The organism is Mesorhizobium sp. M0145, from assembly GCF_040322355.1.
GTDB lineage: Bacteria > Pseudomonadota > Alphaproteobacteria > Rhizobiales > Rhizobiaceae > Mesorhizobium.
In genome coordinates, this window is sequence record NZ_JAMYTK010000037.1 from 1 (window position 1) to 41922 (window position 41922).

General features: G+C 63.0%; 38 protein-coding genes and 2 pseudogenes. 19 read left to right on the forward strand and 21 right to left on the reverse strand.

Features of this window, described 5'->3' with window-relative positions; genetic code table 11:
- A partial coding sequence (locus NKJ28_RS30405) for an OmpA family protein (protein WP_352638237.1) occupies nucleotides 1–1742 on the forward strand: 1742 nt, incomplete at its 5' end.
- Nucleotides 1743–1981: 239 nt separating this feature from the next.
- Nucleotides 1982–2497 (forward strand): TIGR00645 family protein, encoded by a 516-nt coding sequence (locus NKJ28_RS30410; RefSeq protein ID WP_023678280.1) that lies wholly within the window; start codon nucleotides 1982–1984, stop codon nucleotides 2495–2497.
- 54 nt (nucleotides 2498–2551) lie between these two features.
- Here NKJ28_RS30410 and NKJ28_RS30415 read toward each other — a convergent pair whose 3' ends face one another.
- The 3 genes from NKJ28_RS30415 to NKJ28_RS30425 form a co-directional block, all read right to left on the reverse strand.
- Nucleotides 2552–3418, reverse strand: a complete 867-nt coding sequence (locus NKJ28_RS30415) for an SDR family oxidoreductase (RefSeq protein ID WP_352638260.1) — start codon at nucleotides 3416–3418, stop codon at nucleotides 2552–2554.
- Between the two features lie 114 nt (nucleotides 3419–3532).
- The gene (locus NKJ28_RS30420) at nucleotides 3533–4168 is read right to left on the reverse strand and encodes a helix-turn-helix transcriptional regulator (protein WP_352570981.1); all 636 of its coding nucleotides are present in this window, start codon (nucleotides 4166–4168) and stop codon (nucleotides 3533–3535) included.
- Between the two features lie 7 nt (nucleotides 4169–4175).
- Nucleotides 4176–5045: a S1C family serine protease gene (locus tag NKJ28_RS30425; protein ID WP_023678283.1), complete on the reverse strand. Its 870-nt coding sequence runs from the start codon at nucleotides 5043–5045 to the stop codon at nucleotides 4176–4178.
- A gap of 169 nt (nucleotides 5046–5214) precedes the next feature.
- On the opposite strand from NKJ28_RS30425, the gene NKJ28_RS30430 reads away from it, so the two are divergent.
- Nucleotides 5215–6165 carry a S1C family serine protease gene (locus NKJ28_RS30430; protein WP_023678284.1) on the forward strand — a complete coding sequence of 317 codons (951 nt, stop codon included), beginning with the start codon at nucleotides 5215–5217 and terminating at the stop codon, nucleotides 6163–6165.
- Here the strand turns inward: NKJ28_RS30430 and NKJ28_RS30435 are convergent.
- Nucleotides 6162–6589, reverse strand: a pseudogene (locus NKJ28_RS30435) (VOC family protein). The gene NKJ28_RS30430 and the pseudogene NKJ28_RS30435 sit on opposite strands and share 4 nt — an antisense overlap.
- Nucleotides 6590–6655: 66 nt before the next feature.
- Between NKJ28_RS30435 and NKJ28_RS30440 the strand changes: the two are divergent.
- Nucleotides 6656–7282, forward strand: coding sequence for a TetR/AcrR family transcriptional regulator (locus tag NKJ28_RS30440; RefSeq protein ID WP_352638240.1), 627 nt, complete (start codon nucleotides 6656–6658; stop codon nucleotides 7280–7282).
- Here NKJ28_RS30440 and NKJ28_RS30445 read toward each other — a convergent pair.
- Nucleotides 7215–8171: a LysR family transcriptional regulator gene (locus NKJ28_RS30445; protein ID WP_352638241.1), complete on the reverse strand. Its 957-nt coding sequence runs from the start codon at nucleotides 8169–8171 to the stop codon at nucleotides 7215–7217. The genes NKJ28_RS30440 and NKJ28_RS30445 overlap by 68 nt on opposite strands.
- Nucleotides 8172–8281: 110 nt before the next feature.
- On the opposite strand from NKJ28_RS30445, the gene NKJ28_RS30450 reads away from it, so the two are divergent.
- The 3 genes and pseudogenes from NKJ28_RS30450 (at nucleotide 8282) to NKJ28_RS30460 (ending at nucleotide 13011) form a co-directional block, all read left to right on the forward strand.
- Nucleotides 8282–8926: an FMN-dependent NADH-azoreductase gene (locus NKJ28_RS30450; RefSeq protein ID WP_352638243.1), complete on the forward strand. Its 645-nt coding sequence runs from the start codon at nucleotides 8282–8284 to the stop codon at nucleotides 8924–8926.
- Nucleotides 8927–9002: 76 nt separating this feature from the next.
- Nucleotides 9003–10439 (forward strand): 3' terminal RNA ribose 2'-O-methyltransferase Hen1, encoded by a 1437-nt coding sequence (locus tag NKJ28_RS30455; RefSeq protein ID WP_352638244.1) that lies wholly within the window; start codon nucleotides 9003–9005, stop codon nucleotides 10437–10439.
- Nucleotides 10436–13011, forward strand: a pseudogene (locus NKJ28_RS30460) (polynucleotide kinase-phosphatase). Before NKJ28_RS30455 ends, NKJ28_RS30460 begins: the two are co-directional and overlap by 4 nt.
- 8 nt (nucleotides 13012–13019) lie before the next feature.
- Here the strand turns inward: NKJ28_RS30460 and NKJ28_RS30465 are convergent.
- Nucleotides 13020–13310, reverse strand: a complete 291-nt coding sequence (locus NKJ28_RS30465; RefSeq protein WP_023678291.1) for an HlyU family transcriptional regulator — start codon at nucleotides 13308–13310, stop codon at nucleotides 13020–13022.
- A 113-nt stretch (nucleotides 13311–13423) separates the two neighbouring features.
- On the reverse strand, nucleotides 13424–14107 hold the full coding sequence (locus tag NKJ28_RS30470) for a PadR family transcriptional regulator (protein WP_352638245.1): 684 nt from the start codon (nucleotides 14105–14107) through the stop codon (nucleotides 13424–13426).
- 276 nt (nucleotides 14108–14383) lie between these two features.
- Between NKJ28_RS30470 and NKJ28_RS30475 the strand changes: the two genes are divergently transcribed.
- Nucleotides 14384–14635 carry a DUF2798 domain-containing protein gene (locus NKJ28_RS30475; RefSeq protein ID WP_502902239.1) on the forward strand — a complete coding sequence of 84 codons (252 nt, stop codon included), beginning with the start codon at nucleotides 14384–14386 and terminating at the stop codon, nucleotides 14633–14635.
- A 63-nt stretch (nucleotides 14636–14698) separates the two neighbouring features.
- On the opposite strand, the gene NKJ28_RS30480 is transcribed toward NKJ28_RS30475, so the two are convergent.
- The 5 genes from NKJ28_RS30480 to NKJ28_RS30500 all read right to left on the reverse strand — a co-directional run bounded on the left by NKJ28_RS30480 (nucleotide 14699) and on the right by NKJ28_RS30500 (nucleotide 20691).
- On the reverse strand, nucleotides 14699–15079 hold the full coding sequence (locus NKJ28_RS30480) for a thiol-disulfide oxidoreductase DCC family protein (protein WP_352638248.1): 381 nt from the start codon (nucleotides 15077–15079) through the stop codon (nucleotides 14699–14701).
- Between the two features lie 210 nt (nucleotides 15080–15289).
- Complete coding sequence (locus tag NKJ28_RS30485; protein WP_023678296.1) at nucleotides 15290–15583, reverse strand: GYD domain-containing protein; 294 nt, start codon at nucleotides 15581–15583, stop codon at nucleotides 15290–15292.
- A gap of 205 nt (nucleotides 15584–15788) precedes the next feature.
- The gene (gene rpoD, locus NKJ28_RS30490; RefSeq protein WP_023678297.1) at nucleotides 15789–17810 is read right to left on the reverse strand and encodes an RNA polymerase sigma factor RpoD; all 2022 of its coding nucleotides are present in this window, start codon (nucleotides 17808–17810) and stop codon (nucleotides 15789–15791) included.
- Between the two features lie 374 nt (nucleotides 17811–18184).
- Nucleotides 18185–20146 (reverse strand): DNA primase, encoded by a 1962-nt coding sequence (gene dnaG, locus NKJ28_RS30495; protein WP_352638249.1) that lies wholly within the window; start codon nucleotides 20144–20146, stop codon nucleotides 18185–18187.
- Nucleotides 20147–20301: 155 nt separating this feature from the next.
- Nucleotides 20302–20691: an RcnB family protein gene (locus NKJ28_RS30500; RefSeq protein WP_352638250.1), complete on the reverse strand. Its 390-nt coding sequence runs from the start codon at nucleotides 20689–20691 to the stop codon at nucleotides 20302–20304.
- 378 nt (nucleotides 20692–21069) lie between these two features.
- Here NKJ28_RS30500 and NKJ28_RS30505 point away from each other — a divergent pair, with 378 nt between their 5' ends.
- The 3 genes from NKJ28_RS30505 (at nucleotide 21070) to NKJ28_RS30515 (ending at nucleotide 24385) form a co-directional block, all read left to right on the forward strand.
- A complete protein-coding gene (locus NKJ28_RS30505; protein ID WP_352638252.1) occupies nucleotides 21070–22734 on the forward strand; it encodes a Na/Pi cotransporter family protein in 1665 nt (554 codons plus the stop codon).
- Between the two features lie 131 nt (nucleotides 22735–22865).
- Entirely contained in the window at nucleotides 22866–23075 is a 210-nt protein-coding gene (locus tag NKJ28_RS30510; RefSeq protein WP_023678301.1) for a DUF2061 domain-containing protein, read from the forward strand.
- A 128-nt stretch (nucleotides 23076–23203) separates the two neighbouring features.
- Entirely contained in the window at nucleotides 23204–24385 is a 1182-nt protein-coding gene (locus NKJ28_RS30515) for an MFS transporter (RefSeq protein ID WP_352450716.1), read from the forward strand.
- Between the two features lie 2 nt (nucleotides 24386–24387).
- Here NKJ28_RS30515 and NKJ28_RS30520 read toward each other — a convergent pair whose 3' ends face one another.
- Both NKJ28_RS30520 and NKJ28_RS30525 read right to left on the reverse strand, forming a co-directional pair.
- Nucleotides 24388–24945 (reverse strand): GNAT family N-acetyltransferase, encoded by a 558-nt coding sequence (locus NKJ28_RS30520; RefSeq protein ID WP_352567926.1) that lies wholly within the window; start codon nucleotides 24943–24945, stop codon nucleotides 24388–24390.
- 56 nt (nucleotides 24946–25001) lie between these two features.
- A complete protein-coding gene (locus NKJ28_RS30525; RefSeq protein WP_352567927.1) occupies nucleotides 25002–25451 on the reverse strand; it encodes a GatB/YqeY domain-containing protein in 450 nt (149 codons plus the stop codon).
- A 319-nt stretch (nucleotides 25452–25770) separates the two neighbouring features.
- Between NKJ28_RS30525 and carA the strand changes: the two genes are divergently transcribed.
- The gene (carA, locus tag NKJ28_RS30530) at nucleotides 25771–26988 is read left to right on the forward strand and encodes a glutamine-hydrolyzing carbamoyl-phosphate synthase small subunit (RefSeq protein WP_084641355.1); all 1218 of its coding nucleotides are present in this window, start codon (nucleotides 25771–25773) and stop codon (nucleotides 26986–26988) included.
- A 55-nt stretch (nucleotides 26989–27043) separates the two neighbouring features.
- Here carA and NKJ28_RS30535 read toward each other — a convergent pair whose 3' ends face one another.
- The 3 genes from NKJ28_RS30535 to mntR all read right to left on the reverse strand — a co-directional run bounded on the left by NKJ28_RS30535 (nucleotide 27044) and on the right by mntR (nucleotide 30059).
- A complete protein-coding gene (locus tag NKJ28_RS30535; protein WP_352577727.1) occupies nucleotides 27044–28312 on the reverse strand; it encodes a TCR/Tet family MFS transporter in 1269 nt (422 codons plus the stop codon).
- Nucleotides 28313–28462: 150 nt separating this feature from the next.
- A complete protein-coding gene (gene ypfJ / locus NKJ28_RS30540; RefSeq protein WP_023678307.1) occupies nucleotides 28463–29380 on the reverse strand; it encodes a KPN_02809 family neutral zinc metallopeptidase in 918 nt (305 codons plus the stop codon).
- Nucleotides 29381–29603: 223 nt separating this feature from the next.
- Complete coding sequence (gene mntR / locus NKJ28_RS30545; RefSeq protein ID WP_023678308.1) at nucleotides 29604–30059, reverse strand: manganese-binding transcriptional regulator MntR; 456 nt, start codon at nucleotides 30057–30059, stop codon at nucleotides 29604–29606.
- Between the two features lie 234 nt (nucleotides 30060–30293).
- Between mntR and NKJ28_RS30550 the strand changes: the two genes are divergently transcribed.
- Both NKJ28_RS30550 and NKJ28_RS30555 read left to right on the forward strand, forming a co-directional pair.
- On the forward strand, nucleotides 30294–31661 hold the full coding sequence (locus tag NKJ28_RS30550) for an Nramp family divalent metal transporter (RefSeq protein WP_023678309.1): 1368 nt from the start codon (nucleotides 30294–30296) through the stop codon (nucleotides 31659–31661).
- A gap of 151 nt (nucleotides 31662–31812) precedes the next feature.
- A complete protein-coding gene (locus tag NKJ28_RS30555) occupies nucleotides 31813–32466 on the forward strand; it encodes a dihydrofolate reductase family protein (protein ID WP_023678310.1) in 654 nt (217 codons plus the stop codon).
- A gap of 56 nt (nucleotides 32467–32522) precedes the next feature.
- Here the strand turns inward: NKJ28_RS30555 and NKJ28_RS30560 are convergent, their stop codons facing one another.
- Complete coding sequence (locus NKJ28_RS30560; protein ID WP_352638255.1) at nucleotides 32523–33392, reverse strand: LysR family transcriptional regulator; 870 nt, start codon at nucleotides 33390–33392, stop codon at nucleotides 32523–32525.
- 92 nt (nucleotides 33393–33484) lie between these two features.
- Here NKJ28_RS30560 and NKJ28_RS30565 point away from each other — a divergent pair, with 92 nt between their 5' ends.
- Nucleotides 33485–34084, forward strand: a complete 600-nt coding sequence (locus NKJ28_RS30565) for a LysE family translocator (protein WP_023678312.1) — start codon at nucleotides 33485–33487, stop codon at nucleotides 34082–34084.
- Nucleotides 34085–34095: 11 nt separating this feature from the next.
- Here NKJ28_RS30565 and NKJ28_RS30570 read toward each other — a convergent pair whose 3' ends face one another.
- Nucleotides 34096–34887, reverse strand: coding sequence for an SDR family NAD(P)-dependent oxidoreductase (locus NKJ28_RS30570; RefSeq protein ID WP_023678313.1), 792 nt, complete (start codon nucleotides 34885–34887; stop codon nucleotides 34096–34098).
- A 197-nt stretch (nucleotides 34888–35084) separates the two neighbouring features.
- On the opposite strand from NKJ28_RS30570, the gene NKJ28_RS30575 reads away from it, so the two are divergent.
- The gene (locus NKJ28_RS30575; protein WP_023678314.1) at nucleotides 35085–35543 is read left to right on the forward strand and encodes a MarR family winged helix-turn-helix transcriptional regulator; all 459 of its coding nucleotides are present in this window, start codon (nucleotides 35085–35087) and stop codon (nucleotides 35541–35543) included.
- A 37-nt stretch (nucleotides 35544–35580) separates the two neighbouring features.
- Here the strand turns inward: NKJ28_RS30575 and NKJ28_RS30580 are convergent, their stop codons facing one another.
- The gene (locus NKJ28_RS30580) at nucleotides 35581–36759 is read right to left on the reverse strand and encodes an MFS transporter (protein WP_352638257.1); all 1179 of its coding nucleotides are present in this window, start codon (nucleotides 36757–36759) and stop codon (nucleotides 35581–35583) included.
- Between the two features lie 193 nt (nucleotides 36760–36952).
- Between NKJ28_RS30580 and NKJ28_RS30585 the strand changes: the two genes are divergently transcribed.
- Together NKJ28_RS30585 and NKJ28_RS30590 are read left to right on the forward strand one after the other, a co-directional pair.
- Nucleotides 36953–37306, forward strand: coding sequence for an ArsR/SmtB family transcription factor (locus NKJ28_RS30585; protein ID WP_352457526.1), 354 nt, complete (start codon nucleotides 36953–36955; stop codon nucleotides 37304–37306).
- Between the two features lie 94 nt (nucleotides 37307–37400).
- Nucleotides 37401–38147 carry a metallophosphoesterase family protein gene (locus NKJ28_RS30590; protein ID WP_352638258.1) on the forward strand — a complete coding sequence of 249 codons (747 nt, stop codon included), beginning with the start codon at nucleotides 37401–37403 and terminating at the stop codon, nucleotides 38145–38147.
- A 66-nt stretch (nucleotides 38148–38213) separates the two neighbouring features.
- On the opposite strand, the gene NKJ28_RS30595 is transcribed toward NKJ28_RS30590, so the two are convergent.
- Nucleotides 38214–40640 carry a DNA/RNA non-specific endonuclease gene (locus tag NKJ28_RS30595; protein WP_352638259.1) on the reverse strand — a complete coding sequence of 809 codons (2427 nt, stop codon included), beginning with the start codon at nucleotides 40638–40640 and terminating at the stop codon, nucleotides 38214–38216.
- A 263-nt stretch (nucleotides 40641–40903) separates the two neighbouring features.
- Between NKJ28_RS30595 and NKJ28_RS30600 the strand changes: the two genes are divergently transcribed.
- Entirely contained in the window at nucleotides 40904–41794 is an 891-nt protein-coding gene (locus NKJ28_RS30600; protein WP_352586878.1) for an SH3 domain-containing protein, read from the forward strand.
- The last annotated feature ends 128 nt before the right edge of the window (nucleotides 41795–41922 follow it).

Genomic DNA, 41922 nt, shown 5'->3' on the forward strand with positions numbered 1-41922 from the left:
CTCCAGCCGAGTCCGAGCAACCCCGCAAGAAGCGGCGCAATCAGCAGCAGCAAACAGAATCCGCTCCGGCCGAGCAGATCGCTCCGGCCGAGACCGAGCAACCCCGCAAGAAGCGGCGCAATCGGCAGCAGATCGAAGCGGCCCCATCGGAACAACCGGCCGAGCAGGCAGCGCCGGCAAACGACAACCAGCCCAACGTCAATCCGCGCAAGAAGAAGCAAAAACAGAACCAGCAGATCGAGGCTGCCCCGGCAGAACAGGCTCCGACTGTCGAGCCCGGACAAAAGCCGGGCAAGCGCAAGAAGCCTGCTGAATTGACCGGACCCGCCACGGAGGCGGAAGGCCAGCCGGCGCCGACCAATAAGGAAGCGACCCCACAGGCCCAACCGGCTCCGACCGAGCAGCAGGCCGCTCCCGTCCAGGGCGAACAGCCCCAGGACAAGATCAAGAAACGTGGCAAGAGGCCTGTCGGCGAACAGCCGGTGACAGGAGAGCAACAGCCCTCGACCGGCGAACAGCCTTCGACTGGCCAGGCCGCGCCTGTCCAGGGTGAAAATCCGGTCCAGGGTGAAGCCCAGGCCAATCCGAACGAGGCACCTGTTCTGGACAGCCAGAAGGATGTCTTGCGCAAGCGCAAGGGTGGCAAGGAGCGCGGCCAAAATGCCGGTAAGCAGCAGGGCAACCAGCCCGTCCAGCAGGGCGAGAACCAGGTGGAAGCCCCGAAGCCGGCTCCGGTCGATCAGGGGCCGCCACCCACCGACGACCGGGCAGCCCAGCGGGAGATCAAGCCTGAAAAGATCGTTCCGGTGACCGAGGAAAAAGGCAAGCGCGTCGAGCGTGCGCCGGACATCGAGGATGTTCGTCGTCGTCCGCGCCCCCAGGGTGCCAACGTCGTCAGGGAATTCGGCGACCGCGTTATCCTCCAGTTCAACAACCAGACGTTCGTCGAAAGCAGCGATGCACCGCGCATGCACCGCGGCGCCAGGAATGTCTATTATGAGGACCTGTCGGGCGATCGCACCCGGGAAATCGTCGAGCGTGACAATGGTGTCCGGATCGTCACCATCCGCAACCGCTACGGCGACGTCATCCAGCGTTCACGCATCGCGCCCGACGGCCGCGAATATGTGCTGAGCTATGTCGACGAGCGGAACTATGACGATGATGCAGACTGGCGCGACCCGGGCGACGACCTGCCGCCGATGCGCCTTACCATCCCGCAAGAGGAATACATTCTGGATTCCGAAGAGGTCGAGGATCCGGACGACTACTACACCTTCCTCGAACGGCCGCCGGTCGAGAGGGTCCAGCGCCTCTATTCGATCGACGAGGTCAAGCGCTCGGCCCGCGTGCGCGACATCGCCCGCCGCATCGACCTCGACACGCTCAACTTCGAATTCGGTTCGGCCTCGATTTCCGACACCGAGGTCCAGAAGCTGGAGGGTGTTGCCAACGCCATGGACAAGCTGCTGAAGAAAAACCCGGCCGAGAGCTTCCTGATCGAGGGCCATACCGACGCTGTCGGCACACCGGAAGCGAACCTTGCTCTGTCCGACCGCCGCGCCGAGGCGGTCGCCGAAGCCTTGACCAACGCCTTTGGCATCCCGCCGGAGAACCTGACGACGCAGGGCTATGGCGAGGAGTATCTCAAGGTCAACACGTCGGGACCCAACCGCGAGAACCGCCGCGTCGCCATCCGCCGGATTACCCCCCTGGTAGCGCCGGTGGCCAGCGCCCAATAAACCGCAATGTGAACCGCGCGATTTGATCAACCATTGAATCGCGCGGTCATCAATCTTGAAACGCGCGGTTACCCATCCCAGATTCTGGAAAGGGCGTTCCCTGCCCTGTCCCGACTCCAGCGGGACACACGAGCCCCGCCGGTTCCCCTCCCCGGCGGGGTTTCGTTTTTTTGCAACCTTGCAAACCGCCGCAGCCTGCCCGAAATACGGCACTCCGACAACGGAGCCCGAATCGCCGCATGAAGCGCCTCGAACTCGCCATCGAATCGATCATTCTCGCCTCGCGCTGGCTGCTGGTCGCCTTCTATCTCGGACTGGGTGCGGCACTTGCCATCTATGCCGTGTCCTTCGGCAAGAAGCTGTTCGAGTTCGTCTCCGTCGCCTTCACGCTCGATGACACCGACACCATCCTGAAAATACTCGGCCTCATCGATGCCGCGCTGGTCGCCTCACTGGTGGTGATGGTGATCATCTCGGGTTACGAAAACTTCGTCAGCCGCTTCGATGAAAATGACGGCAAGGTGCATTGGCTGGGCACGATCGATGTCGGCTCGCTGAAGGTCAAGGTCGCCTCGACAATCGTAGCGATCTCCTCGATCCACCTCTTGCAGGTGTTCCTGAACTCGGTCTCCTACACGACCGACCAGCTGATGTGGCTGACCATCATTCATCTGGCCTTCGTTCTGTCGGCACTGATGCTTGCCTATATCGACCGGCTGATGGGTCTTGGCAAAGCCAAGAAAGCCGAGGAGTGAGCACGCGTCTGTGCCGGTCTTTTGAGAGATACTTCTGTAGCGAGATACTTTCCGTCAGTAGATACCTTTGATTTTGGTATCCGTCCGGCCGAACACCTCGTCCGGCACAAAAAAGTCGCCGGCGAGCGGGCCTGTCGCACCCGGCGCATAGGCCGAGAAATCGCTGACGCCCTCAGCGCGCAGCACTTCTTCGTCAATGTAGAAATTGCCGGTCGCCTTACGCGACGGCCTGACCAGGATGGCGTATGCCGCATCGGCCATGATGTCGGGCGAACGGCTCATCGCCGCCACCGTCGCCCCGCCCAGGAGGTTACGCACCGCCGCCGTGTCGATGGTCGAGATCGGCCATAGCGAATTGACCGCAATGCCGTCCCTGGCGAACTCGGCGCTCATGCCCAGCGTGCACATCGACATGCCGAACTTTGCCATCGTGTAGGCGACATGGTTCTTGAACCACTGGGCCCTCATGTCAAGCGGCGGCGCCAGATTCAAGATGTGAGGATTTTCCGCCAACCTCAAGTGCGGAATGCACATTTTGGAGACGAGAAAAGTGCCGCGCGTGTTGATCTGGTGCATCAGATCGTAGCGCTTCATATCAGTCTCCAGCGTGCCGGTGAGTTGGATGGCACTGGCGTTGTTGACGCAGATATCGATGCCGCCGAACCTCTCCACGGTCTTGGCGACCGCTTCGGCGACCTGTTCTTCATCCCGAATGTCGCACAGCACCGGCAGCGCCTTGCCGCCGGCCTGCTCGATCTCGTGCGCCGCCGTGTAGATCGTCCCGGGCAGCTTCGGATGCGGCTCGGCGGTCTTGGCCGCGATCGTCACATTGGCGCCATCGCGCGCGGCGCGCAGCGCAATCGCCAGCCCGATGCCGCGCGACCCGCCGGAGATGAAAAGCGTCTTTCCCTTGAGCGACATCCTTGCGCCTTCCTTCAACATGAAAGACACGATCCTTGCGCGGCTGAGAACCGCCGCGCAAGGCCCAACACACCGGATGCGGGTTACGCTGCGTCGGCCTTGAGACAATCTGAGCTAGACCAGCACCAGGCCCTGCCGCATGGCGATGGCAATCGCATCGGTGCGGTTGGCGGCACCGAGCTTCGTCAGGATCGCTGCGACATGGAACTTCGCCGTATGCACGGAGATGTTCAGCCGCCGCGCGATGACCTTGTTGGGGGCGCCCTCGGCCAGCAGCGCCAGCACTTCGCTCTCGCGCGGCGAAAGCGTCGGCCGGACGATCTGCTCGTCGGTCAGTTCCTCTTCGAACCGGTCGCTGTCATGGAAGATCAAATCGTGATGCCGATCGGATAGAGCATGGCTGTCGCGCGAAATCCGGTAGCCCGCAGCCGCGAGCCGCGCGGCGGCGGCGATCAGCAACTCGTCCGCTTGCACCGGCAGCACGGCAAACACTGTATCGGCCGGCCGTTCGCGGGCCGCTCGCGACGATAGCAGCACGCGAGGCATAGCCGCGTCGACGAGCCCGCCTTGTAGCCCATGATCATCGACGATGGCGACATCCGCCGCCTCACGCCCGTCGACTTCGCCGGCCAGAACCGGCCGCAGATCATCGGTCGCGGCGAGAACGGCGGACAGACTTCGCGCGCGCTCGACGTCACCGAGCGCGATCAGCACCGTCAGCCGTCTGCCAGCGACCTCACCGCTTACCATCTATCCCTCAGCTCAGTGGCTTTTCACCGATGGTCAGGGAAACCTCACGGTTCTCGCCGCCGCGCACCACGCCGAGTGTCACCAAGGCACCGGCGCTGTCCGGCCCGAGCTTGCGGATCAGCTCGCGCGGGCCATGCACCGTCTCTGCGTTCCACGACACGATGATGTCGCCGAGACTGAGACCGGCTGATTTCGCCGGCCCGTTATCGTCGAGGCTCATCACCATGGCGCCCTGGGTATCACCATTGCGGACCGGATGCAGGCCGGCGCCAAGATAGCCGCGCGCCACATGACCCTTCTCGCGCAGCGTCGTGACTGCCCGCTCGATCGTTTCGTAAGGCATGACCAGCGCCCGCCGGCGTGGCCCGAACAGCAGCATGCCGATCAGTCCACCCTTGGCGTCGAGCACAGGGCCACCCTCGAAACGGCCGCCGGCATTGACGGCAAGGTTGATGCGCCGGTCGATCGTGCCGCCGCGCATTGAACGCCAGGCCGGGCCGACCTCGCCGACCGTGCCGAAGGTAGCGAGCGAGGTGCCGTCGCTATTGCCCGCCACGACCGCCAGGTTGCCCGGCCGCACCGCATCCGCCTTTACCAGTGACGGGGCGCCCGGCGCGCCGGCCGGTTTCAAAACGGCCGTGCCGGTGGACGGGTCGCGGCCGACCAGTTCCGCCTTGACGGCTTCGCCCGAAGAAAACGTCAGCTCGATCTCCTCGCCGGCCTCGACCGCCTCCTCGGCAGTGACGAAATAGCCGTCCCGCCAGTGGAAAGCAGTTGACGTCCGGTGGTGGGTCGCGAAGCTGGCCGTCGCTGGTGCCGCGGCTGCCGCGATGTCGGCAATGGCGTCGGAAAACGTGCTCAGATTGAAATCGCTCATGATTTATCTCCTGGGTTCTTCATGACCCAGATATCGCCCGGCAGGGCGATGGCGGATACTCGCCTGACGGCTAGTTGGGCATTTGACTGGCCATCTGGTCAGGTCGCGGCCGGTCCGGCCGCTCCGCACATATAGGCATTGTTCATCTTGTTCCAAACGGAGCCCTCGGATGGCCCTGCCCGCCCAGCAATTGCAATATGACGATGCCCTTCTCGATGCCTATTCGGCGACGGTCGCCGATGCCGTCGACCGCATCGGGCCCGCCGTCTGCCGCATCGAGCGCATCGGTGGCCCGGGTGGCCATGGCTCCGGCTTCGTCATCGCGCAGGACGGGCTGGTCGTCACCAACTTCCACGTCGTCGGCGATGCGCGCAGCGTGCGCGTGTCAATGCCGGACGGCGCCTCCAGGGAAGGCCGCGTGCTCGGCCGCGATCCCGACACCGACATTGCGCTGGTGCGCGCCGACGGCAACTTTGCCGACGTTGCGCCGCTTGGCGATTCCAAGCGTCTGAGGCGCGGCCAGATCGCCATTGCCATCGGCAACCCGCTCGGCTTCGAATGGACCGTCACCACTGGCGTCGTCTCGGCACTCGGCCGCTCGATGCGTGCCTCCACCGGCCGGCTGATCGACGACGTCATCCAGACCGACGCCGCGCTCAACCCCGGCAATTCCGGCGGACCGCTGGTGTCCTCGGCTGGCGAGGTGATCGGCGTTAACACCGCGATGATCCACGGTGCGCAAGGCATCGCCTTCGCGGTTGCCTCCAACACCGCCAATTTCGTCATCTCGGAAATCATCCGCTTCGGCCGTGTGCGCCGTGCCTTCATCGGCGTTTCCGCCGACACCACCAACCTGCCGCGCCGCGCAGCCCTTTTGTCGCAAGTGTCGAGCAGCACGGCGGTGCGCCTGCGCACCGTCGAAAAGAACAGCCCGGCGGCCAAAGCCGGCCTCAGGGAAGGCGACATTATTGCCGCCATCGACGGCCGTCCGGTCACCGGCGTCGACGATCTGGTGCGCATGCTCGACGCCGAGCGAATCGGCCGCGAGACACTGTGCACGGTGGTGCGCCGCTCCGGCATTACTCAGGTCACCGTGATGCCGTTGGCGCGGGCGAGTTAGCGCGCCGCAGCACCCTGCGCATATTGCGCGCCATAAATTCTGGGCTCGGCGGGATCGGCCTGATCACGTCGATCAGCACGCCATTGGGATCCCTGGTGATGAAATGGCGCTGGCCGAAGGGTTCGTCGCGTAGCGTTCGCAGGATCGGCAGGCCAGCGGCGGTGATCCGCTCATAGATGACATCCGGATCCCTGACCTCGAAATTGATCAGCAGGCCAGATGTGCGGCCCCGCCCTTCCTCCGGGATCGTCTCATGATCGCCCTGGACGATGCCGAGGTTGACGCGACGGTCTTCGGCCGAGCGCAGATGCACGTACCAGTCGGCCTCAAACAGCGGCTTGAAGCCGAAATGCGCAACATAAAAGGCTGCCGTGCCGGCAACGTCGCTCGTCATCAGCACCGGATAATAGCTCGTCATCCTCATCTTTCCTTCTCCCTTCGGATAACATACAGTCTGCATGTAAATGGAATTAACATACAGGCTGCATGTATGCAACAAGGATCCGCTCGTCGCTCCAACCGTGATCGCACCGAGGCGACACGCGCCGAGCTCATCGCCGCGGCTCGCAAACTGTTCACCGAAAAGTCCTATGCCGAGACCGGCACACCCGAGATCGTCGCCGCTGCCGGCGTCACGCGCGGCGCGCTCTATCATCACTTTGCCGACAAGCAGGCGTTGTTTGCCGCAGTGGTCGAACAGGAGGCGCAAGCCGTCTCGGAAGAGATCGAACGCGCGTCGCCGCCTTCGCTATTTGCCCGCGATGCGCTGATTGCCGGCTCGGATGCCTATCTGGCTGCCATGCGTGCCCCCGGCCGCACGCGGCTCTTGCTGCTTGACGGCCCGGCCGTGCTCGGCCGCGCCGCCATGGATGCGATCGACAATCGCCATGGCAACCGTTCGCTGCGCGAAGGCCTTCTTACCGCGATGCGCTCGCACTCCATGACGAGACTGCCTGTGGAAGCACTGACCGCTTTGCTCGCAGCCGCCTTCGACCGCGCAGCGCTCGCCATCGAAACTGGAGCATCGATCGAGGACTATCGCGCCGTTCTCATGGCGCTGATCGACGGCCTGTCTCCGGCTCCTCCTCAGGCACCTCACCCGGTTCGAACTCGTTGAAACAGCCTAGCTGGCGCTTGAACTGGTCGATCAGCCAGGCGGCCGCCGGTTTTGGGCTGCGATCGGCGCGGTGCATGGCATAGAGCGGCGAGCGGACTTCGCTGTAAGGCTCGAGATCGAGTTCGACGAGCCGGCCGTTCGCCAGATCATCGGCGATCAGCCACCGCGGCAGCCCGCCCCAGCCCAGCCCCTCGCGCATCAGCACGTGCTTGGTGCGCACATCCGTCAGCCGCCAGGTGCGGTAGGCGAAGACGCCATAGTCACGCCCGCGCGTACGCTCGGACTGGTCCGAGACGACCAGTTGGATGTGTTCGCGGACATCCTCTAGCGCCACTGGTCTCGGCAGCAGCGCCAGCGGGTGATCAGGCGCTGCGGCTGGCACCAGGGAGAAGAAGCCGATGCGAAGCAGATTCACGTCCGTCTCACCCAGAAGCCCCCCGATGCCGAGATCGGCCTGTCCGCCGACAACATGATCGAGGATAAGGCCAAGCGAGCCGATATGCAGACGCAGCGTCACGGCCGGGAACTGCGCCTCGAATGCCTTTAGCACCCGAACCAGCACCGGCGACGGTAGCGTCACGTCGACCGACAGCGTCACTTCCGCCTCCAATCCCTGCCGGTATCCGTCGACACGCGAGCGGATGCGTTGCAGCACGCCGACCATGCGCCGCGCATCTTCCAGCGTCGCCTTGCCGACATCGGTCAGTTGCGGTTCACGCGTGCCCTCGCGCTCGAACAGCTTCAGCCCGAGCTGCGCTTCGAGGTTGGCGATGGCGTAGCTGATCACCGATTGCGCGCGATTCAATTTGCGCCCGGCGGCCGAGAAGCTGCCGGTCTCGGCCACAGCAACCAGGATCTGCAGTTGGTCAAGCGTCGGGTTCGGTTGCATCGTTCAATCCGCATTTTAGATGGATAATATACAAAATATACCAGTTTTTCAAATGGGTCTGCGCACACATATCTGCCGGGAGATTTTAATCCAACCCTGGAGACCCCATTATGTCCATCCTTCTTGTCACATCGAGCCCGCGCGGCGCTGCCTCGCATTCGACCCGAATTGCTACTGAATTCGCTGAAAAGCTTGTTGCCGCCGATCCGTCGAACATCCTTGTCGTGCGCGACCTCGTCGCCAATCCGTTGCCGCACATCGATGCCGATTATGCGACCGGCATCTACACGCCGGCCGAAGCGCGCACCTCGCGCCAGGCTGAAGTCGTTGGCGTCTCCGATGTCGTGCTGGATGAACTGTTCGCCGCCGATTCGGTGATTCTCGCCACCGGCTTCATCAACTTCAACATCTCCTCGACGCTGAAGTCCTGGGTCGATCACATTGCCCGTTCCGGCAAGAGCTTTGCCTATGGCGAGAACGGTCCCAAGGGCCTCGTCACCGGCAAGAAGGTCTATATCGTGCTGGCTTCGGGCGGCATCTATTCCGAAGGTGCGGCCGTGCAGTTCGATCACGCCGTTCCCTACCTGCGCAGCGTGCTTGGCTTCCTCGGCATGACCGATGTCGAGGTCATCCGCATCGAAGGAGTCGGCATGGGCGCCGATGCGGTGGCAGCAGCGCTGGCCAAGGCCTCGACCAAGGTCGACGCGATTGTGGCCGCGACCGGCAATGCCGAGCGCGTCGCCACCGCGGCGTAAAGCGTCAGCATCGTCTGAATTGTACAAGGGCAGGCGCCCGGCGCCTGCCCTTGTTTTTCGTTAGCGACAGCCTGTGGTGGGCCACACAACCGCCATTGGTTATTCCGCTTGTCTGCGCTATCGGTCGCGGATGTTCCTGTCTGTTGCCACAACGCACCGTCCGGCCACCGATCTCGGTTTCTTGCTGCACAAGCATCCGGATCGTCTGCACGAGACCGACCTGTCTTTCGGCAAGGCGTGGCTGTTCTATCCCGAGGCAACCGAAGAGCGTTGCCAGGCTGCACTCCTGCTCGACGTCGACCCGGTGGGACTGGTGCGAGGCAAGGGCCAGTCAGAAGGCTTGCTAGACCAATTTGTGAACGACCGGCCTTACGCTGCATCATCCTTCCTGTCGGTGGCGCTGAACAAAATGCTGCGGACGGCGATGACCGGTATATCGAAGGAGCGCCAGGAACTAGCCGACAGCGAACTGCCGCTGGAAGCCGTGGTCACGCCACTGCCAATGCGCGGCGGTGAGGTTCTGGTTCGAAGTTTGTTCGAACCCTTGGGCTGGACAGTCGATCTGACGCCAATCGAAGGAATCGGGGGTGTTGCAGGCGAGCCCCGATACGGCCATCTGAAGCTGACCGGCACGGGCCGGCTCAGCGCCTTGTTGAACCACCTCTATGTGCTGATCCCGGTGATGGACGATGCCAAGCATTATTGGGTCGGCGAAGCAGAGATCGACAAGCTGCTGTCCAAAGGCGAAGGCTGGCTGGAAAACCATCCGGCCAAAGACCTGATCGTGCGCCGCTATCTGGGCAATCGCAGGGCCTTGACCCGCATCGCCCTGGAGCGGCTGGCTCCCGAGACGGCTGGCGAGGCACGACCTGCCGAGTTGCGCGCCACGCCCGAGGAAGCGCTGGAGACGCCGATCCGGCTCAACGATCTGCGCATGGACGCAGTTGTCCACGCCATTCGGGCGACGGGAGGAACCACGGTTGCGGATCTGGGATGCGGTGAAGGCAAGCTGCTCGACAGGCTGGTGCGCGAGCGATGGATCCACAAGCTGTTCGGTCTGGATCCGGCGGCGCGCGAACTGGAATGGGCCGCAAAGCGTCTCAAGCTGAACGAATTAGGCGGGCCGCCCGAGGGCCGGGTCACGCTGCTGCATGGATCGCTGACCTACCGGGACAGCCGTTGGGCCGCAGCCGACATCGCCGTTCTGGTCGAGGTCATCGAGCATCTCGACGAGGACAGGCTGCCCCTGGTCGAACGCATCGTTTTCGGTGAGACGGCGCCCAAATCCGTCATCGTGACCACTCCGAATGCGGACTACAACGCTCTGTTTCCAAGACTGGTCTCTGGCGCATTTCGCCATCCCGATCACCGTTTCGAATGGAGCCGGGCTCAGTTCCAAGCCTGGGCGGCCAAAATCGGCGAGATCTATGGCTATGCAGCCACCTTCAGCGGTATCGGAGCCGAGGACCCGACCCTCGGCGCCCCCACACAGATGGCGGTGTTCACCCGATGAGAGAACCCGATAAGACCAACCTCACCATTCCTGACTTCGCCCTCGTCGTGCTGATCGGCTCGACCGGATCGGGCAAGTCGACTTTCGCCGCCAAGCATTTCCTGACGACCGAGATTATCTCGTCGGACCAGTGCCGGGCGCTGATCTCCGACGACGAGACCGACCAGGACGTCTCTGCGGATGCCTTCGATCTGGTTCGCGAAATAGCCGGCAAACGGCTTAAACACCGCAGGCTGGCCGTCATCGACGCCACCAATGTGCGAGCCGCCGACCGCAAGGCCTGGATTGAGCTGGCGCGCAAGTGGCACGCTTTGCCCGTCGCCGTGGTCCTCGATCCAGGCGTCGAGGTGTGCGTCGCACGCAATGCGGTGCGAGCCGACCGGCAGTTCGGCGCCGGGGTCGCCCAGCGCATGACAACCGAGATCCGCAAGGGTCTTGGCGGTCTCCAACGTGAGGGCTTCCGCCAAGTCTGGAAGCTTACCAGCGAGGCCAGCATCGACGCGGCCGAGGTGTCGCAACAGCCGCTGTGGACCGATAAGCGCGACGACCATGGCCCGTTCGATATCATTGGCGACATCCACGGCTGTTCGGATGAGCTTCATATCCTGCTCGCTCGATTGGGCTACAGCATCGCCTGGTCTGAACATCAGGGCGATCGAACGGTCACCGTGGTTCCACCAGAGGGCCGCAAGATCGTCTTTGTCGGCGACCTCGTCGATCGCGGCCCCAACTCGCCCGACGTACTGCGCATTGCCATGAGCATGGTCGCGGCTGGAACCGCCTACTGTGTCCAGGGCAACCATGAACGCAAACTCGGCCGATGGCTAGAAGGCCGCAAGGTCACGGTCGCCCACGGCCTCCAGCAGACTCTCGATCAGCTAACTGCACAGGACCGAGGCCTAGGCGAGGCGCTGCCGGCCTTTCTCGACGGCCTGCGCAGCCATGTCTGGCTCGATGGCGGAGGCCTCGCCGTCGCCCATGCCGGCCTCAAGGAGGAGATGATCGGACGCGGTTCCGGCGCTGTGCGCGAGTTCGCTCTGTACGGCGAGACCACAGGCGAGACCGACGAGTTCGGGCTGCCCGTCCGCGCCGACTGGGCCGCGGCCTATCGTGGCAAGACGGCCATTATCTATGGACATACGCCCACGCTATCGGCTGAATGGGTCAACAACACCCTGTGCATCGACACCGGATGCGTATTCGGCGGCAAGCTGACGGCCTTGCGCTGGCCGGAACGCGAACTGGTCGAGGTGCCGGCAATCCAGACCTGGTCGGAGCCGATACGTCCGCTGGGCGGGTCCGGTCCCGGTAAATCGGCACAGGCCGACGCCGACGGCGTGCTCGATTATCAGGATGTCTCTGGTCGCCGTTGGATCGAGACCGAACTGAGGGGCCGGATTGTCGTGGCTGAGGAGAACGCGTCGGCAGCACTGGAGGTGATGAGCCGCTTCGCGCTCTCGCCGCAATGGCTGATCTATCTGCCGCCGACCATGTCGCCGTCCGAGACCAGCAGCCAGGACGGCTGGCTGGAACGTCCGGAGGATGCCTTCGCTTACTTCCGCGAGCGCGGCGTTGCGCAGATCGTGTGCGAGGAGAAGCACATGGGTTCGCGGGCAGTGATCGCGCTCTGCCGGAACGCGCAGGCGGCACGCAGCCGCTTCGGGGTCCCTGGCGACGAAACCGGCGCAATCTGGACCCGCACCGGACGCTCCTTTTTCAATGACAGTGCCATGACGGAGGACCTGCTCGCCCGTCTTCGCACCGAGGTCGACGCGGCGGATCTGTGGAAGGAATTGAACAGCGACTGGCTGCTGCTGGACTCCGAGATAATGCCTTGGTCGGCCAAGGCCGGCAGTCTGATCGAAAGCCAGTATGCGCCTGTGGCCACATCCTCTGCCGCCGGTCTCAAAGCCAGAGCGAGGCGCTGGCCCGTGCGATGGCGCGCGGCGTCGATGCAGCCGGCCTGAACGCACGCCTTGAAGACCGGGCCGTCCGCGCAGCCAAATACGCCACCGCCTGGGCGCCCTACGTATGGCCAGTTTCGGGCGTCGAGGACCTTAAGGCCGCGCCTTTCCACCTGCTGGCCAGCGAGGGACGTATTTGGTTTGACCAGGACCATGTCTGGCACATGTCGCTCGCGGACCGTCTGGCTGCCCGTGGCGGCGTGGTCACGCCGACTCGATGGCGTATGGTTGATCTGGCCGACGGCGGCGCGTGTGCCGAGGCCGTCGCCTGGTGGGAAGCGCTGACTGGCTCAGGCGGCGAAGGCATGGTGGTCAAACCACGCGACTTCGTCAGCCGTGGCAAGAAGGGGCTCATCCAGCCGGCGCTGAAGGTCCGCGGCCCGGAATATTTGCGCATCATCTATGGTCCCGAATATGACGCGCCCGACAATCTCGTCCGCCTCCGAGAACGCGGCCTGGCCGGCAAGCGCAGCCTGGCGCTCAGAGAGTTCGCGCTTGGCCACGAAGCGCTAACGCGATTTGTCGCCAAGCAGCCGCTACGCCGGGTTCATGAGTGTGTCTTCGCCGTGCTGGCGTTGGAAAGCGAGCCAATCGACCCAAGGCTGTAGTAGCCGATCTATCCGAAGATCTTCTCGCCTTGCTCGTCGACCAGCTGGATGCCCTTTTTGATCGAGATGTCGACGGCGTCATCAAGCCCGGCAAAGCGGTCGGCGCGGATGAATTTGTGCTCCTTCATCACGCCGTCGATCTCCTTCGAAACCACGCCGCAGGTCTGGTACTGGCCCTCCGCCTTGTAGGGCGTGGCGCTGATCAAAAATCCCTTGTGCTCGATCTGCTTTGCCGGCGCCGCTGTCTTTGGCTCGGCGGCTTCGTTGCCTCCGCCGAAAAGACGCTTCAGAAAAGACATGGGGTATCCTCCAACGGCAATCATCCTGCACCACATAGCGCGACGCAGGATGATTTTCAGTACCGGTCCTTGGCCGAGCGGGCAAGGGCCGCAGCTGGCTTGGCAGCCAGAGATCAGTCGCGCGACAACGCTTCCAACGCCTCCGCGGCAGCTTCCAATATGCTGATTGCCTCGGCCTGCTTTGCTTCAGGCGCATCGACGATTTCGCCGAGCGCGGCGCGCAGCCGGTGGCGCACGGCGCGAAACTCGTCGCGCTTTTCCGAGCGGCCGCGGCCGCGCCGGCCGCCGTCCTCGCCTTCATCGTTCCAGCCGAACCAGTCGCGCGCCTTCGCCATCTTGCGGCCGAAGCGCTCGAGATGGTCGAGCACGTGGTCGATCATCTCGCGATTTTCGTTGAGATGCGCCTGCCCCGCCTCGGTGATCGAAAACACCTTCTTGTTGCCTTCCGCCGCAGAAACGGCGTAGCCGGCCTCTTCCAGGAAGGTCAGCGTCGGATAGACCACGCCGGGGCTCGGGCTGTAGACGCCGCTGGTGCGCTCCTCCAGCGCCTTGATGATGTCGTAGCCGTGCCGCGGCGCCTCGGCCAGCAGCGACAGCGTGATCAGCTTGAGGTCGCCGTCGGCCAGCATGCGCCCGGCGCGGAACATGTCGCCCGGCCCGCCGCGTCCGCCGCCTCTCATGCCATGCCCAAACGGACCGAAGCCGCCGCGCCCACCGAACTTGCCGGCCATATGCATGAAAACGCGCTCGGCGCGTTCGCCGAAACGATGATGGCCGAAATGATTGTCTTTGTGCATTGTCTGCTCCTTGAGTTATGTCTTACGATATATCTCAAATAAGTGCCCGCCACGGTCGGGTCAAGATATATCTTACGATGTATCTGAAAATGGCACCAGCAGGATTGATTTCGCCAGCGAGGGCAGCTAGAGGGTGCATGAGGGCCGAAGGCCGCTCCGTAAGCGTCTGACGTGAAGCAACGCATCCACCCCGGTCGTTCCGGGCAGTTACGCCGACAATACCGGCGAATGGATGCAAGGCGACGAACCGGATGCTTCAGGGAAATCCAAATGACCATGAAAACCCCGCCCAGCAAGCAGCCTGCGCGCTATGCCGCCGTGCTCGGCCCGCTGGTGCTGTCGTTGCTGATGACGTTCATCGTGTCGTTCATCTCGACACTGAAAAGCCTTGGCTTCCAGCCCGACATGCTGGCCACTTGGCTGACGGCTTGGGGCCTGTCCTGGCTGGTGGCCTTTCCGACGCTGCTGCTGGTGCTGCCGGCGGTGCGCCGCATCGTTGGCTGGCTTTGCGAGCCCGTGGCTCGATAGCAGGGCAGGCGAAAGGCCTGGAAACAATCTCCGGACCTTTCGGTGCGGAGCGAATAATACCCGTTACCAGCGGCCTTTGCGCCGGTTCCAGGCATAGAGCAGGTCGGCAAAGCGATCATAGCCATAGCGCGTCAACGGCAGTGCGCCGGGATTGCCGAACAGCGTTGCGAGCCAGCCTTCGCCGGGCGTCGTCCGCCATACAGCAATGGCAACATCGGCGCCGGCCAGCAATTTGCCGTCGGCGTCGATCGCATACAGCCGGCGCCGGATGTCCTCCAGCCCGATGCCGTATCCGGCCAGCGCCGCCGGTTCGGCATTGATGTCGCGAAATTCGATCCGCCCGGCCTTGACCGCCTCGACCAGTCGCCGCTTCTGCCGGCTGATACCGGCATCGCAGACCGGACAGCGCGTATTGTACCAGACAGTCAGCAGAGGCTTGGCCATGTTTCGAAACGGCACCAGAGGACACGCACGGATTATCCGAGAAATGCCGTTGCGCCGCAACGTGACACGGTACCGGCGGAATGGCCGGTTTCGCTGATCCAGGTCGCCCAAAGGGTACGCAGCGGTTTTACGATAACGACATGCATAAAAAGAAGAGCTTAAAGCGCGTCGCAAAGGCCGTTCAGCGCGACGCGCTTCAGGCGCCGCGGCTCAGCCGAGCGAGGTGATGATCTCGCGATAGGCATCCTCCGGGAAAGCCTTGAGCGTCCGAGTCCTGACGTTGCCAGCCGTCGCCAGCATTAACGAGAAACGAGCCAAGACGGCATCGTCGGGCGCTTCGAGCACCGCCACCATGTCGCAATCCCCCATGGTGAGATAAAATGCCTTGAATGATCCGCCCATGTCGCCCAGCATCTTCTTGGCGGCATCGAGCCGCTTCGGCGACTCGCGCACGTTTTTGGCGCCTTGTTCCGTCCAGTTGATCAGCACGATGTAAGTTGTCATGGCACACCTCCCTCCGGGGCCACGGAGCACGGCGTCAACCGCCGGGGCGGGCATCCGGGTTTGTCGCCCAGAAATGCATCCGATACGAAATTATCCTCCCGCAAGCCGCAGGCCGCAAGAGCGATAGCGTCGAATAGCCGATCGCCTATGCACAAACGAAAAAGGGCGCCGACGGCGCCCTTTGAATCCCTAACCCTTGTTGGCCTCAGCTGTCGAGGAAGCTTCTGAGCTTGCGCGACCGGCTCGGGTGCTTGAGCTTGCGCAGCGCCTTGGCTTCGATTTGGCGGATGCGCTCGCGGGTGACCGAGAATTGCTGGCCGACCTCTTCAAGCGTGTGGTCGGTGTTCATGCCGATACCGAAGCGCATTCTGAGCACGCGCTCTTCGCGCGGCGTCAGCGAGGCCAATACGCGCGTCGTCGTCTCGCGCAAATTGGCCTGGATCGCTGCGTCGATCGGCAGGATCGCCATCTTGTCCTCGATGAAGTCGCCAAGATGCGAATCCTCCTCGTCGCCGACGGGCGTTTCGAGCGAGATCGGCTCCTTGGCGATCTTCAGCACCTTGCGCACTTTTTCCAGCGGCATGGCGAGCTTTTCCGCCAGTTCTTCCGGCGTCGGCTCACGGCCGATCTCATGCAGCATCTGGCGCGAGGTGCGCACGATCTTGTTGATCGTTTCGATCATGTGCACCGGAATGCGGATGGTGCGCGCCTGGTCGGCGATCGAACGGGTGATCGCCTGCCGGATCCACCACGTCGCGTAGGTCGAGAACTTGTAGCCGCGGCGGTATTCGAATTTGTCGACCGCCTTCATCAGGCCGATATTGCCTTCCTGGATCAGGTCGAGGAACTGCAGGCCGCGATTGGTGTATTTCTTGGCGATGGAGATGACGAGGCGCAGATTGGCCTCGACCATTTCCTTCTTGGCGATCGCGGCTTCGCGCTCGCCCTTCTGCACCTGGTTGACGATCTTGCGGAATTCCTGGATCGAAATCGCCGTCTCGGTGGCGAGGTTCTGGATCTCGGCGCGCAGGTCGCGGATGGCGTCCTTCTCGTTCTTGGTGAATTCCTTCCAGCCGCGCGAAGTCAAATTGCCAATCGAGCGCGTCCAGTTGGGATCGAGCTCCGAGCCCTGATATTCCTTGAGGAATTCCTCGCGGCGCACGCCATAGCTTTCGGCCAGCCGCAACAGCTTGCCTTCGTTCTGCACCAGGCGCTTGTTGATGTCGTAGAGCTGCTCGACCAGCGCCTCGATGCGCGCCGTGTTCAAGGACAGCGACTTCACCGCCTTGATCAGTTGGTCCTTCAATTCCTTCAGCCGGCGGTCCTGGCTGGGCGACAGCGTGCCGGCGGCGGCCAGCCGGTTCTCGACCTGCTGGTCCTGCAGCTTGCGCAGTTTCTTGTAGGTATCGGCAATGACGTCGAGCGTCTCCATCACCTGCGGGCGCAGTTCCGCTTCCATCGCCGCCAGCGACAGACTCGCCTCGTCATCGTCTTCCTCGTCGTCGTCCACCAGGCCACGCGTGTCGCCGCCGACATTGGTGATGTCGTCCTCGTCCTCGCGCGAACGGCGCGACTTTTCCTCGGTCTTGGCTTCCTCGATACGCTCGACAACCGGCGCCTGCTTGGCCTCCGGCCCGGCATAGGTCGCCTCAAGGTCGATGATCTCGCGCAGCAGGATCTTCGATTCGTTGAGCTCGTCACGCCAGATGATGATGGCCTGGAAAGTCAGCGGGCTTTCGCACAGGCCCGCGATCATCGTCTCGCGGCCGGCCTCGATGCGCTTGGCGATCGCGATTTCGCCCTCGCGCGACAGAAGCTCCACCGAGCCCATCTCGCGCAGATACATGCGGACCGGATCGTCGGTGCGGTCGGTCGGCTCTTTCTTGGTCGTGGTGGCGGCGACGGCGGTGCCGGTCTGCTCGGCGAGCTCGTTGGCGTCTTCCTCGGCATCAGCGGCGGTGTCGGCGGCTTCGGGCTCCTCGCCCTGTTCGTCGTCCTCGACCACGTTGATGCCCATGTCGGAAAGCATGGCCATCGTGTCCTCGATCTGCTCGGAGGTCACTTCCTCCGAGGGCAGCACCGAATTCAGCTCGTCCATGGTGACATAACCGCGCTTCTTGGCGGCCTTGATCATCTTCTTGACAGCATCGTCGGAAAGGTCGAGCAGAGGGCCATCGGTCGCGGCCTCGCGTTCAGTCTCGACTTCTTCCTTTTCTTTTGTCGCCATAGTCTTTATTTTCTCCAAGCGGCTGAGTATCAAAGCCGCGTAAGCTGCCGGTCCGGTCAAATTGGATGCGCTCCTTCCAGAACGCGCTTTACCGGGCCAGTAACTGCATCTCTCGTTAAGTCCAGATTAACCCTGATATCTGTGGCAAGCTGACTGCCTGTCCAGTGATCAGTACCTTACATCGCTGCATTCCCGTCGATGCCGGGGCGGGTTAACGTTTCGAATCGACCTGATTCCGCCATTCTGCCGGAAGGTCAAGCGCCTCTCGCATGATTCGCATGAAAAAAGCGAATCAATTACCCGACTTAGAGCACCGCACGCTTGATTCAACGCGCAAGCACGTCCTTACATTTCAGTCTTCTGGAGGCTTCGATCTAAACGCGCCCAGCTCTGCCCGACGATACGCCAAACCCTTCGATTAGCGCTTCCGTTGCCTGCACATCACGAAATTGCGCCTGGATTTCGACCAGGTGCCGGTAATTTTCGTCCGTGGGATCGCTGGCGAGCGCTGCTTCCGCCTGCTTCAGCTCCTTATGTAAGGTGCGCGCGCTGCGCTGCAAGTGGAGAGCTTGGCTGAACGCGTCGCGAGCATCGTCGAGTGCTGCCGTTTCCAGCGCCGGCCATTGCCGCGCACGTTTGATCAGCGCCACCGCGCGCTGCCAGATCTCACCGCAGCCGGCCCGCTCGATCGTCGCGATTACAGCCTCGCGGTTGTTGGCCATATCGTGCGCCATGGCGTCGAGGATGGCCGCATGCAGCCGCTTCAGATCGGAATTGGCGAGATCGAGGAACTCGACGTGGGCGAAATTCTCGTCGATCAGCACGGGATGGTTGACGAGGGCCGCAATGATCGTCGCCTCGCGCACCGACATGCCCTCGCCGCCGCGTTTGACCAGCGCCGAGCGGCCGAGGCTTTCGGTGATCGCGGTGCGCCCACCGGCATTGCCGCCACGTGCAAACTGTCCGCCGGGTGCTGAGACCCTGCCCGGGAAGCGCTCACCTGGCCGTCCGTCCTGACGTCCCTGGCGTCCGCGCTGGGTCCCGAAGAAGCTCTGTACGCGCTCGCGCATTTCCTGTTGGTAGTGGTAACGAAGGCTCTCGTCGCGGATGCGGCTGGTCAGTTCGCGTAGCGTCCTTTCGAGCTCCGCCCGCCGTTCCGGCGTGTCGAAGATGCCGCCGGCGGTCTCGCGCATCCACAAGAGGTCGGCCAGCGGCCGTGCCTCGGAAAGCACGGCGCGGAACGCATCCGGCCCGTCACCCTTGACCAGATCGTCGGGATCCTTGCCCTCCGGCAGCAGGGCGAAGCGCACGGAGCGGCCTGCCTGGACCGCCGGCAGCGCCATGTCGGCGGCGCGCCACGCTGCCTTCAACCCGGCCTGGTCGCCGTCGAAGCACAGCACCGGCTCGCCAGCCATGCGCCATAGAAGTTCGAGCTGGTTTTCAGTCAACGCGGTGCCGAGCGGCGCCACCACGTTTTCGAAGCCGGCCTGCGCCAGCGCGATCACATCCATGTAGCCTTCGACGGCAATGACGGTGCCGCCCTTGGCCAGCGCCCCCTTTCCCAGCACTTGGCGCGCACGGGCGAAATTGTAGAGCACGTTGCCCTTGTGGAAGAGCTCCGTATCGGGCGAGTTCATATATTTGGCCAGCGCATCCGGCGCCAGTGCCCGCCCTCCGAAGGCGATGATCTTGCCCCTGGAATCCGGGATCGGGAACATGATGCGGTCGCGGAACCAATCGTAGGAAACCGGGACGTCGTCGCCATGGCGCACCAGCCCGCACGCCTCGATGTCGGCCTTGGGGACACCCCTGGCGGCAAGATGCTCCTTCAGCGCGTTGCGGCTGTCGGGGGCATAGCCGAGGCGGAAAGACTGCTGTGTCGCCGGTGTCAGCCCCCGGTCGCGCAGGTAGGCGCGGGCCTTTGCCCCTTCCGGTCCCTGCAGCCGTTCCTGGAAGAACACCGTCGCCATCTCCATGACATCGGTCAGGCTGGCGCGTTCCTTTTCGCGCCGTTCCTCATCGGCGTCGCGAACCGGCATCGGCACGCCGGCCATGTCGGCGATCTTCTCGACCGCTTCAGGAAAGCTCATCCCGTCAAGTTCGGTCAGGAACTTGAAATGGTCGCCCGAAACCGAGCAGCCGAAGCAATGGTAGCGGCCCTTCTTGTCCTCGCAGTGGAAGGACGGGCTCTTCTCGCCATGGAAGGGACAGCACGCCCAATAGTCGCCGCGCGGCGCGTTAGTCTTCTTCCTGTCCCACGCGACGCGCTGGCCGATCACCGAAGAAATCGGCACGCGGTCGCGGATCTCGTCCAGGAAAGCAGGCGGAAAGCGCATGGGGACAGCTCGTTTGGCCTCCATATAATCACACGGTCGAAGCCCGACGACTCCTAATGGCGATCATACCCGGTTTTCACAGGCCAAAAAGAGAAGGCGGCCCGCGGGCCGCCTTCTCGATCTAAACCGACGCAGCGCGGTCAGCCGTTCCGGGCTCACTGCGCGGCGATGGCGCCGAAGATCAGGCCGGAGAGAACGCTGACCAGCAGATAGTCATTGCCGACCCGGATCCACTCCTGGCCGGGACCGGGACGGCGCAGGCCATAGTGGCGATAATCGCGGATCGGCTGGTGACGCTTCCAGCTGGAATATCTCTGGCCGTTGCGCCAATGGCTGCGCTTCACGACGATCTTCTTCTTCACTACGACACGCTTGTTTACGTCGATATGCTTGTTCACGTCGACATGCCTGCCGGGCCTTTGCCAGTCGACCTGGCTGTAGTTCGACTGCGGCGCGTTTGGTGTGTTCAGAGGTGCAGCCTGGCCCTGCCAGGTGGTTGCAGCCAGCATCGAGAAGGCAATGGCGGAAAGAACGATGCGTTTCATGGCGGGTACTCCTTGGTTGTCGATGCCTACGGAATAGAGCCGGAAGGATGAACCGAAACTGAACACAGAGATTACGCTTTCGTAATGATTTCTTACATTTAGAACGATTAATTCAGCGCTACCTTTAAAGCGGCCGTCCGAGAATGGACGCATGACCCGCCGCAACTCCGCAGTCTATGCAACCATTTTGTCAGCCATCCATTTCCGACACGCTCCGTCGCGTGCCAACAGGCGTCGGAACCGGGCAAAATTTATTATTCGGCTAAAATAAATCGGAGTAATGTCAACCTCTGCAATGTCCACGATTCGCGCCCACTTTTTCACCCTTGACGTCACGGCGCCCGCGTCGCTGGCATCTGTTGGGTTGCGGGGTCGGGCATGAGTGGCTCCGTCGTTTTGCTGCACCTTGCCGGTGCGGTCGCATTGATGCTGTTTGCCACCCGTTTGGTGAAGACCGGCGTCGAGCGCGCCTATGGCGATGTGCTGCGCCACAAACTGCGCGCCACAATGCGCAATCCGTTCATGGCGGTTCTGGCCGGCTGCGGCCTGGCTGTCGCGCTGCAAAGCTCGACCGCCGTCACCTTGCTGGTCGGCTCATTCGCCGGCTCCGGTATTGTCAGCGGCATGTCGGGCCAGCTTGCGGTGCGCGGCGCCGAGATCGGCTCGGCACTGGTGGTCAAGCTGCTCACCTTCGATCTGTCGCTGCTGGTGCCGATCTGCCTGGTCGCCGGCACCGTCATGTTCATGGCCACCGAGCGGCGCGACTGGCGCCAGTTCGGCCGCATCCTGGTCGGCATCGGCCTGCTGCTTCTGTCGCTGGAGATGATCGGCCAGGCGTCGGAGCCACTGCGCCAGAGCACGCTGATGCCGCTCATCGTCGATTACTTCTCCGGCGATCCGGTCACCGCCTATCTTCTGGCGGCGTTGGTCACCTGGCTGTTCCATTCCTCGATCGCCGCGGTGCTGCTGATGGTGACGCTGGCCGGCCGCGGCTTCATCCCGCCCGAACTCGGCATCGTGCTGGTGCTCGGTGTCAATCTCGGCTCTTCGATCATTGCGCCGCTTCTAACCCGCAACGCAGAACCCGGCGTTCGTATCGTGCCGATCGGCAATCTCCTGATGCGCGGCATGGGTTCGCTGATCATGCTGATCCTGTTCCTGACGTTCAAGCCGCCGGTCGCCTTCTTGGGCAGCACGGTGCCCGAGCAGATCGTCAATGCCCACATTGTCTTCAACATCCTGATCCTGATCGCCGGCCTACCGCTGGCGAGCCTGGTCTATCGCGCCTCGGAAAGGATCGTGGCGTTGGGCACCAAGCCCCAGGCCGCCAACGCGCTCGACGTCGTCGAGCTTTCGGCGCTCAACGAAAGTGCGCTCGACGTGCCGAGCCAGGCATTGGCCAACGCCACCCGCGAGGTGGTGCGGGTCTGCGAAACGGTCGAGATCATGCTGAAACGGATCATCGAGCTCTATGAGAGCGCCGATGCCGACAAGATCGGCGCGTTGGCCGCACTCGACGACCGTGTCGACAGGAAGCACGCTGCGATCAAGCTCTATCTGGCCAAGGTCACCAAGAACCCGTTGAGCGAGGACGAGGCGCTGCGTTGCCAGGAGCTGATCGGCGCCTGCGTCAAGCTGGAGCAGGTCGGCGACATCATCGTGCGCAACATGCTGGTCCACGTGAAGAAGAAATTCGAGCGCGGGCTGGAGTTCACGCCGGAAGGCTGGCGTGAGCTTTGCGCCTTCCATGGCTTGGTGCTTGCCAATGCCAGGCTTGCCTTCAACGTGCTGGTATCCCGCGATCCGGAGACCGCTCGCCAGTTGGTGCTGGAAAAGGACCGGCTGCGCGACCGCGAGAAGGAAACCAGCCAGAGCCATTTCGTGCGGCTGCGCGACGGCACCCCCAAGAGCGTCGAGACCAGTTCGATCCATCTCGACACCATTCGCGACCTCAAGCAGATCAACTCGCTGCTCGCCTCGATGGCCTATCCCGTACTTGAAGAGCGCGGCCTGCTCACCGGTTCGCGGCTGAAGGCCGGATAGATTGCATCCACAGGCCGGGTAGCTTCAGAACATCGCCTAGAAAATTGCTGTTGGCCAATGCGCAAAAATTATCTTTGCGCCACCTCCTGTCTGTCGGCTAAAGATCGCCGCATCTACCGGAAGGAAAGTCGATGGACACCCATTCCCGCAGCTTCGCCAAAGCGCTTTCCTGGCGCGTCACCGGCACCATCGACACGATGATCATTTCGCTCGTCGTGACCGGAAGCATCAAGCTCGCCGCGGCCATCGGCCTGACCGAGGTCGTCACCAAGTCGCTGCTCTACTATCTTCACGAGCGAGCGTGGCTGAAAATTCCTTATGGAAGGAAGGCAGCCGCCTAGCTCTTGCCTCCGCGGCGGGCGCCTGACCGGCGATCAAGAAAAGCTAAAGCGGCGTCGACAATTTCTGGATTGCCCGCTGCCCTCATCCGTGGTTTGAGGCGACCTTATCCGAGGATCGCCTTTCCGCCATGCTCCCCCTCATTGCCCTGTTCATTGCCGCCTTCGCCTTCGGCACCACCGAATTCGTCATCGCCGGCGTGCTGCCGCAGGTGGCGGAGGGCCTTGGCGTCGCGATCCCGACCGCCGGCTATCTCGTTTCCGGCTATGCCGGCGGCATTGCAGTCGGCGGCCCGCTGCTGGCGCTCGCCACCAAAAGGTTCTCCCGCAAGGCCCTGCTGCTTGGACTGACTGCAGCCTTCACCATCGGCCAGGCCGCCTGCGCGCTGGCGCCCGACTTCGCTTCGATGCTGCTGTTGCGGATAGCGGTGGCCGTGGCGCATGGCGCCTATTTCGGCGTTGCCATGGTGGTGGCCGTCGGCCTCGTGCGCGAAGACCAGCGCGGCATGGCGGTGGCGCTGATCCTGTCCGGCCTCACCGTATCGAACGTAATCGGCGTTCCGGCCGGCACGGCAATCGGCAACATCTGGGGATGGCGTGCGACATTCTGGGTGATGTGCGCGCTCGGTGTGGTGGCCTTCACGGCAATCGGCGCCCTGCTGCCGCGCAAGACGGGATCGTCGAGCCCGTCGGCGAGCCTTGGAAGCGAGGTCCGCGTGCTCGCACGCCAGCAGGTCTGGACCTCGCTCATTATTATGCTGATGCTGATGATCGGCCAGTTCGGCCTGTTCACCTACATCACGCCGACGCTGCTTGAGGTCACAGGCCTCGACGAGAAATGGATACCTTGGGTGCTCTTGCTCAATGGGGTCGGCGCAACGATCGGCGTCTTCGTCGGCGGGCGGCTCGCCGACTGGAAGCTGATGCCGTCGCTCATCGCCATGCTTTTCCTACAGGCGGCAATGCTCGCCTTGATCTACGCTGTCAGCCCTTACCCGCTGCCGATGGTGATAGCGATCTTCGTCTGGGGCGGCCTCAACTTTGCCATCGGCACGCCGATCCAGACCCGCATCCTGACCTGGACCGCAGACGCCTCCAACCTTGCCTCGTCGCTCATCCCGTCGGGCTTCAATGTCGGCATCGCGCTCGCCGCATCGCTCGGCGCGGCGATGCTCAATGCCGGCTATGGCTATCGCAGCCTGCCGGTGGTTGGCGCGATCGCCATGCTGGTCGCGGTCGCGGTTGCGCTTGCCTCGCATGTCTGGGAATGGCGAAGCCGGGCTGCGCCGCCGCTGCCGGCTGCCGCCGAATAGGGCTACAGATCGATCCGGTAGCGCAGGCTTTCCGCGCCGCCATAGGCGGCGTCCTCGAAGAAACGCCCGACGAGCCGGCCGCCATTGGCCAGAACGACCTTCTGCGAGGGCACATTGTGAGGCTTGCAGGTGATTTCGACGAAGGGCAGGCCAACCGCCCTCGCCTCCACCAGCATCAGCCGCAGCGCCTCGGTCGCATAGCCGCGTCCCCGTTTCCACGGCACCACCGCATAGCCGATGTGGCCGAGCACATGCGACGGCAGCGCCGCGGTGCCGTGCTGCCAGCGCAGGCCGATTGAGCCTGCGACTTCCCCGTCCCAGATCCAGCGCCGGAATCCGGGCAGCCGCGGCACCGTCGAACCGTCGGGCAAGGTGATCGGCGGTCCCTTGCCATCGGAATCGTCGAGATCGCCAAGGAAAGTCGCTGGATCCTTTTCGATAGCCGCAAGCTGCTCGCGCGTCGCGTCGAGCAGCCGCACATTGTCCGGCGACCAGCCGCGCTCGAGGGCCGCCTTGTAGGACGGCAGGTGTTCAAGCGCCGGTTTGACGAGTTTGATCACGGGCGCGAGCTTTTGGCTGCCGGATTGCGGGCGCGACGGCAAGGGCCTTCGGCAGCTTACTGAAGCAGGCTCTTGACGATGCCGCTCGCCTCGGAAAAATCCATCTGACCGGCGTATTTCTCCTTGAGCGCCGCCATCACCTTGCCCATATCCTTGACGCCGCTGGCGCCGGTCTCGGCGATGGCGGAACGGACGGCGCTTTCCGTCTCGGCCTGACCCAGTTGCGTCGGCAGGAAGTCGCGGATGATGGCCATCTCGTCGCGCTCCTGCGCTGCAAGCTCCGGCCGCTTGCCGTCATCGAACGCCTTGGCCGATTCTTCGCGCTGCTTCACCATCTTGGCCAGGATCTGCAGGATTTCGTCGTCGCTGGCCGGCTCCTTGCCGGCGCCGCGATTGGCGATGTCGCGATCATGAATGGCCGCCTGGATCAGCCGCAATGTCGGCAGCCGGCGCTTGTCCTGCGCCTTCATCGCACTCTTCAGGGATTCGGCGATTTTGCCTCGCATGGTGCTTTCTCCTTCGAATGCCGCGGACAATAGTCGTGCCGATAGCTCAACGCAAACTCGATAGCGTCCGGCAAACCGCTGATATTATTCGACGAAATAAATCCAGGCTCGCACGGCGCGGCATCATTGACCGCCTTGGCGCCTTCCCCTATGTACTGGGCCTTGCATGAATTGAATTCTAGTGCACGTCGCCCAAAAATGCGTAGCGGTTTTGGGCAACGACAGGCACAAATGAAAACTTAGCGCGCCGAGGCTGTGAGATCGCCGCTTCGCGCCTTTTGTTGCGCCGACTGAGGGCGCAACCTTTAGGAGTGCCGCCATGGCAACGATGACAGCCGCGTCGACCCCCCCTTGGGCCAGCGAGAGACCGACAGCCCTGCTGGTGCTGGCGGACGGCACTGTCATAGAGGGCCGCGGTCTGGGCGCCACCGGCTCCGCCGTCGCCGAGGTCTGCTTCAACACCGCGCTGACCGGCTACCAGGAGATACTCACCGACCCATCCTATGCCGGCCAGATCGTCACTTTCACCTTTCCGCATATCGGCAATATCGGCACCAATGACGAAGACATCGAGGACCTCAACCCGCTGGCCCGCGCCGGCGCCGTCGGCGCCGTGTTCAAGGCCGATGTCACCAACCCGTCGAATTACCGCGCCGGAACCGGTCTCGACCAGTGGCTGAAGAAGCGCGGCATCGTCGCACTTTCAGGCATCGACACGCGGGCGCTGACCGCGCTGATCCGCGAAAAGGGCATGCCCAATGCCGTCATCGCGCACGCGCCCGACGGTATCTTCGACGTCGATGACCTCAAGCGCCGCGCCGCCGCATGGTCAGGGCTTATCGGGCTTGATCTCGCCAAGGAGGTGACCTCCGGCCAGTCCTCGGTCTGGCGCGAGACGCCCTGGGTCTGGAACGAGGGCTTTGGCGAACAGGCTGATCCGTCGATGCACGTCGTTGCCGTCGACTACGGCGTCAAGCGCAACATATTGCGCCTGCTGGCCGGCCTCGGCGCCAAGGTCACTGTGGTGCCGGCAAAAACCGGCGCCGAGGAGATCCTGGCGATGCGGCCCGACGGCATTTTTCTATCCAACGGCCCTGGCGATCCGGAAGCCACCGGCGACTACGCCGTTCCGGTCATCCAGGATCTGTTGAAGACCGAAATCCCGCTTTTCGGCATCTGCCTCGGCCACCAGATGCTCGCGCTGGCGCTGGGCGGCAAGACCGCAAAAATGCATCAGGGCCACCACGGCGCCAATCATCCTGTCAAGGACCACACCACCGGCAAGGTCGAGATCGTCTCGATGAACCATGGCTTTGCCGTCGACGCCGACTCATTGCCGAGCGGCGTCGAGGAAACCCATGTCTCGCTGTTCGACGGTTCGAATTGCGGCATTGCGCTCACCGGCAGACCGGTCTTCTCGGTCCAGCATCATCCCGAAGCCTCGCCGGGCCCGCAGGATTCGCACTATCTGTTTCGCCGCTTCGTCAACTTGATCCGCGAAAAGCGCGGCGAGCCGGCACTGGCCGAGCGTGTTTAGCGCATTGCGTAAAAACGGATTTGACTGACGGCGCCGGCCGGGCTCCCGGCGCCGATCAAGCCCCGTCTGTCACCGCTTCCTGCGCGTGCATGCGTTTGACTTCCTTCGGCGTCGGCTTGGCCACCCTGGTGACGAAGACGACGAGCGCCAGCGTGAGGAAAATCGCGCCGAGCAGATAGGGGGCACCGCCGAAAACCACGGGCGCGTTCGGCCCCGTGAACCAGGAAAAGATCGCCGTATAAAGCAGCGGTGTGATGATCGAGGTGATCGAGAAGATCGAGGTCATCGCGCCCTGGAGTTCGCCTTGGGCGGAAGGTGGCACCTTGGCGGCCGCCAGGCTTCTGAGCGGCGGGTCGGCCAACGCCTCGAGACATCCGACGACGATCACTGCATAGATCATCCAGCCTTGTGACGCGAAGGCGTAGCCGAAGGCGCTGAGTGCGGTAAATGCCAGACCGATTACCGCCGTCTTCCACTCGCCAAGCTTAGGGATCACGCGCGGCAGGACTGTCGCCATGACGATCGCCCCGCACAGGCCGAAAGCGCCGAGCGAGAAGCCGATCTGTTGTTCGCTCCAGCCATAGCGATAACTGGAGACGAACGACCAGACCGCAGGATACATCATGTGCCCCAGAGTCATCAGAAAGAAGACAAGTCCGATCCAGCCGATACCTTCGTAGTTGCGCATCTGGACGAGCGTGCCGACCGGGTTCGCGCGTTTCCACTCGAAGCGGCGACGGTGCTTGTTATCAAGTGTTTCCGGCAACAGAAACAGCGCGATCAGAAAGTTTGCGAAAGCAAGCCCGGCAGCGAAATAGAACGGCACACGCGGCCCGAACGTGCCGAGCAACCCGCCCAGAACCGGCCCTATGACGAAGCCGACGCCGAAAGCAATGCCGAGCAGCCCGAAATTCTTCGCACGATTTTCGTCGGTCGAGATATCGGCAATGAACGCCGATGTCGTGGAATAACTGGCGCCGGAAATGCCGGCCAGCACGCGGCCGATGAACAGCATCGGATAGGACCAGGCGATAGCGCAGATCAGATTGTCGATAGCGAACGTCAGCACCGAGGCGAGCAGAATTGGCCGCCGCCCGAACCGGTCGCTCAACCCGCCCATCACTGGTGCGAAAACGAACTGCATCGCCGCATAGACGAAGAACAGCCAGCCGCCCTCGATAGCCGCCTCGCTGATGCCGACGCCGGTCAATTCCCTGAGATAGGCCGGCAGCACCGGCATAATGATGCCGAAGCCGATGATGTCGAGCAGCAGGGTGGTGAAAACAAGCGCAAGGCCCCGCCTGGCGGTTTTGGGGTCTATCATGATGGTATCTCCTCGGGCCGCCCGAGCGAACGGGAACACACCTTATAGGCGAGCACATCGCTGGGAACAATGAGGGAACGGGCAGAGTGCTTTCATCCTGACATCCCCTGACTGCGGTCCAGTCTCTCGGATTACGAGAAAACCGTCGGCTCAGATCGGGTTGTTGAACGTGTCGCAGTCCGAAAGCTTGCCGTTCTGGAACCCGCGCGCCAGCCAGGTCTGCCGCTGCTGCGACGTTCCGTGGTTGAAGCTTTCCGGCACGACGTAGCCCTGCATCTTCTTCTGCAGCGTGTCGTCGCCGATCTGCTTGGCGGCGTTCAGTGCCTCCGCCATGTCGCCCTGCTCCAAAATGCCCTTCTGGCCGGTGAAATGTGCCCAAATGCCGGCAAAGCAGTCGGCCTGGAGCTCGACCTGCACCGACAAGTGGTTGGCGTCCGCTTCGCCCATGCTCTGCCGCATCTGGTTGAATTTGGGCAGGATGCCGACGAGGTTCTGCACGTGATGGCCGACCTCATGCGCGATCACATAGGCCTGTGCGAAATCGCCCGAGGCACCGAACTGCTGATCGAGCTGCTGGAAGAAGGTGGTGTCGAGATAGACCTTGCGATCGTTGGGACAGTAGAATGGTCCGGCCGCTGACGAGGCAGAACCGCAGGCGGAGCGAATCTGGCCGCTGAACAGGACCAGTTTTGGATCTTGATAGGTCAGGCCCTCGGACTGGAAAATACCGGTCCAGGTATCCTCGGTCTCGGCCAGCACGGTCGACACGAACTGCTTCATCTCGTCGGATGCCGGCGCACCGGTGCCGCCGCCTTGCTCGCCGCTATTGTCGGTGATCTGGCCGCCGCCGGGCTGCAAGCCGCTGTTATCGAGGATCTGACTCGGGTCGAAGCCGAAATACCACCCTGCCAGAAAAATCAACCCTACGATGATAATGCCCGACATGCCGCCGCCGCCGGCACGACCGCCGATCGGGATGCGAAACTGCCCCGGCCCGCCGCCAAGCCCGCCGCTCTGGCCGCGCTCGTCCTCGACATTGTCACTCTGACGACGGCCCTTCCAGAGCATGGCAACCCCCGTGATGCAATTTTCCGGCCGATCGGGCCGTGTCCCGGTTCGATCGGACACGACAACAATTATCTCAATGGTTACGCCAAGTCACAGTATTTTTCGTGCGAACAAGCAATGCTTGCTGACGCTTGCCTGCTCTGGCCGAGACATCGCAAGGTCTGTGCCGTTCACCCTGCTCGTGGGAAACGAGTCGCGCGAAGAGATACGCTGGCCGTGCTTTTCAGCGGGCGGCGATTATTGCCTTGCGAAAGGCTTCGAGCGTCTCGGCGCTGACATGATGCTCGATGCCCTCGGCGTCGATGCGCGCCGTCTCGGCGCTGACCCCGAGCGAGCGCAGGAAGGCCTCGACCGTCTGGTGGCGAATGCGGCTCTCTTCCGCAACCTTGCGGCCGGCATCGGTCAGGAACACGCCGCGATAAGGCTTCCGGGAGACCAGCCCGTCGGCGCACAGCCGCGTCAGCATTTTCGCCACCGTCGGCTGAGCGACGCCGAGCCGTGCCGCGATATCGACCTGGCGCGCCTCGTTGCCATCCTCGATCAGGTCGGCGATGAGCTCGACATAATCCTCGACCAGCGCGCTGCGGCGCGCTTCACGCGTCTGCCTGAAGCCTTCCGAGTGGATTTCTGCGTCAGGCAGCGGCTTTTCGCGAGGAACCGGTCTTTTCTTCAGCGCCAATACGCGCTCCTCCCGGCAGTTTGAATCGACATTGCGGTCATAACACGGAACCCTATTGGTTCTGGCCGTTTATTTCCATGGTGGCCGGCGCAACCGGCGTTCACTGCCGTTCCGGCCGCACGGCCAAGCGGCCACAGGAAAAAGCTCAGACAATGAAATATAGCATATTGCATAATGTTCAGCCGTGGCATAGATAAGGAGACAACATCGATCGTTCCAGTGGAAAGCCATTTCATGTCGGAAGCCGAAGCCACCTCAGCCCCCCGGTCCATGTGGCGATTTGCCCGCCCGGATGACGACGAGCAGCCCAGCCTTCGCGAAGTCAACGCAACGATCTCGGTGCCGCACTCGGGGATCTGGCTTCGCCGGCTGTTCGCCTTCATGGGGCCGGGCTACATGGTTTCGGTCGGCTATATGGATCCGGGCAATTGGGCGACCGACCTCGCCGGCGGGGCCCAATTCGGCTACACGCTGCTTTTCATCATCATGTTGTCGAACCTGATGGCGATCCTGCTGCAGGCACTCGCCGCCCGGCTCGGCATCGCCACCGGCCGCGACCTTGCGCAGGCGTGCCGCGCCTATTATCCGCGACCGGTCAATTTCATGCTTTGGGTCGCTTGCGAATTGGCCATCATCGCCTGCGACCTGGCCGAGGTCATTGGCACGGCGATCGCCTTGCAACTGCTGTTCGGGATTCCGCTGATCGGCGGCGCTATTATCACCGCGCTCGATGCCTTCCTGCTGCTGTTGCTGATGAACAAGGGCTTCCGTTTCCTCGAGGCCTTCATCATAGCGCTTTTGATTATCATCTTCGGCTGCTTCGCCATCCAGATCTTTGCCGCCGCCCCGCCGGTCGGCTCCATCCTGCATTCGATGTTCGTGCCGTCGTCCGAGATCGTCACCAATCCGGCCATGCTCTACATCGCCATCGGCATCATCGGCGCCACGGTGATGCCGCACAATCTCTATCTGCATTCCTCGATCGTGCAGACCCGCGCCTATGAGCGCACCGATCGCGGTAAGCGCGACGCCATCAAATGGGCGACGACCGACTCGACCATCGCGCTGATACTGGCGTTGTTCGTCAATGCTTCCATCCTGATCGTGTCGGCGGTGGCGTTCCACGGCACCGGTCATCATGACGTTGCCGAGATCGGCCAGGCCTTCGAGCTTCTGTCGCCGCTGCTTGGCCTCGGCATCGCTTCCATCCTGTTTGCCGTAGCGCTGCTCGCCTCCGGCCTGAACTCGACGGTGACGGCGACGCTCGCCGGCCAGATCGTGATGGAAGGGTTCCTGCGGCTGCGCATCCCGCAATGGGCGCGCCGCCTGCTGACGCGCGGCATCGCCATCATTCCGGTGGTGGTGGTCACCGCGCTCTATGGCGAGAAGGGAACCGGCCAGTTGCTGGTCTTCAGCCAGGTAATCCTGTCGATGCAGCTCCCCTTCGCTGTCGTACCGCTGGTGCAGTTCGTCTCGGACAAGCGCAAGATGGGCAATTTCGCCATTTCCCGCGCTGTTGCCGTGCTGGCCTGGGTGGTTGCCGCGCTCATCCTGGTGCTCAACTTCAAGCTGCTCTACGATACGGTCGTTGGCTTGGGCTGAGCGTTCTCGGCTCCAAGCTGAGACGATAAGGTCGGCAGTCACCTGCCCCCGGTCCTAGAAATTTGCCGGCCGCTGTCGGACAAATGTCCGTTCGCCCGTCCTTGGCTCGAACTCCGGCCATGACGGCACGGACCAGGGAAAGGGAGCTCCAATGAGGAAGATCATCGCCGCAACATTCGTCAGCCTCGACGGCGTCATGCAGGCGCCTGGCGGCCCGCAAGAGGACCCTGTCGGCGGCTTCAAATTCGGCGGCTGGACGTTTCACTACTGGGACGATGTGATGGGCGCCGCGATGGGCGAGACGTTTTCAAAACCGTTCGCGCTGCTTCTCGGCCGCAAGACTTACGACATCTTCGCCGCCCACTGGCCTTATCAGAAGAATGATCCGATCGCCGACAGCTTCAACGCCGTCACCAAATATGTAGCGACGCACAGGCCGGATTCGCTGTCCTGGCAAAACAGCCAGCCGCTCGGCAGCGATGTCGTGGCGACGTTGCGCCGGATGAAGCAGGAGGACGGCCCCGACCTGCTCATTCAGGGATCGAGCGAGCTGATCCAGACCTTGCTCGCCAATGACCTGATCGACGAGATCAGCTTGCTGATCTTCCCGCTGGTGCTGGGCAAGGGCAAAAAACTGTTCGGCAGCGGCACGATACCTGCCGCCTTCAAGCTGACCCGTTCGCAGGCATCGACCACCGGCGTCCTCATGGCGAGCTATGAACGCTCCGGCGAGATCAAGACCGGGTCATTTGCCACGGAGCAGCCGTCCGAAGCCGAGATCGAGCGGCGAAAGAACTGGAAGTAGATGCCGCCGCGGGGCGATCAAGGACGGCTGAACACTGGCCGTCCTTTTTGCTGTTTTTAAGCCGCCTCTCGTCGCCCTGCCAACCCATCGCGGAGGTGGCCCGCGAATGCCAGTGCAGCCGGCGCGACGTCGTGCTTCGGCAAATGCAGATTGATCGAAAAATTCGGCAATGACGGCAGCTCCGGATCGTTGGCCAAAATGTCGAGGTCGACAGGCACGGTCGACGCCAACCAGGTGGTGACGGCCAAGTCCGAACGCACTGTCGCCGTCGTCGCGTCGATGCTGCCGTTTTCGAATACGGTGCGCCATTCCAGCCCATGCTCGTTAAGCGCCTCCAGCACCACCGGGCGGAACGCACAGGTCTCGGCGACCATCGAAACCGGCAAGGGCCGCTTGCCGCGGGCGGCGCCGCCTTTGGCGCCGACCCAGACCAGGCGATCAACAACAAGGCATTCACCGGCCGACCGACCGATCGGCTCCTCGATCACCGCGAGCTCTATCGTGCCGCTCGCCAAGGCTGCGGCCAACTCTGGCGACGAAGCACAGACAAGCGAGATCTCGACCTGCGGATAGGCCTCGGCATAGGCCTTCAGCACCGGCGCAAGCAAGGTGCCGACAAGGTCGTACGGCACCCCGAGCCTCACCTGACCGGCAACCGCATCGCCCACCATCTCCGCCAGGATCTCGTCATTGAGGGAAAGCAGGCGCTTGCCCTTGCCGAACAATCGCTCGCCGGAGCGGGTCAATCGCAATCCGCGCCGATCGCGATCGAACAGGCTGCAGCCGAGAACCTCTTCCAAACGCTTGATCTGCTGGCTGACGGCACCTTGCGTCAAATGCAGCACGTTGGCCGCCGCCGTCATGCTAGCCTTGTCGGCAACGGTGACGAAGGTTCGAACCAGGGCAGTATCGAGGTTGCGGAGCATCCGGCTATTATATTTGCTAATGCCTGTCATAGCAAACATTGCATTTACTGATGAGCCGAACAGCCTACGGTGCAGGCTTCAAAGGAAGCAGCATGTTTGAAACCGGCCTTCCCCTCGTCCTGTTCGCGCTGGTCTCAACCTCAACGCCCGGCATGGCCACGACCTTGTCGACGGCGTCCGGCGCGCAGTTCGGCTTTCGCCGCTCTATCCCGCTGATGGCCGGGAGTGCGGCCGGCCTGGCTACGGTGGCTGCGGCAGGTGCTGCCGGGCTCGCCGGTCTGCTGGCTGCCGCTCCTTCGCTGCAACTGGCAATGAAAATGGCCGGTACCCTCTATCTGACGTGGCTTGCCCTCAAGATCGGCCGCAGCGGTCCGCCCAACCTGGACGTGGCCATGGCAAAGCCGAACAGCTTTTTGGGCGGCGCCGGCCTGCAATGGATGAACCCAAAGGGCTGGGCCATGGGGCTGGGAGCGGCGGCATCCTTTGCCGCGCTCGCCAACGGGCCGCTGCAGCTCGCCGTGCTGCTCGGCACGGTCTTCGGTCTTGCAGCGGCCCTATCGCTGGCGGCGTGGTGCGTGGCGGGCACGCTGCTCGCCCGGTTGCTGCGAACCGAGCGGCAGTGGCGCATGCTCAACGCCGTGCTTGGCCTGCTGCTGGCCGCCTCGATCATTCCTATGTGGCGGACAGCGTAAGATCAGTTATTTCAGGCAGCGTAGCGTGCCGCCGGCTTGCCGGCCAGCAGGCTGCCGAAGAAACCTTGCCGCGCACCAAGATAGGATTCCAACCCAGCCGGATCGGAGAGCCCGGGCGCGGTGACGGTTTCGCCCTTGGCCAGGCCGACAAGCGCTGCATCGACCAGATCGTCGGCAGTCATAACGATCTCTGCCGGCAGGTCGGCAATATCGCTTCCGGCAACTTCCCAGAACTCGGTCCGCGTAGCCCCCGGCAGCACGACCTGTATGGCGACCTTGCTGTCGGCGACTTCCCGCTGCAAGGCCTCGGTGAAGTTGACGACATAAGCCTTTGTGCCGCTGTAGATGCCGCCGAACGAGGTGTCGAAGGCCAGCACCGACGCGATGTTAACGATGGCACCGCGGTTGCGCGCCAGCAGCTCCGGCAGGACCGCGCGGGTCAAACGAGTCAAAGCCACGACATTGACCTTGATCATGCGCTCGGCCACATCAGCGTCGGCCGTTGCCACCATCTGCGCGCCGCCAAGGCCGGCATTGTTGACCAGCAGCGTCACGCTGTCGTCGGTTGATATCGCCTGCTCGACCCGTCGCAGATCGCCGTCGTCGGCCAGGTCGGCGCTGATGACGCCGACCTTGATGCCATACGCGTAGCGGAGCCTCTCCGCCAATTCCTCCAACCGATCGGCGCGCCGCGCCACCAGCACCAGATCATAACCTAGGCCGGCGAGCCGGTCGGCATAGACCGCGCCGATGCCGGACGAGGCGCCGGTGACGACCGCTGTACCTTTGTCCTGATTGCTCATTGTCTTGCTCCTTCTGGTTCGATTCCAAATGCCAGTGCCGCACGGCAACACACCCTGCTTCGACTGGCACACGAATTATTGGCATATGCCACTATTTGAACGTAGGCATATGCCACCATCTTGTCAATCCGGGGAGCAAGGACTATTTCTGGTTTGCATCGAGGGGTCCCTTCCGGTCCCTCATCGGAAATCCGCCAATGTCCCAAACCACCCTGCCCGGCCTGGCGCTTTGCAATAACGCCATGCTGCGCCGCGCGACGCGGAAACTCGGCCAGTTCTATGACGATGTGCTGGCCCCATCGGGTCTGAAGGCCACGCAGCAGGGCCTGCTTTATCAAATCCACGTCGGCAACGAACCGACGATGGGTGCCATTGCCGCGGCCCTCGTCATGGACCTGTCGGCCCTCGGTCATACGCTGAAGCCGCTGATCCGCGACGGTTATGTCGAGACCTTCGCCGACCCTGCCGACCGCCGCATCAGGCGCGTCAGGCTGACACCGCAGGGCCGGACCAAGCTCGAAGAAGCCCTGAAGCTGTGGCAAGTCGCTCAGCAGCGCTTCGAGGAGATGTTTGGCAAAGAGCAGGCGGCAAGCCTGCGAGCGGCGCTGGACGAAATCGCCGCGCTGAATTTTGACGCACCGCCGGCCGCGACTTGAACTATCGGCGGCCGGCAGCCAAGCTCCACTGACAGCCTTATTCGGCCGGCATCGCCACCGGTCGCGCCGCCAGGTGGCCCGCCAGCACGACGCCCAGACCGACGATCGGGAATGCCGCCGCGACCACACCGAGGTCGGCCGGTGCGCCATAGCGCAGCACCGTGGCGCCGACCACGGCGCCCAGTGCCACGCCGAGATAGAGCGCCGAAGCGTTCAGCGACAGCACGATTGGCGCGGCATCGGGCGCCAGCTTGATGATGCGGCTGGCCTGCGCCGGCGGGAATGCCCAGCCGACGATGCCCCACGGCACCATCATGGCCATCAATGCCGGCCCGGCGATCTCGCGCGGCAGGAACATCGGGATCAGCGAAAACGTGACCAGCATCGCGGCACTCAGCGCCAGTGACCAGCAGACGGTGCGCGTCGCGCCGAAACGGTCGGCGGCCTGACCGCCGCCGATATTGCCGATGACCGCGCCAACGCCGAAAGCGAGCAGCATTCCGGGAAGCGCGATCGGGTTCAGTCCGCCGCCTTCGATCGCGAGCGGCGCGACAAAGGCAAAGACGGTGAAGGCGCCGATCAGGGCCAGGATGGTCGTCACCAGGATAGGCATGACGCCGGGGCGAAGTGCCGCTGCCAGCCGCATCCGGAGCGGCAGCCTGGTGCCGACGATGCCGCGCGGCAGCCGGTACCACAGGATCGCGCCGGCGAGCGCACCAAGGCCGGCAATGGCAAAGAAGGTGCCGCGCCAGCCGGCAACCGTCGCAACGAGCGCGCCGAGCGGTGCTCCGACCGCGACCGCAACCGTAGTGCCGCCGACGACCACGGCAATGGCGCGGGCGCGGTGATGATCGTCGACAAGCGCAACGGCCGTTCCCTGTGCGGTCGCCGCGAACAAGCCTGACGACAGCGCCATGACGATGCGCGCGATCAACAGCAATTCGAAGGAGGAGCTTAGCGCCGCGGCGACGTTGCCCACCACGAAGAACACCAGCGTCCACAGGATGACGCGGCGCCGGTCCCATTCGCCGGTCAGCGTTGCCAGGATCGGCGTGCCGATCGCATAGGCGAGCGCAAACGCGGTGATCAGCGTGCCGGCGAGCGGAACGGAGATGGCGGCATCCTTTGCAATGTCGGGCAAAAGGCTGGAGATGACGAAACCTTCGGTCGAAATCGTGAACGATCCGAGCGCAAGCCAGATGAGGCGCTTATCCATGGCAATTTCCTTAGTTCAAAGGTTATTGAACAATTGGACATAACAGGGCATGATGTCAATAAACCCGCTGCAAAATAGCCGAACCATCCTGACAGCCCGGTGTCAGGACGGGGCGACGGGACGAAACTATGTGTCCATTAGCCACGAGAGGAGATGCGTTGAAATCGGCTCCGAATGTGCTTAATTCCTGGGCATGACCTTGCCCCATCCCACCGCCGACCAGATCAGCCTGCCGAACGTGCTTGCCGTGCTCGGCGACCCGACGCGACTGGCCATCGTGCGCTATCTCGCCAGCAAAGAGGGCGTGCCGCTGAATTGCAGCCGGTTCCTCGATCTCTGCTCGAAGACCAATCTGAGCTACCATTTGGCCAAGCTGCGTGAGGCCGGCGTCACCCGCACCGAGGCGGTTGGAACCAGCCGGCTGATCACGCTGCGCCGTGACGATCTCGACCGCCGCTTCCCGGGCCTGCTCGACAGTGTTATTGCCGCGGCCGGCGACGCATCGTTGCCGGCGGTCGGCGGCCACGAGATCGAAGTCCGCGCCTGAACGACCCGAAGCTGGGTTCCGCTCTCGCCCGCCTCGCGAGGCGAGCAAAGTAGCTTCACCCGCCCTCCAGCCATTCCAATTAACGGAGCCTGCCATGCGCATTGCCGTCCTCGCCGACATCCACGGCAATGTCCTGGCGCTCGACGCCGTGCTCAACGATCTGCGGCAGCGCGGCGGCGCCGACCTCATCGTCAATCTCGGCGATTGCGTTTCCGGCCCGCTCTGGCCGCGCGAGACCATGGAGCGGCTCGAGAGGCTCGACCTGCCGACGGTGCGCGGCAACCACGACCGCCGCGTTGCCCGCGACCCACTGGACGACGCCATGTGGCCTTCCGACCGCTACGCGTACGAAAGGCTGACGGCAGCCCAGCGCGAGGCGCTGTTCGCGCTGCCGCTAACGCTGGACGTGGCGCCCGGCGTACTCGCCTTCCACGCCCGACCCGACCACGACGAAAAATACCTGACTGACGCGATCGTCGACGGCCGGCTGGTGCGCGCGCCGCTGGCCGCCATCGAGCGGCGGCTCGGCGCGATTGATGCCGCCTGCCGTATTATTCTTTGTGGCCACAGCCACCGCAGCGAGCTGATCCGCGTTGCCGGCGGTCCGATCATTTTCAACCCAGGCAGCATCGGCTGCCCGGCCTATCACGACGATACGCCGCCGGCGCATGTCTCCGAGCAGGGCTCACCGCACGCCCGCTATGGCATCGTCGAACTGCACCCCGATCGTTTCGAAGCCATCGCCGTCGATTATGACCACGAGGCGGCGGCGCGCCAGGCCGAGCAGGCGGGACGGCCCGAATGGGCTCACGCGCTGCGCACCGGCTTTATGTCGGGCTGAGCTCGCTCATCCCTAGCTGAACGGATGACCGCCTTCGAGCGGCAGAAGTCGCGACCGGTCCAATCTTCAGTCGTCAGACGCCGATCGCTTCGATCGCTTGGCAGGACGTCGGGTGCTGGCCGCCGAAGTCTTGGACGTCGAAGTCTTGGACGTCGAAGTCTTGGTCGCCGAAGGCTTTGGCCGTGACGTCTTGGGCGCTAGTTGCGTTGGGTTGAAAGTCTGTGCTGGGGCGGATTCGGAACCGGCCCGAATGTCGGCGTCGCGCACCTGCTGGCCAAAGTTCAGGCCGGTCAGCTCTTCAATCTCGGCCACCGTCGAAAGGAACTCCGATACCCTGGCAATTTCAAGCGGGTCATCGAATGCCTCGGCACGCTCGCCGAACGCTTCGGGCATCACTTCCAAAACCGGCTTCTGGTCCGCCAGCAGCGCGATGGCGCGCAGGCCAGCTTGATCGGACCACAGCGCGATCTTCCAGAACTTCAGCGGAACATGGCTGTCGAAGCGGTAGGGAGGATCGTCCTCGCCGAACACTGGCCCGGCAAACACCGTGACACGGCCTCGCGTCGTATAGGCGTTGCGCAGCACATAGGTTTCTACCGCGCGCCATCTCAACTTCCCTTTGGAGCCGGGATGGTCAAGCGAGCTTCCTTGATTGAAGAAGCCGACTTGCGGCGCAGCATTGGTATAAAAGAACGTGTCGCGTTCTGCCGCGACCGCCTCCTGATCGACGCCCCATGCGGGGTCGCCGCGAAGTGTAATATGGCCCTTCTGGAACATTCGAGCGACTCGTTCCTTGGATTTTGCGACGGGAAATCCAGGCACATTCTGGCTCGAATAGAATTCCTGGTTCATCTGCTCGCCAAGGTCGATGCGCCGATCCGGCCGGAAAGCATCGCTGGCTTCCGAACCGGAAATCGACTCCACCCCCAATTCGACAAGCGACGGGTTGTCGATGACCGTCTTGTCCTCACGATTGACCGCCTTGGTGCGGAATCCATCGATATTGCAGGCGGTGACGAAGGCAAGCCTGCGATCGGCGTTCATCAAGATCGAAAAATGATGGTAGCGCAATTCGTGTGGGTCCTCTCCCGGTTTGGCAAGAAGGTTTTTGGCCAACCGGTAGGGTGAATTGGCAACCGTCGGCATTGCCAGGACAAAGCCCGGTATGAAGCCGGGCTCATACCCTCCACGATCGTCGAAATCCTCTGTTTTCCAACCCGCGGCCTCGGCGATGGCCACCTTCCCGGGTTCGCTTGCCGGGCCTTTGCCGTCGCTTCGTCTCGCATCGCCTCCGTCGCGGTCGATCAGCGGCGCCCGGACATTTATCTCGACGGGAAAAGTCCAGGTGACCGAGCCATCGGCATTGTGTCTCGTCGCCGGCGGATTGCGATCCGGTTCCGGCCGCTGCACCGGCTTGTCCGGCACATCTTCGCGAATATCGGCGTTCAGCCGAACTGTCTCGTCCATCATGCGCGGCATGCCGGCCCAAATCGCCAGAGCTTGCGAAACCGCCGATGCCGAGGAGCCCGGCAGCTTGGACTTTCTAGCACCCAGATCGTCAACGATGGCGCTGATCCGTATGCCTTCGTTGATCTCGCGCGCAAGCGCATAGCCACCTATGCCCGTCACCTCGTGGAACGGGCCAGCCCAATGGTGCAGGGCAATAGGTTCCCATTCATTGTTGAAGACCGGTGAACCGGACGAACCCTGTTCGGTGTCGGCGACATAGTGCAGCACTTGCACCGTTTCGTCGCGGGCCACCAGCCGGTTTTCACGCAACACCAGTTCCTTGAAGCGGCCATCGGGATGCTGAACGATGTTGGCGATTTCGCCGAGCATATGCTTGTCGCGCGCATCCGACAGCGAGATAAAACCGAACTCCCCCAGTTCCTTTGGACCGGAACGCCGCTCGCCGACTCCGATCAGCGTGTAGTCCAGACCCTCTATGCTATCGGTCACGAAACAGGATTCAGGATCGAACAGGAACGTCGTCGGCGTACGCACGGCATTCGCACCGTCCTGCTCATAATCGAACTGAACCTGGAAGCGCCGGGAATCCGCCGGCGACGAAATCACATGGTTGTTTGTGAGGAACAGCCTTGGCCCGACCAGAAAACCCGATCCTTGTGGATTGCCGTTGAGAAAGGCAACGCGGCCAACCGCATCGGCAGCACGGCGCCCACGCTCGAGGAATGCGATCCCGATGAAATCGAGCGTTGGGCCGAGAATTGCCTCCGGCCCTGGCTGCTTGGCGGCGGCCTTTCTTTCCCCGGCAGACCTCATGTCGATCGCTGCCGATATCATCTCCGCTTCGGTGCGGCTGAGCGACGCCTTTACCTGCAACCTGTCGAGGCGCCTGGAGAGGGTCTGTTCGGCGGCCAGCGGATTGCCGTTGGCGATGTGACCAAGTGAAGCCTCAATCTCGGCGCGCGTTTTCTTGATACGCTGGCGAACTATGTTTTCCACCTGCGCAAATATTTCAAGGTCGACCATATTGCCCCCCTCAACCTTACTTGAGAGAGTGCATATTTACATGAAATGTGCAATATTTTGCCGGCTGTTAGTTCACGGAAGTGGCCTGGTCGCGATTCAACACGCGGCACCTTTTCGGGCTTACACAGCGCCGCCTCGTCGCCTATAAAAACCGGCTGGCGTGCGATGGCGCTTTCGTGCCTGGCCGCGCCTTCGGCAATTGAACCTACCGCCCATGGCAGATGATTAGGCGCACAGTAACACTCCCGACGACGCTGCTTGCGATGGTTGCTGCTCCGCTGATGCTGGCGGAGTTGCCGGCCAACGGCCAGGAGCCGGAGCCCATCATCTCGATTGTGACGGGTCTTGCTCCGGATGATCTCCTGAACGTGCGCGCCACGGCGTCGGCTATGGGCAAGGTCGAGGCGCGGCTGCCGAGTGGATCGAGCGTGAAAAACCTCGGCTGCGGCGACGTCAGCGGCTACAAGTGGTGCAAAGTCCAAGACATTGACGACCCGAAGCTGAGCGGATGGGCTCCCGCACGCTACCTCGACCCCATCAATCCCCAGCAAGTGACGCCCCAGGCGGCGGCCGATACGGAGAACCCTGCCTCTCAACCGCTGCCCGATCTGACAACGCGCCTCGGCGCAACCGGTCCCGAAACAACGCTGAACTCCGCTGACGCAATCGGCAGGGTGGCGATCGAGGACGCTTACCGCTTGGCCCTGACCGCTGGAAACCCCTCGACTGCACAGGTTGATGGATCGCCGCCCGTGGCTGCCGACCCCGTCCGGAATTTCGGCGCGGCCAACGCGGCGCCCCCGGCCGACGCACAGACCGTTGCGCGGCTTCAGCCGCCGGGGACACCGGTACCCGGTGCCGGCAACGCCATCCCCTGCGCGCGCTATCTCGGCCAGCCGATGACCAGCTGCAAGGCAGGCGTGGTGCGCACCGGCGACAAGACCGACGTGACCGTGACCTGGCCCGATGGCGGCACGCGCATCATCAGCTTCAAGGCCGGCAAGCCGGCCGGTGCGGACGCACCCGGCGAATTCCGCTTCACCCGCGAGGGCAGCCTGAACATGATCCGCGTCGGTGCTTCCGAACGCTTCGAGATCACGGACCAGTTGGCGCTGGGGGATAGTGGTAAGGGGAATAAGGCAGTAGGGCAGTAGGGCAATATGCTTAAGGGCGCTCGAACCTCTGCCCTACTGCCCTACTGCCCTACTGCCCTACTGCCCTCCTGCCCTACTGCCCTCCTGGCCTACTGCGCTACTGGCCTACTGCCCTACTGGCCGAGTGC

Coding starts and splice junctions, on each gene's coding strand:
- NKJ28_RS30525 (WP_352567927.1), bottom strand. CDS start 25,451: ATGCGAGGCAAAATCGCCGAATCCCTGAAGAGTGCGATGAAGGCGCAG.
- NKJ28_RS30450 (WP_352638243.1), top strand. CDS start 8,282: ATGTCCATCCTTCTTGTCACATCGAGCCCGCGCGGCGCTGCCTCGCAT.
- NKJ28_RS30440 (WP_352638240.1), top strand. CDS start 6,656: ATGCAACAAGGATCCGCTCGTCGCTCCAACCGTGATCGCACCGAGGCG.
- ypfJ (WP_023678307.1), bottom strand. CDS start 29,380: ATGCTCTGGAAGGGCCGTCGTCAGAGTGACAATGTCGAGGACGAGCGC.
- NKJ28_RS30575 (WP_023678314.1), top strand. CDS start 35,085: ATGTCCCAAACCACCCTGCCCGGCCTGGCGCTTTGCAATAACGCCATG.
- NKJ28_RS30600 (WP_352586878.1), top strand. CDS start 40,904: ATGGTTGCTGCTCCGCTGATGCTGGCGGAGTTGCCGGCCAACGGCCAG.
- NKJ28_RS30535 (WP_352577727.1), bottom strand. CDS start 28,312: ATGATAGACCCCAAAACCGCCAGGCGGGGCCTTGCGCTTGTTTTCACC.
- NKJ28_RS30580 (WP_352638257.1), bottom strand. CDS start 36,759: ATGGATAAGCGCCTCATCTGGCTTGCGCTCGGATCGTTCACGATTTCG.
- NKJ28_RS30595 (WP_352638259.1), bottom strand. CDS start 40,640: ATGGTCGACCTTGAAATATTTGCGCAGGTGGAAAACATAGTTCGCCAG.
- NKJ28_RS30590 (WP_352638258.1), top strand. CDS start 37,401: ATGCGCATTGCCGTCCTCGCCGACATCCACGGCAATGTCCTGGCGCTC.
- NKJ28_RS30465 (WP_023678291.1), bottom strand. CDS start 13,310: ATGTCTTTTCTGAAGCGTCTTTTCGGCGGAGGCAACGAAGCCGCCGAG.
- NKJ28_RS30415 (WP_352638260.1), bottom strand. CDS start 3,418: ATGTCGCTCAAGGGAAAGACGCTTTTCATCTCCGGCGGGTCGCGCGGC.
- NKJ28_RS30470 (WP_352638245.1), bottom strand. CDS start 14,107: ATGCACAAAGACAATCATTTCGGCCATCATCGTTTCGGCGAACGCGCC.
- NKJ28_RS30585 (WP_352457526.1), top strand. CDS start 36,953: ATGACCTTGCCCCATCCCACCGCCGACCAGATCAGCCTGCCGAACGTG.
- NKJ28_RS30430 (WP_023678284.1), top strand. CDS start 5,215: ATGGCCCTGCCCGCCCAGCAATTGCAATATGACGATGCCCTTCTCGAT.
- NKJ28_RS30565 (WP_023678312.1), top strand. CDS start 33,485: ATGTTTGAAACCGGCCTTCCCCTCGTCCTGTTCGCGCTGGTCTCAACC.
- rpoD (WP_023678297.1), bottom strand. CDS start 17,810: ATGGCGACAAAAGAAAAGGAAGAAGTCGAGACTGAACGCGAGGCCGCG.
- dnaG (WP_352638249.1), bottom strand. CDS start 20,146: ATGCGCTTTCCGCCTGCTTTCCTGGACGAGATCCGCGACCGCGTGCCG.
- NKJ28_RS30550 (WP_023678309.1), top strand. CDS start 30,294: ATGTCGGAAGCCGAAGCCACCTCAGCCCCCCGGTCCATGTGGCGATTT.
- NKJ28_RS30570 (WP_023678313.1), bottom strand. CDS start 34,887: ATGAGCAATCAGGACAAAGGTACAGCGGTCGTCACCGGCGCCTCGTCC.
- NKJ28_RS30410 (WP_023678280.1), top strand. CDS start 1,982: ATGAAGCGCCTCGAACTCGCCATCGAATCGATCATTCTCGCCTCGCGC.
- NKJ28_RS30475 (WP_502902239.1), top strand. CDS start 14,384: ATGAAAACCCCGCCCAGCAAGCAGCCTGCGCGCTATGCCGCCGTGCTC.
- NKJ28_RS30515 (WP_352450716.1), top strand. CDS start 23,204: ATGCTCCCCCTCATTGCCCTGTTCATTGCCGCCTTCGCCTTCGGCACC.
- NKJ28_RS30555 (WP_023678310.1), top strand. CDS start 31,813: ATGAGGAAGATCATCGCCGCAACATTCGTCAGCCTCGACGGCGTCATG.
- NKJ28_RS30480 (WP_352638248.1), bottom strand. CDS start 15,079: ATGGCCAAGCCTCTGCTGACTGTCTGGTACAATACGCGCTGTCCGGTC.
- NKJ28_RS30420 (WP_352570981.1), bottom strand. CDS start 4,168: ATGGTAAGCGGTGAGGTCGCTGGCAGACGGCTGACGGTGCTGATCGCG.
- NKJ28_RS30425 (WP_023678283.1), bottom strand. CDS start 5,045: ATGAGCGATTTCAATCTGAGCACGTTTTCCGACGCCATTGCCGACATC.
- NKJ28_RS30445 (WP_352638241.1), bottom strand. CDS start 8,171: ATGCAACCGAACCCGACGCTTGACCAACTGCAGATCCTGGTTGCTGTG.
- carA (WP_084641355.1), top strand. CDS start 25,771: ATGGCAACGATGACAGCCGCGTCGACCCCCCCTTGGGCCAGCGAGAGA.
- NKJ28_RS30500 (WP_352638250.1), bottom strand. CDS start 20,691: ATGAAACGCATCGTTCTTTCCGCCATTGCCTTCTCGATGCTGGCTGCA.
- NKJ28_RS30505 (WP_352638252.1), top strand. CDS start 21,070: ATGAGTGGCTCCGTCGTTTTGCTGCACCTTGCCGGTGCGGTCGCATTG.
- NKJ28_RS30485 (WP_023678296.1), bottom strand. CDS start 15,583: ATGACAACTTACATCGTGCTGATCAACTGGACGGAACAAGGCGCCAAA.
- NKJ28_RS30560 (WP_352638255.1), bottom strand. CDS start 33,392: ATGCTCCGCAACCTCGATACTGCCCTGGTTCGAACCTTCGTCACCGTT.
- NKJ28_RS30510 (WP_023678301.1), top strand. CDS start 22,866: ATGGACACCCATTCCCGCAGCTTCGCCAAAGCGCTTTCCTGGCGCGTC.